Source organism: Geodermatophilus obscurus, from assembly GCF_900115395.1.
In the GTDB taxonomy this organism is placed as follows: domain Bacteria; phylum Actinomycetota; class Actinomycetes; order Mycobacteriales; family Geodermatophilaceae; genus Geodermatophilus; species Geodermatophilus obscurus_B.
The window spans coordinates 393,896-450,800 of the sequence record NZ_FOWE01000002.1 but is presented as its reverse complement, the minus strand read 5'-3'; the positions used below and the strand labels follow the sequence as shown (position 1 = coordinate 450,800).

At 75.3% G+C, this 56,905-nt stretch carries 52 protein-coding genes, 1 tRNA gene, 1 other RNA gene and 1 pseudogene (2 of these 55 cut by a window edge); 24 read left to right on the top strand and 31 right to left on the bottom strand.

The annotated features are described in order from the left end of the window. From BM165_RS05640 to BM165_RS05625, 4 genes are all read left to right on the top strand, one after another. Positions 1 to 1,288, top strand: the 3' portion of a protein-coding gene (locus BM165_RS05640) for a non-ribosomal peptide synthetase (protein WP_075012493.1). 1,244 nt of this gene lie to the left of the window's left edge; the window shows 1,288 of its 2,532 coding nt (coding positions 1,245-2,532); its start codon lies beyond the left edge, outside the window; its stop codon occupies positions 1,286 to 1,288. 11 nt (positions 1,289 to 1,299) lie between these two features. Beyond that, complete coding sequence (locus BM165_RS05635; RefSeq protein ID WP_244274069.1) at positions 1,300 to 2,286, top strand: TauD/TfdA family dioxygenase; 987 nt, start codon at positions 1,300 to 1,302, stop codon at positions 2,284 to 2,286. Further along, complete coding sequence (gene sbnB, locus BM165_RS05630) at positions 2,283 to 3,311, top strand: 2,3-diaminopropionate biosynthesis protein SbnB (protein ID WP_208976658.1); 1,029 nt, start codon at positions 2,283 to 2,285, stop codon at positions 3,309 to 3,311. Before BM165_RS05635 ends, sbnB begins: the two co-directional genes overlap by 4 nt. A gap of 80 nt (positions 3,312 to 3,391) precedes the next feature. After that, complete coding sequence (locus BM165_RS05625; protein ID WP_075012665.1) at positions 3,392 to 4,096, top strand: 4'-phosphopantetheinyl transferase family protein; 705 nt, start codon at positions 3,392 to 3,394, stop codon at positions 4,094 to 4,096. A gap of 469 nt (positions 4,097 to 4,565) precedes the next feature. Here the strand turns inward: BM165_RS05625 and BM165_RS05620 are convergent. After that, a tRNA-Ala gene (locus BM165_RS05620) sits at positions 4,566 to 4,638 on the bottom strand. 104 nt (positions 4,639 to 4,742) lie between these two features. Next, complete coding sequence (locus BM165_RS05615; RefSeq protein ID WP_244274067.1) at positions 4,743 to 5,702, bottom strand: M23 family metallopeptidase; 960 nt, start codon at positions 5,700 to 5,702, stop codon at positions 4,743 to 4,745. Between the two features lie 595 nt (positions 5,703 to 6,297). Here BM165_RS05615 and BM165_RS05610 point away from each other — a divergent pair. The 4 genes from BM165_RS05610 to BM165_RS05595 are packed head-to-tail and all read left to right on the top strand — an operon-like array spanning position 6,298 to position 10,535. Further along, positions 6,298 to 7,818, top strand: a complete 1,521-nt coding sequence (locus BM165_RS05610) for a mannitol dehydrogenase family protein (RefSeq protein WP_075012490.1) — start codon at positions 6,298 to 6,300, stop codon at positions 7,816 to 7,818. Continuing rightward, the gene (locus BM165_RS05605) at positions 7,815 to 8,597 is read left to right on the top strand and encodes an HAD family hydrolase (RefSeq protein WP_075012489.1); all 783 of its coding nucleotides are present in this window, start codon (positions 7,815 to 7,817) and stop codon (positions 8,595 to 8,597) included. The genes BM165_RS05610 and BM165_RS05605 overlap by 4 nt, the downstream gene beginning before the upstream one ends. Then, positions 8,594 to 9,724 (top strand): CDP-glycerol glycerophosphotransferase family protein, encoded by a 1,131-nt coding sequence (locus BM165_RS05600; RefSeq protein WP_075012488.1) that lies wholly within the window; start codon positions 8,594 to 8,596, stop codon positions 9,722 to 9,724. Before BM165_RS05605 ends, BM165_RS05600 begins: the two co-directional genes overlap by 4 nt. Next, positions 9,711 to 10,535 (top strand): phosphocholine cytidylyltransferase family protein, encoded by an 825-nt coding sequence (locus BM165_RS05595; RefSeq protein ID WP_244274065.1) that lies wholly within the window; start codon positions 9,711 to 9,713, stop codon positions 10,533 to 10,535. The genes BM165_RS05600 and BM165_RS05595 overlap by 14 nt, the downstream gene beginning before the upstream one ends. Positions 10,536 to 10,561: 26 nt before the next feature. Here BM165_RS05595 and BM165_RS24650 read toward each other — a convergent pair whose 3' ends face one another. The 5 genes from BM165_RS24650 to BM165_RS05570 are packed head-to-tail and all read right to left on the bottom strand — an operon-like array spanning position 10,562 to position 15,512. Beyond that, positions 10,562 to 11,629: a hypothetical protein gene (locus BM165_RS24650; RefSeq protein ID WP_075012487.1), complete on the bottom strand. Its 1,068-nt coding sequence runs from the start codon at positions 11,627 to 11,629 to the stop codon at positions 10,562 to 10,564. Beyond that, a complete protein-coding gene (locus BM165_RS05585; RefSeq protein WP_075012486.1) occupies positions 11,629 to 12,294 on the bottom strand; it encodes an SCO family protein in 666 nt (221 codons plus the stop codon). Before BM165_RS05585 ends, BM165_RS24650 begins: the two co-directional genes overlap by 1 nt. Further along, positions 12,291 to 13,028, bottom strand: a complete 738-nt coding sequence (locus tag BM165_RS05580) for a YcnI family copper-binding membrane protein (RefSeq protein WP_075012485.1) — start codon at positions 13,026 to 13,028, stop codon at positions 12,291 to 12,293. Before BM165_RS05580 ends, BM165_RS05585 begins: the two co-directional genes overlap by 4 nt. A 31-nt stretch (positions 13,029 to 13,059) precedes the next feature. After that, positions 13,060 to 14,871: a copper resistance CopC/CopD family protein gene (locus BM165_RS05575; protein WP_083427075.1), complete on the bottom strand. Its 1,812-nt coding sequence runs from the start codon at positions 14,869 to 14,871 to the stop codon at positions 13,060 to 13,062. Then, positions 14,868 to 15,512, bottom strand: a complete 645-nt coding sequence (locus tag BM165_RS05570) for a zf-HC2 domain-containing protein (protein ID WP_075012484.1) — start codon at positions 15,510 to 15,512, stop codon at positions 14,868 to 14,870. Before BM165_RS05570 ends, BM165_RS05575 begins: the two co-directional genes overlap by 4 nt. A gap of 68 nt (positions 15,513 to 15,580) precedes the next feature. Between BM165_RS05570 and BM165_RS05565 the strand changes: the two genes are divergently transcribed. Continuing rightward, positions 15,581 to 16,138, top strand: coding sequence for a sigma-70 family RNA polymerase sigma factor (locus BM165_RS05565; RefSeq protein ID WP_075012483.1), 558 nt, complete (start codon positions 15,581 to 15,583; stop codon positions 16,136 to 16,138). A 248-nt stretch (positions 16,139 to 16,386) separates the two neighbouring features. Continuing rightward, positions 16,387 to 17,394, top strand: coding sequence for a sulfite exporter TauE/SafE family protein (locus BM165_RS05560; protein WP_075012482.1), 1,008 nt, complete (start codon positions 16,387 to 16,389; stop codon positions 17,392 to 17,394). A gap of 54 nt (positions 17,395 to 17,448) precedes the next feature. On the opposite strand, the gene BM165_RS05555 is transcribed toward BM165_RS05560, so the two are convergent. From BM165_RS05555 to BM165_RS05530, 6 genes are all read right to left on the bottom strand, one after another. Further along, positions 17,449 to 18,432 carry an NAD-dependent epimerase/dehydratase family protein gene (locus BM165_RS05555; RefSeq protein ID WP_075012481.1) on the bottom strand — a complete coding sequence of 328 codons (984 nt, stop codon included), beginning with the start codon at positions 18,430 to 18,432 and terminating at the stop codon, positions 17,449 to 17,451. 92 nt (positions 18,433 to 18,524) lie between these two features. Next, positions 18,525 to 19,034 (bottom strand): DUF5994 family protein, encoded by a 510-nt coding sequence (locus tag BM165_RS05550; protein ID WP_075012480.1) that lies wholly within the window; start codon positions 19,032 to 19,034, stop codon positions 18,525 to 18,527. Positions 19,035 to 19,217: 183 nt separating this feature from the next. Then, positions 19,218 to 20,303, bottom strand: a complete 1,086-nt coding sequence (locus tag BM165_RS05545) for an aldose epimerase family protein (protein ID WP_244274063.1) — start codon at positions 20,301 to 20,303, stop codon at positions 19,218 to 19,220. 372 nt (positions 20,304 to 20,675) lie between these two features. Beyond that, on the bottom strand, positions 20,676 to 22,565 hold the full coding sequence (typA, locus tag BM165_RS05540; protein ID WP_075012478.1) for a translational GTPase TypA: 1,890 nt from the start codon (positions 22,563 to 22,565) through the stop codon (positions 20,676 to 20,678). A 323-nt stretch (positions 22,566 to 22,888) separates the two neighbouring features. Further along, entirely contained in the window at positions 22,889 to 23,221 is a 333-nt protein-coding gene (locus BM165_RS05535) for a hypothetical protein (RefSeq protein WP_075012477.1), read from the bottom strand. A 125-nt stretch (positions 23,222 to 23,346) separates the two neighbouring features. Next, the gene (locus BM165_RS05530; RefSeq protein ID WP_075012476.1) at positions 23,347 to 23,910 is read right to left on the bottom strand and encodes a YceI family protein; all 564 of its coding nucleotides are present in this window, start codon (positions 23,908 to 23,910) and stop codon (positions 23,347 to 23,349) included. Between the two features lie 90 nt (positions 23,911 to 24,000). Between BM165_RS05530 and BM165_RS05525 the strand changes: the two genes are divergently transcribed. From BM165_RS05525 to BM165_RS05495, 7 genes are all read left to right on the top strand, one after another. Next, complete coding sequence (locus BM165_RS05525; RefSeq protein ID WP_075012475.1) at positions 24,001 to 24,498, top strand: MarR family winged helix-turn-helix transcriptional regulator; 498 nt, start codon at positions 24,001 to 24,003, stop codon at positions 24,496 to 24,498. Between the two features lie 81 nt (positions 24,499 to 24,579). Further along, positions 24,580 to 25,767 carry a sensor histidine kinase gene (locus tag BM165_RS05520; RefSeq protein WP_075012474.1) on the top strand — a complete coding sequence of 396 codons (1,188 nt, stop codon included), beginning with the start codon at positions 24,580 to 24,582 and terminating at the stop codon, positions 25,765 to 25,767. Further along, positions 25,764 to 26,444 (top strand): response regulator transcription factor, encoded by a 681-nt coding sequence (locus BM165_RS05515; protein ID WP_075012473.1) that lies wholly within the window; start codon positions 25,764 to 25,766, stop codon positions 26,442 to 26,444. Before BM165_RS05520 ends, BM165_RS05515 begins: the two co-directional genes overlap by 4 nt. Positions 26,445 to 26,639: 195 nt before the next feature. Continuing rightward, complete coding sequence (locus BM165_RS05510; protein ID WP_244274061.1) at positions 26,640 to 27,413, top strand: ABC transporter ATP-binding protein; 774 nt, start codon at positions 26,640 to 26,642, stop codon at positions 27,411 to 27,413. A gap of 4 nt (positions 27,414 to 27,417) precedes the next feature. After that, complete coding sequence (locus BM165_RS05505) at positions 27,418 to 29,883, top strand: ABC transporter permease (protein ID WP_075012472.1); 2,466 nt, start codon at positions 27,418 to 27,420, stop codon at positions 29,881 to 29,883. A gap of 107 nt (positions 29,884 to 29,990) precedes the next feature. Next, on the top strand, positions 29,991 to 30,236 hold the full coding sequence (locus BM165_RS05500) for an AbrB/MazE/SpoVT family DNA-binding domain-containing protein (RefSeq protein WP_075012471.1): 246 nt from the start codon (positions 29,991 to 29,993) through the stop codon (positions 30,234 to 30,236). Then, on the top strand, positions 30,233 to 30,634 hold the full coding sequence (locus BM165_RS05495; protein ID WP_075012470.1) for a type II toxin-antitoxin system VapC family toxin: 402 nt from the start codon (positions 30,233 to 30,235) through the stop codon (positions 30,632 to 30,634). Before BM165_RS05500 ends, BM165_RS05495 begins: the two co-directional genes overlap by 4 nt. Before the next feature lie 11 nt (positions 30,635 to 30,645). On the opposite strand, the gene BM165_RS05490 is transcribed toward BM165_RS05495, so the two are convergent. From BM165_RS05490 to BM165_RS05480, 3 genes are read right to left on the bottom strand one after another with little or no spacing between them, the layout of a single operon-like run. After that, positions 30,646 to 31,542 carry an enoyl-CoA hydratase-related protein gene (locus BM165_RS05490; RefSeq protein WP_075012469.1) on the bottom strand — a complete coding sequence of 299 codons (897 nt, stop codon included), beginning with the start codon at positions 31,540 to 31,542 and terminating at the stop codon, positions 30,646 to 30,648. Then, positions 31,539 to 32,531 (bottom strand): acyl-CoA dehydrogenase family protein, encoded by a 993-nt coding sequence (locus BM165_RS05485; protein WP_075012468.1) that lies wholly within the window; start codon positions 32,529 to 32,531, stop codon positions 31,539 to 31,541. The genes BM165_RS05490 and BM165_RS05485 overlap by 4 nt, the downstream gene beginning before the upstream one ends. Beyond that, positions 32,528 to 33,748 carry an acyl-CoA dehydrogenase family protein gene (locus BM165_RS05480; protein WP_075012467.1) on the bottom strand — a complete coding sequence of 407 codons (1,221 nt, stop codon included), beginning with the start codon at positions 33,746 to 33,748 and terminating at the stop codon, positions 32,528 to 32,530. Before BM165_RS05480 ends, BM165_RS05485 begins: the two co-directional genes overlap by 4 nt. A gap of 106 nt (positions 33,749 to 33,854) precedes the next feature. On the opposite strand from BM165_RS05480, the gene BM165_RS05475 reads away from it, so the two are divergent. From BM165_RS05475 to BM165_RS05455, 5 genes are all read left to right on the top strand, one after another. Next, the gene (locus tag BM165_RS05475; protein ID WP_075012660.1) at positions 33,855 to 34,514 is read left to right on the top strand and encodes a TetR/AcrR family transcriptional regulator; all 660 of its coding nucleotides are present in this window, start codon (positions 33,855 to 33,857) and stop codon (positions 34,512 to 34,514) included. Positions 34,515 to 34,548: 34 nt separating this feature from the next. Continuing rightward, positions 34,549 to 35,373, top strand: coding sequence for a class I SAM-dependent methyltransferase (locus BM165_RS05470; RefSeq protein WP_075012466.1), 825 nt, complete (start codon positions 34,549 to 34,551; stop codon positions 35,371 to 35,373). 72 nt (positions 35,374 to 35,445) lie between these two features. Further along, entirely contained in the window at positions 35,446 to 37,017 is a 1,572-nt protein-coding gene (locus tag BM165_RS05465) for a long-chain-fatty-acid--CoA ligase (RefSeq protein WP_208976657.1), read from the top strand. Positions 37,018 to 37,146: 129 nt separating this feature from the next. Then, positions 37,147 to 38,886, top strand: coding sequence for a class I adenylate-forming enzyme family protein (locus BM165_RS05460; protein ID WP_075012465.1), 1,740 nt, complete (start codon positions 37,147 to 37,149; stop codon positions 38,884 to 38,886). A 66-nt stretch (positions 38,887 to 38,952) separates the two neighbouring features. Beyond that, on the top strand, positions 38,953 to 40,005 hold the full coding sequence (locus BM165_RS05455) for a potassium channel family protein (RefSeq protein WP_244274060.1): 1,053 nt from the start codon (positions 38,953 to 38,955) through the stop codon (positions 40,003 to 40,005). Positions 40,006 to 40,011: 6 nt separating this feature from the next. On the opposite strand, the gene BM165_RS24645 is transcribed toward BM165_RS05455, so the two are convergent. Continuing rightward, a complete protein-coding gene (locus tag BM165_RS24645) occupies positions 40,012 to 40,188 on the bottom strand; it encodes a hypothetical protein (protein WP_177225115.1) in 177 nt (58 codons plus the stop codon). 151 nt (positions 40,189 to 40,339) lie between these two features. Beyond that, positions 40,340 to 41,404: an alpha/beta fold hydrolase gene (locus BM165_RS05450; protein ID WP_177225124.1), complete on the bottom strand. Its 1,065-nt coding sequence runs from the start codon at positions 41,402 to 41,404 to the stop codon at positions 40,340 to 40,342. 110 nt (positions 41,405 to 41,514) lie between these two features. On the opposite strand from BM165_RS05450, the gene BM165_RS05445 reads away from it, so the two are divergent. Both BM165_RS05445 and BM165_RS26000 read left to right on the top strand, forming a co-directional pair. Further along, on the top strand, positions 41,515 to 42,945 hold the full coding sequence (locus BM165_RS05445) for a thioredoxin family protein (protein ID WP_208976656.1): 1,431 nt from the start codon (positions 41,515 to 41,517) through the stop codon (positions 42,943 to 42,945). Beyond that, positions 42,945 to 43,469: pseudogene (locus BM165_RS26000) on the top strand (UGSC family (seleno)protein). The gene BM165_RS05445 and the pseudogene BM165_RS26000 overlap by 1 nt, the downstream one beginning before the upstream one ends. Positions 43,470 to 43,479: 10 nt before the next feature. On the opposite strand, the gene BM165_RS05430 reads toward BM165_RS26000, so the two are convergent. From BM165_RS05430 to BM165_RS05370, 13 genes are all read right to left on the bottom strand, one after another. After that, complete coding sequence (locus tag BM165_RS05430) at positions 43,480 to 44,124, bottom strand: ABC transporter ATP-binding protein (RefSeq protein ID WP_075012460.1); 645 nt, start codon at positions 44,122 to 44,124, stop codon at positions 43,480 to 43,482. Continuing rightward, positions 44,121 to 44,960: an ABC transporter ATP-binding protein gene (locus BM165_RS24150; protein WP_177225114.1), complete on the bottom strand. Its 840-nt coding sequence runs from the start codon at positions 44,958 to 44,960 to the stop codon at positions 44,121 to 44,123. The genes BM165_RS05430 and BM165_RS24150 overlap by 4 nt, the downstream gene beginning before the upstream one ends. Positions 44,961 to 44,998: 38 nt before the next feature. Further along, positions 44,999 to 47,671, bottom strand: coding sequence for an FtsX-like permease family protein (locus tag BM165_RS24145; RefSeq protein WP_075012458.1), 2,673 nt, complete (start codon positions 47,669 to 47,671; stop codon positions 44,999 to 45,001). A 123-nt stretch (positions 47,672 to 47,794) separates the two neighbouring features. Further along, a complete protein-coding gene (locus BM165_RS05415; RefSeq protein WP_075012457.1) occupies positions 47,795 to 47,929 on the bottom strand; it encodes a methionine/alanine import family NSS transporter small subunit in 135 nt (44 codons plus the stop codon). Next, a complete protein-coding gene (locus BM165_RS05410; protein WP_075012456.1) occupies positions 47,926 to 49,560 on the bottom strand; it encodes a sodium-dependent transporter in 1,635 nt (544 codons plus the stop codon). Before BM165_RS05410 ends, BM165_RS05415 begins: the two co-directional genes overlap by 4 nt. 193 nt (positions 49,561 to 49,753) lie before the next feature. After that, positions 49,754 to 50,127: a transfer-messenger RNA gene (gene ssrA, locus BM165_RS05405) on the bottom strand. Between the two features lie 132 nt (positions 50,128 to 50,259). Continuing rightward, the gene (locus BM165_RS05400; RefSeq protein ID WP_075012455.1) at positions 50,260 to 51,402 is read right to left on the bottom strand and encodes a magnesium and cobalt transport protein CorA; all 1,143 of its coding nucleotides are present in this window, start codon (positions 51,400 to 51,402) and stop codon (positions 50,260 to 50,262) included. A 248-nt stretch (positions 51,403 to 51,650) separates the two neighbouring features. Next, entirely contained in the window at positions 51,651 to 53,264 is a 1,614-nt protein-coding gene (locus BM165_RS05395; RefSeq protein ID WP_075012454.1) for an SLC13 family permease, read from the bottom strand. 90 nt (positions 53,265 to 53,354) lie between these two features. After that, on the bottom strand, positions 53,355 to 54,239 hold the full coding sequence (locus BM165_RS05390; protein ID WP_143108033.1) for an SCO6745 family protein: 885 nt from the start codon (positions 54,237 to 54,239) through the stop codon (positions 53,355 to 53,357). A 23-nt stretch (positions 54,240 to 54,262) separates the two neighbouring features. After that, positions 54,263 to 55,267 carry a GNAT family N-acetyltransferase gene (locus BM165_RS05385; protein ID WP_075012453.1) on the bottom strand — a complete coding sequence of 335 codons (1,005 nt, stop codon included), beginning with the start codon at positions 55,265 to 55,267 and terminating at the stop codon, positions 54,263 to 54,265. Positions 55,268 to 55,278: 11 nt separating this feature from the next. Then, the gene (locus BM165_RS05380) at positions 55,279 to 55,680 is read right to left on the bottom strand and encodes a VOC family protein (RefSeq protein WP_075012452.1); all 402 of its coding nucleotides are present in this window, start codon (positions 55,678 to 55,680) and stop codon (positions 55,279 to 55,281) included. Beyond that, on the bottom strand, positions 55,677 to 56,570 hold the full coding sequence (locus tag BM165_RS05375) for an amidohydrolase family protein (protein WP_075012451.1): 894 nt from the start codon (positions 56,568 to 56,570) through the stop codon (positions 55,677 to 55,679). The genes BM165_RS05380 and BM165_RS05375 overlap by 4 nt, the downstream gene beginning before the upstream one ends. Next, positions 56,567 to 56,905 carry the 3' end of an NADP-dependent oxidoreductase gene (locus tag BM165_RS05370; protein ID WP_075012450.1) on the bottom strand. The gene runs 585 nt beyond the window's last position, so the window shows 339 of its 924 coding nt (coding positions 586-924); the start codon falls outside the window, past its right edge; it ends in the stop codon at positions 56,567 to 56,569. Before BM165_RS05370 ends, BM165_RS05375 begins: the two co-directional genes overlap by 4 nt.

The following is a 56,905-nucleotide window of genomic DNA, read 5'->3' as shown; positions in this document are numbered from 1 at the left end:
CAACCACGTCCTGGCCAAGATCGACGACCTCGGCGTCGCCGGAGGCCGGGTGGTCGCGCAGGTCGCCCCGCAGGGCTTCGACATCTCCCTGTGGCAGCTGGTGTCGGCGCTGGTGGTCGGCGGGCGGACCGTGCTCGTGCCGCAGGACGTCGTCCTCGACGTGGCGCGCTTCGTCGACCAGCTGGTCGACGAGCACGTCGCCGTGGTGCAGGTGGTCCCCTCCTACCTCGAGGTCGTGTTGACCTACCTGGAGGCGCACCCCCGCGGGCTGCCCGACCTGCGCTGCGTGTCGGTCACCGGCGAGGCGGTGAAGAAGGAACTCGTGCAGCGTTGGTTCGCCGCACAGCCGGGCATCGCGCTGGTCAACGCCTACGGGCTGACCGAGACCTCCGACGACACCAACCACGCGGTCCTGCGGTCGGTCCCGGAGACCGACCGGGTACCGCTGGGACGCCCGATCCCCAACGTCGAGGTACGGGTGGTCGACGAGCACCTGGTGCCGGTGCCGCTGGGCGCGCCCGGCGAGATCGTCTTCTCCGGCGTCTGCGTCGGCCGCGGCTACGTCAACGACCCGGAGCGGACCCGCCGGGCCTTCGTGCCCGACCCGTACCGCCCGGGCCGGCGGCTGTACCGCAGCGGCGACTCCGGACGCTGGCTGCCCAGTGGTGAACTGGAGTTCCTCGGCCGTCGGGACAGCCAGGTGAAGATCTCGGGCTTCCGGATCGAGCTCGGCGAGGTGGAGAACACCCTGCTCGGGGTGCCCGGCGTGCGCGACAACGCGGTGGTCGTGGCGCAGGGGCCCGACCACAGCCGCCACCTCGTGGCCTTCTTCACCGGCGACGAGCTGCCGGACGACGTCCTCCGGGACCGGCTGGCCGCCTCCCTGCCGGCGTACATGGTGCCGCGCGCCTTCCACCACCGGCCGAGTCTGCCCCTGACCCCCAACGGCAAAGTCGACACCAAGGTCCTCACCGCGCTGGCCGGCCAGCTCGCTGCGGTGGTCGAGGACACCACCGCCCCGCGGACGCCGAGCGAGCGGAGGGTCGCCGCCGCCTGGTCGACGGTGCTCGGCATCCCAGCCGACCAGATCGGCCGGACCGACGGCTTCTTCGACCGCGGCGGGACGTCACTGTCGGCCGTGAAGCTGGCGATCGCGCTGGACCGCACCGTCTCCCTGCCCGACCTCGTCCGGCATCCCGTCCTGGCCGACCTCGCCGCTCTGCTCGACGAGCGCGGCCGGCCCTCCTCCGTCCCCTCCTCCGAAGCCCCGGAAGGCAACGCGCTATGACGTCGTGCCCGGTGCCCCCCCTCGACGTGGACCTGCGCCCGGGCAGCCCCCCGGTGCTGCGCACTGACGTACCCGGCGACCCTGCGGCCTGGGCGGCCGAGCACCGCGGGGCGCTGCGTGCCGCCGTCGTCGACCACGGGTCGGTGCTGGTCCGTGGCCTGGGCCTCGCCGACGCCGGCACGGTCGCCGACGTGGCGAGTCGGCTGACCGACCGGCTGGTCCTCGAGCGGGAGGCCTTCGCACCCCGGCAGCTGCAGCCCAGCGGGCTGTACTCGGCCACGCCCTGGCCGGCCAACCAGCCGATGTGCATGCACCACGAGCTCAGCTACGCCATGGAGTTCCCCGGCCTGCTGCTGTTCGCCTGCCTGACCGCGCCGGCGGAGGGCGGCGCGACCGCGGTGGCCGATGCGCCCACCGTGCTGGACGCCCTCCCGGCCGACCTCACATCGCGCTTCGAGCGCGAGGGCTGGCTACTGCTGCGCAGCTACAACGACGAGATCGGCGCCCCCTGGCCCGAGGCGTTCGGCACCGACGACCGTGGCGCGGTGGAGGCCTACTGCCGGGCCAACGGCATCGACGTCGAGTGGCAGCCCGACGGCGGGCTGCGCACCCGGCAGCGGCGCAGCGCCGTCGTCCGGCACCCGGTCACCGGGCGGCGCTGCTGGTTCAACCAGGTGGCGTTCCTCAACGAGTGGACGCTGGCCGAGGAGGTACGCGAGTACCTGGTCGACGTCTACGGCCCCGAGGGGCTGCCGTTCACCACCGCCTACGGCGACGGGGACCCGATCGGGGAGGACGTCGTGGCGCTGCTCAACTCCGTCTACGAGCGGCACACCGCCCGCGAGCCGTGGCACGACGGTGACCTGCTGCTGGTGGACAACGTGCGCACCGCGCACAGCCGGGAGGCCTACACCGGGCCCCGTGAGGTGCTGGTCGCCCTCGCGGACCCGGTGCACCTGGCCGATTGCTCCCCGACGGTCCCGGTGGGTGCCCCGTGACCGCCGCCGTCCCGTCCTTCGCGTTGGTGTCCGGCGCCCAGGTGCAGCGCGCCCTGCAGGGCCGCGAGACGCAGGTCGTGGAGCTGGTCGAGGCGACCTACCTGGTGCACGCGTCCGGGGACACGGTCAACCCACCGTCGTACTTCCTGCGCTTCCCCGACCGGCCCTCGGCCCGGATCATCGCGTTGCCGGCCTCGATCGGCGGTGACGTGCGGGTGCACGGCGTCAAGTGGATCTCCAGCTTCCCGGACAACGTGGCGTCCGGGATCCCGCGGGCCTCGGCGGTGCTGGTCCTCAACGACCACCAGACCGGCTACCCGTTCGCCTGCCTCGAGGCCTCGGTGGTCAGCGCGAGCCGGACGGCGGCGTCGGCGGCACTGGCGGCCGACTGGCTGACCCGCGACCGCGGCCGTCCGGCGCGGGTCGGGTTCGTCGGGGTGGGGCTGATCGCCCGCTACGTGCACACCTACCTGACCGGCACCGGCTGGTCGTTCGACGAGGTGGCCGTGCACGACCTGTCCGCCGACAGCACGGCCGGCTTCTGCGGCTACCTCGAGCGCACGGGCACCACCGGTCGGGTCACCGTGCACGACAGCCCCGAGGCGGTGGTGCGCGCCAGCGACCTGGTCGTCTTCGCCACCATCGCCGGGCGGCCCTACGTCTCCGACGTGACGGCGTTCGCCCACTGCCCCGTGGTGCTGCACGTGTCGCTGCGCGACCTCGCACCCGAGGTGCTGCTCGCCTCGGCCAACCTGGTCGACGACGTCGAGCACTGCCTCAAGGCCGACACCTCGCCGCACCTGGTCGAGCAGCTGACCGGCAGCCGCGACTTCCTGCTGGGCACGCTCGCCGACGTGATGACCGGGCGGGTGACGGTGCCCCACGACCGGCCCGTGATCTTCTCCCCCTTCGGGCTGGGCGTGCTCGACCTGGCGGTAGGACGCTTCGTCCACGACGAGGTGGCGCGGGCGGGCGACCTGCACGTGGTCGACGACTTCTTCACCGAGCTGTCCCGCTACGGATGACCCCCCTGGCGTCGACACACGGATGGCCGCCCTGGCCGCGGTCGGAGCCCGACCTGGCGTCGCTGCCGGGGGTGTGCCAGGTGTGGTGGGCTTGTCCGGGCGACGTCCGCCCGGAGCACGACACGCTGCTTGGTGACGCGGACCTGGCCCGGCGGGTCCGCCTGACCCGCCCGGCCGACCGGCTGCGGCTGACGGCGGGCGCGGCGGTCGTCCGGCTGGTGCTGGGGACAGCCCTCGGGACGCCGCCGCAGGCGCTGCGGATCGACCGGACGTGCACCTCCTGCGGCTCGCCCCACGGCCGGCCCCGGCTACCGGGCGCCGAGGGACTGCACTTCTCGGTCTCCCACTCGGGCAACTGGGTCGCCGTCGCCGTCCTGCCCGGCCACCCGGTCGGCGTGGACGTCCAGGAGGTCTGGTGTCTCGCGCCCGGCGAGGTCGGCGACCTGGCCGGATGCGTGCTGCCCGACCCCGAGCGCGAGCACCTGGCCCGCCTGCCGGCCACCCAGCAGCCGTGGGCGTTCACCATCTCCTGGGTGCGCCGGGAGGCAGTGCTCAAGGCCACCGGCCAGGGGCTCGGCATCCTGCCGGACGAGCTCGTCCTCACCCCGCCGTCCACCCCGCCGCGGGTGCTGCACCGGGACGACCCGGAACCGGTGTGGCTGGACGACCTGCCCGCGCCGGCAGGCTTCGCCGCCGCGCTGGCCGTGGTGGGCCCCGCCCCGGACGACGTCGTCCACCGGGACGCCGGGCCCCTGCTGCGTCAGAGCGGACGACTGCTGTCCTGACCGACGGCCGCAGTCAGCGCTCCCAGCCGTCGAGGGTCGACTCGACCACGCCGTCCTCACCGGCCGGCGCCGACAGGCTGACCGGCAGGTCCTCCGACCGGTTGCCGGCGTCGCCGCCGTCCAGGCGTCAGCGGAACCTGCGCAGCCCCGCATCTGTGATGCCGTACCCGCCCGACACCGCGTTGCGAGGGGCGTCCGTGTCGAGGTGGCCGGCCGGGTCGATCGTCGCCGCAGTAGTGGGCCGTCGACGGCGCAGAGCCGGTGGATCCGACCCTCCCCCGCCACCCAGCAGCGCCTGCAGGTCCGCGAGGGCCTGCCCGGTGTTCGGCTTCCGAGTGGCAGGGGTCCGTCGGCGTTCAGCCCGGTCGAGGTGGAGTCGACCTGCCGATGCCGTTCACCGCACCATCTGTGCCACCCCGGATGTGACCCAGGGCGCTCTCCCTGAGGGAGAACGCCCTGGTCGTCGGGGTGGAGCTGAGGGGACTCGAACCCCTGACCCCCACACTGCCAGTGTGGTGCGCTACCAGCTGCGCCACAGCCCCGTTCCGGTCCGGCCGGTGTCGCCCGGACCGAGGAGAACTGTACATCGCCGCCCGCGGGCGGCCGCGGCAGGGGGTGGCCGCGCGTCGCTCCTCCCCCGCGTGCGTCAGACCTCGACGCCGCGCTCGGCCAGCCACGGGACGGGGTCGATCCGGCGGCCGTCCATGCCGCCCTCGTGCACCTCGAAGTGCAGGTGCGGCCCGGTCGACTGCCCCCGGTTGCCCAGCAGCGCGATGGTCTCACCGGCGTCCACGTACTGGCCCGGCTCGACCAGGATCTCCTCCATGTGGCCGTAGACGGTGACGTCGCCGTTCTCGTGCAGGATGTACACGGCCAGGCCGAAGCCGCTGGCCGCGCCGGCCCGCACCACGACGCCGTCGGCCGCGGCGTACTCCGGCGTCCCGATGGGGGCGGCCAGGTCGATGCCGTAGTGGAAGGTGCCCCACCGCGAGCCGTAGCCGCTGGTGAAGCGGGCGCCCTGGACCGGCAGCACGGTCTTGGGCCGGGCCGCCTCGGCGGCGGCCTCCGCCGCCGCGGCCTCGGCAGCGGCGCGCTCGGCGCGGGAGGCGGCCACCTCCTGCAGCCGGGCCTGCGCCTCGGCCTCGGTGATGGAGGCCATCGGCATGACCTCGACCACCTCGTCGCCGGTGGCGAGCTCCGTCCGGGCGCCGAGCACCGAGGTCGGCTCCGTCGACGTCGCCGCGCCGGGCACGCCGACGACCCCGGCCCCGACGGCGCCGGCGACCAGCGCGGCGATCAGGAAGTAGGGGCGGCGGTCGCGCAGGCCGCGACGGCGGCGGGGCGCGGGCGCGGCGGCGGGGCGGGCCGCGGTCGGCGGGGCCTCCGCGCGGACGACCGCAGTGGGCAGCTCGACGCCGGGCAGCGCCTTGGCCGGCCGCACCGGGACGACGTCGTCGGCCGCGGCGCGGGGCCGGGGCACGAGGGCGGGCGACGGCGCGGACGGCGGGGTGGCCTCCTCCGGCGGGCGCACGGGCGGGAAGCCGCGCAGCGGGGAGACGGGACGGGCGGCGGCGCGGCGGTGCCCACCGCTGCGGGGACCGGGCACCTCGGTGCGGGAACCGCTCGAGGGGCGGGTCAGCAGACCCGCGTCACTCCGGTGACTCGCCAATGCACGTACCCCGCTCGTGGGAAGCGGCCCCCGTGGGCCCGATCAGGTGGTCGCCATACAAACACACCGTGACCGCTTCGTAACCCTTCGCTCGGCGTGTCGTCGAGTGACGCGCCGCGTGCCGCGGGTCACGCCGCGCCCCGCGTTTGGCCGGCGGCCCAGCCGGGAACCAGAACTCTCCGGCGTGGAGAAGCTCGCGCCGGTCCGACGACTCCCGCCGGGCCGACGACTCCCGCCGGGCCGACGCCCCCGCTGAAGCCCGGTACCCGCGTGCCCCGTCGCGCCGGTGCCCGACACGCCGCCGGACTCGCCGCACGAGCCGGCCGCCACCCTCCCCAGGGGTGCGGCCGGTGTACCCGGCGTGATCCCATGATCGTCCCCGGCGGGACCCGCGGGCGCCCCCTGGCGGCGGTGCGACCGGTCGTGGCCGGATCCAGCAGTCTCGACAGGAAGGACCGATGCCTCGATGGCGCAGCCCGAGCGTCCTCCGCGGGAGCAGCCGCGGAGCCTCACGGCCACTCCGGAGCCGGCGGTGGCACCCGTCGTCCGCATCCGGCCGCTGACCGCCGCGACGCTCGAGCAGCACGGGGCCCGGCTGACCGTCCCCACCTACGACCGCGCGGCCCTCGTCCCCGCCGTCGTGCACCTCAGCGTGGGCGGGTTCTCGCGAGCCCACCAGCTCACCTACTTCGACGACGTCGCCGAGCGGCGCATCTCGGACGAGTGGGGCGTCGTCGGGGTGGGCCTGCGGGCCCGGCTCATGCAGGAGGCCCTGGCTCCGCAGGACAACCTCTACACCGTCGTGGAGCGCAGCCCCGACGGCGAGCGGGCCCGGGTGGTCGGCGTCCTCACCGACTACCTGTTCGCCCCCGACGCCCCGGCCGCCGTCCTGGACCGGCTGGCCGACCCGCGCACGCGGGTGGTCACGATGACCATCACCGACGCCGGCTACCTGCTCGACCCGCGCACCGGCGCCTTCACCCCCGACGACGACGTCCGGCACGACCTCGCCCACCCCGGCGCGCCGCGGACGGTCTTCGGGTTCCTCGTCGAGGCGCTCGACCGCCGCCGGCGGGCCGGCACCGCGCCGTTCACCGTGCTCTCCTGCGACAACCTGCACCGCAACGGCGACGCCACCCGCGCCGCCGTCGTCGGCTTCGCCGCGCGCCGCGACGAGGTGCTCGCCCGCTGGATCGCCGACCGCGTGGCCTTCCCCAGCAGCATGGTCGACCGGATCACCCCGCAGACCGCCCCCGAGGAGCGGGCGGCCGTGGCCCGCCGGTACGGCGTCGACGACCGCTGGCCGGTCGTCACCGAGCCGTTCGCCCAGTGGGTCATCGAGGACACCTTCTGCAACGGGCGCCCGCCGCTGGACCAGGTCGGCGTGCGCTACGTCCGCGACGTCACCGATCACGAGCTCATGAAGACGCGGCTGCTCAACGCCACGCACTCGGCCCTGGGCTACCTCGGGACGCTGGCCGGCCACGACCGGATCGACCTGCTCGTGGGCGACCCGGTGTTCGCCGCCTACGCGCGGCACCTCATGGACGACGAGGTCACCCCGCTCATCCGCTGCCCGGAGGGCATCGACCTCGCCGAGTACAAGGCCACGCTGCTGCAGCGCTTCGGCAACCCGGCGATCGCCGACCGGCTGTCCCGGCTGTGCCGCCGCGGCTCGACCAAGCTGCCGCAGCACCTGCTGCCCTCGCTGCGCCAGGCGCTGGCCGAGGAGCGCCCGCACGGCCTGCTGACCCTCGCGCTGGCCGGCTGGATCCGCTACCTGCAGCGGACCGACGACGCCGGGGTGCCGCTGCCGGTCGAGGACGACGCCGGCCCGCACCTGCAGGCGCTCGCCCTGGCCGGGGGGACCGACCCGCGTCCCCTGCTCGCCGAGGAGTCCGTCGTCGGCGACCTGGGCCGTGTCCCCGGCTTCGCCGACGAGCTGGCGGCCGTCCTGCACCGGCTCGAGCGCGACGGCGTCCGCGCCACCGTCGCCGCCGCCACGTCCGCCTGCGCCAGCTCGGCCGCCCGCACCGCCGCGAGCGATCGGTGACCCCGCCCCGCGAGGGCGGGGCGGGCACGGCGACCCTCCCCCGGTCCGTCGTCGCCGGCCTCACCGCGCTGCTCTGCGACGCCGACGGCAACCTCTTCCCCTCCGAGGAGCCGGCCTTCGTCGCCTCCACCGGGGTCACCAACCGCTTCCTCGCCGACCTCGGCGACCCGCGCCGGTACGGCCCGGAGGAGCTGCGGCTGGCCACCACCGGGATGAACTTCCGGTCGACGGCGCGGCGGCTGGCCGCCGAGGCGGGCCGGCCCGACGTCGACGTCGAGCCGTGGGTCGCCGAGGAGCGGCGCGCGGTGACGGCGTACCTCGGCGAGCACCTGCGACCGCACGCGGAGACCACCGCCGCCCTCACCGCCCTCGCGCCGCACCTGCGGCTGGCGGCGGTGAGCTCCAGCGCGCTGGCCCGGCTGGCCGCCTGCTTCACCGCCACCGGACTCGACGGGCTGGTCCCTCCGGCCGTACGGTTCAGCGCCGAGGACTCCCTCCCGGAGCCCACGAGCAAGCCCGACCCGGCGGTCTACCTGTTCGCCTGCGAGCGGCTCGGGATCGCCCCACGGCAGGGCCTCGCCGTCGAGGACTCCGTGCCGGGGGCACTCTCGGCGGTCCGCGCGGGTTGTCCCACCGTGGGGAACCTGCTGTTCGTGCAGCCCGCCGAACGCGCCGACCGCGAGGCCGCGCTGCGCGAGGCCGGGGTGCTCGCCGTCGTCTCGTCCTGGCAGGAGCTCGCCGACCTGCTCCTGCCCGTCCTGACCGGAGGTGGTCGATGAGGATCGTCTACACCAGCTTCCGCGGCCTGTTCTCCGACAGCCCGCGCGCGATCTACGAGGCCCTGGTGGCCCGTGGCGACGACGCCACGCACACGTGGCTGACCTCGGCGGTGGCCGAGTCCGCCTTCCCCGCCGACGTCGAGACCGTCCCGTTCGGCAGTCCCGAGAGCATCGCCGCGCTGGAGTCCGCCGACGTCGTCGTCTCCAACGACCACGTGCCGCTGGACTGGGAGAAGCGGCCGGGCACCCTCTACCTGCAGACCTGGCACGGCACGCCGCTCAAGCGGATCCACAACGACGTCCTCTGGGCGCCGGAGGGCCGGCTGGCCTACCTGGAGCACGACATCGCCCGCTGGGACGCCATGCTGTCGCCGAACGCGTACAGCACCGCGCGGTTCCGGCAGGCCTTCGGCTTCCCCCGACCGATCCACGAGACCGGCTACCCGCGCAACGACCTGCTCTGCAGCCCGCGGCGCGAGGAGGTCCGCGCGTCGGTGCGGGCCGGGCTCGGCATCGCGGAGGGCACCCGCGTCGTCCTCTATGCGCCCACGTGGCGCGACGACCTGGTGTTCGAGGGGAAAGGCGAGCGGGACTTCCACTTCCCCGTCGACCTCGAGGACTTCGGCAAGCGCCTCGGCGAGGACCACGTGCTGCTGCTGCGACTGCACAACATGGTCTCCAGCCGGCTGGAGTCGATCGAGGGGCTGCCGGTGCGCGACGTGTCCTCGTACTCCGACATCGCCGACCTGTACCTGGCAGCCGACCTGCTGGTCACCGACTACTCGTCGACGATGGTCGACTTCGCCGTCACCGGGAAGCCGATCCTGCTGTTCACCTACGACCTCGACGAGTACCGCGACCGGCTGCGCGGCTTCTACGTCGACATCGAGGAGATCGCGCCCGGGCCGCTGCTGTCGACCAGCGCCGAGCTGGTCGATGCGATCGCCGACCTCGACGCCGTCACCGCCGCATCCGCGCAGCGGTACGGCACCTTCCGGGAGACCTTCACCTCCCTCGAGGACGGGCACGCCACCGAGCGTGTCCTCGACCTGTTCTTCCCGCCCGCCGGCACTCCCGCCGGTGCGGTTCCCACGACCCGAGGAGGGGGCGACGGTGCGTACCGCTGACCTCACGCAGACCACCCCGGCACGCGGCGACTTCCTGCCGCGTCCCACCCGTCCGGCCGCGCGGCCGCAGGACCGGCCCGTACAGGTCGTCGTCCTGGCCGCCGGGATGGGCACCCGGCTCGGCCGGCCCCTGCCCAAGCCGCTGACACCCCTGCACGACGGGCGCAGCATCCTGCAGCGCCAGCTCGACACGCTGGGGCAGGTGCTCGGCCCGGCCGTCGACGTGACCGCCGTCGTCGGCTTCCAGTGCGAGCTGCTCATGCAGGCCGCGCCGGACCTGCGCTTCGCCTACAACCCGCACTACGCGCGGACCAACACCAGCAAGAGCCTGCTGCGCGGCCTGCGCGCGACCGGCCCCGGCGGGGTGCTGTGGCTCAACGGCGACGTCGTGTTCGACGCCGCCGTCCTGGAGTCGGTGGTCCCGGCGCTGGAGGCCGACGAGAGCTTCGTGTGCGTCGACACCTCCGTGGTCGGCGACGAGGAGGTCAAGTACACCCTCGACGCCGAGGGCTGGATCGCCGGCCTGTCGAAGACGGTCGAGGGCGGCCTGGGCGAGGCCGTGGGCATCAACCACGTCTCCTCGCGGGACAAGGCCACGCTGATCGAGCACCTCGAGGGGTGCGGCGACCAGGACTACTTCGAGCGTGGCATGGAGACCGCCATCGCCGACGCGGGCCTGCGGTTCCGGCCGCTGGACATCTCCCGCTGGGCCGCCGTCGAGGTCGACTTCGAGGCCGACCTGGACCGGGCCAACGCGCTCTTCTCCGGCCCCCGGCCGCACCTGCACCCGGTCCCCGACGGCACCGTCTAGCCCGGTCCGGGCCCCGGCCGGCCGGCTCAGCCGACCGGCTGGGGCTCCGGGGCCGGGGCTGGGCGGTCGGGCTCGCGGAGGCGGCGGACGGCGGCCGGCCCGGCCACGACCAGGCCCGCACCCCCGGCCACCAGGACGGCGACGGCCGCCCGCGCGAGGACGTGGGGGCCGGCGCTGCCCACGTTTGCGCTCCACAGCACGTCGACGTCGGGCAGGCCCTGGACCAGCAGCAGCCACCCGAGGACCAGCGCGCACAGGCCGGTCACGACGCCCCGGCCGCGGCGCGCGGCGATCACCCCGAGCCCGGCGACCAGCGCCGCGGTGACCGCCGGCAGCAGCGCCGAGACGACGGCCGCGGCGTGCGAGGAGACCGTCACCGGCGGCTCCGGCGTCGCCGCGGCGTGCCACAGCGCCGCGGCGGCTCCGACGCCCAGCGCCCAGGCCAACGGCCGCGACGTGCGGGCGACCAGCCCGGTCGCGGCGACGGCGGCGACGAGCCCCAGGTGCAGCGCCCAGGTCAGCCAGGTCGGCGGTGGCGGCGCCCAGGTCAGGGTGCCGCGCACGGTCACGGCGGTGTCGCCGTGCCGCAGCGGCACGGTCCAGTCGAAGACGGTGTGCGGGCGGGACGGGTCGGCGGCGACCGCCGGCGGCAGCTGGCCCTCGCTCATCCAGTGCGTGCGGTGGTCGTGCCAGGTGTAACGCGGCTCGGTGGACACCTGCACCCACTCCGGCGCGGCCTGCGGGTCGGCACCCTCGGGCAGCGTCACCTGGCCGTAGCGGTCGAGGTTGATGTAGGTCGCCGGGCTGTGCGCGTTGCGCCAGACGCCGTCGGGCCCGATCCGCAGGTAGGGCTCGTCGGAGTAGCCGGGCACGGTCACCTCGGCGCCGGTGTCGTTCACCAGCTCCAGGGCGTCGCCGAACTCCAGCACCCGCACCGACACCCCGGGCACCGCCGGCCGGACGGAGGTGACCCGGCCGTCGAAGTCGCTGCCGGCCGCCTCGCCGCCGACGTGCGCCGCCGCTGGTCCCGCGAACGCCAGGACGGCGAGCACGCCGAGGACGACGACCAGCAGCCGCCCGGGGAGGCGGCCCATCACGCCGCCGCGACGGCTTCGAGGTCGCCGGCGATGTCGCGGGCGGTGTTGCCGGCGTCGAAGGCCACGTGCGCCTCGTCGTCGGCGCCGTAGAGGAGCAGCAGCGAGCTGTGCAGCCGGCCCTCGTCCTCGGCCAGGGGCACACCGGCCGAGAGCTGCGCCTGGTCGACGACCTCCTGCTCGCCGGTCAGCCCGACGAACTGGGTGGGCAGGTCGGCGTCGAACCGGTCGAGGTACTCACCGAGCACCTGCGGGGTGTCGTTGGCCGGGTCGGTGGTGACGAAGACCACCTGCACCTGGGCGGCCAGCGCCGGGTCGACGTCGCGCAGGGCGAGGGCGACGTCGGCCATCGTCGTCGGGCAGATGTCGGGGCAGTTGGTGTAGCCGAAGAACAGCAGCGTCGGCCTGCCCGCGGTCGCGGCGGCGAAGTCGTACGCGGCGCCGGTGCTGTCGGTGAGGGTGAACGACGGCCGCTGGAAGGGATCGCGCAGGTCGATGCCGGCGTACTCGTCGCCGGGGCCCTCCAGCGTCGCGGCCGGCCCGTCGGAGTGGTCGTGTCCCTCGGCGGCCGCCGCCTCGTCCGCGTCACCGGAGCCGCAGGCGGACAGGCCCAGGGCGGCGGTGAGGAGCAGCGCGGCGACGCGGCCGCGGGCGGGAACGGTCACGACCCCACGGTACGTCGACCGGCGCGGTACCCGAGGACGACGCCCGCGACGCCGGTGACCAGCGCGAGGATCGCGAGGAACAGCGCCAGGCCGGCCGGCTCGTTGCTCACCGGCCCGCCGTGGCCGTGCTCGCCGGCGGCGGTGGTGGTCCCGGCGGCGGCGCCGTCGCCGGCCGCGTCCCCGGTCAGCGACAGCACCGGCGCGGGGCTCTCCGGCTCCTCCTGGCCCGCCACGGTCGGCTCGATCCAGGCCGACTCGGTGCCGTCGCTGTAGGTCTGCACCGCCGGGAAGGTCAGCGTCCCGGCGTCGGGGAAGGGCCCGCCCGACAGCGCGAACTCCTGGAACTGGCCGGGTGCGATCCCGCCCCCGGCGTCGGCGCGGAACTCGACGACCGACACGTAGTCGCTGATCTCCTGCCCGTGCACCGCCACCGGATCGGCGAGCTGCGACGACGTCGTCGTCACCGTCCAGCCCGGCACCGGCTGGGCCCGCAGCGAGGCCATCGCCTGCTCCTCCGGGATCGAGATGCGCAGCGCGACCGTGCTGGCGGTGTCGCTCTCGTTGGGGACCCGGAAGGTCAGCTTCCCGTAGCCGCCGGCGGTGGCGTCGTCCGAGGAGACCGTCACGTGCGCCGACGCGCCGGTGGCGACCACGACGGACGCGACCAGGGCGGCGAGCAGGGCGGTCAGGACGACGCCGGCACGGGCCGGCGGTCGCAGGGGGGTCGGGGACACGGTTCTCCTTCTCTCGCCCGCGGGGAGCGGGTCAGCGCACCGGGACGTCGGTGCTGGCGGTGGTGGCGGTGAACTCGTCGAGCCGGACGCTCACGGCGACGGTCCAGGTGCCGGCGCCCGGGATGGTCATCCCGTCGGCCACCCAGTGACCGGGGCCGGCCGGCTCGAGCTCGACGTCGAGCGGGCCGATCTCCTGCTCGGGCTCGGTGAGCGTCACGCGCAGTCCGGCGGGCTGGGCGAGCTGCCCGCCGTCGTCGAAGAGGTAGACGTGCAGGGTGTTGGGACCGGAGCGGACCGGGTCGATCGACAGCTGGACGCTGCCGGACTCCCCCGCGGCCGACTGCAGCGGCAGGGTGACGTCGACCGGCGAGGCTACGGCGGCGCGGGCCGGCGGGGTGCCCACGAGCACCGCCGACAGCACCAGCACGGCCGCGGCGACGGCGGCCTCGACCAGCACCGAGCGGCGCAGCGGGCCGACGTCCTCCACGGCGCCGCGGGCCTGCGCGGCCGCGCGGACCCGGGCGGCGGCCACGGTGGGCTCGTCGGCGGGGCTGCCGCCGGTGGCCGAGAAGGCGTGCGCGGTGACCCGGCGCCGCCCGCCCGGCCGCGGGCGGTGGATCCCGAGGTGCTGCTGCACCCAGACGCGCGACACCCCGGCCGCGGCGAGCAGCAGCAGGACGAGAGCCAGCTTGCCGAGCAGGACCCAGCCGTACGTGGTCGACACCAGCGCCGACGGCGAGCCGACCTCCCGCACCGACTGCACCACACCCGTGAGGACGAGCGCGGCCACCGAGCCGGAGGCGACCCGGGACCAGCGCGGCAGCGTGCCGGCCACCTCCCCTGCCGCGTCGCCGGCACCGGCCCCAGGCCGGAGCAGGCCGGTCAGCAGCGCGGTCATCCCGCCGAGCCACAGCACCATCGCCACGACGTGCACGGCGGTCACGGCGGTCGCGAAGAACGGCACGGGGCCCGCGACCGGGTGGCCGACCGCCGCGGTGGTGAGGACGACGCCGCCGCCGAGGACGGCCAGCCCGGCGGTCTCCTGCGCCGTCGGGCCCGCGCCGCGCCGCCACAGCGGCACCAGCAGCGCGGCCAGCAGCAGGGCCAGCGCGCCGCGGCCGAGCGTGGTCAGCCCGAAGGAGGAGGCGGCCGTCGCCGACACCAGCGCCGGGTCGAACAGCGACCCGGGGCCGGAGCCGGCGGCGTACGGGCCCTGCAGCAGGAAGGTGAGCACGGCGGCCGCCGCGACGGTGCCGAGCCCGGCGGTGGTCAGCCGCCGCATCCTGCGCGACGCCCAGCCGGCCGGCCAGCACAGCACCAGGAACGCCGGGATCCCGAGTCCCGCGGCCAGCCCGGCGAACCCGAGGGCGCGGGAGGCCGGCAGGGCGGCGCCCACGAACGGGTCGACGTCGACACCCTCGGCCACGGCGCCGGCGTCGGCGAGCTCGCCGTCCCCGACGACGAAGGCGAAGGCGCCGCTGATCGGGTGGGAGTCGGCCGAGACGATCCGGTAGGTGACGACGTAGCTGGCGTCGGGCAGGTCGTCGCGCAGCGGGACGGTGACGGTGTCGCCGTCGACCGTGGCGGTGCCGGTGTCGACCCGCTCGCCCTCCTCACCGAGCACGCGGGCGTAGCCGGCGCCCAGCGAGACGCCCTCGGTGAAGCGCAGCGTCACCGAGCCGGGGACCTCGTCGAGGCGGGCGCCCTCCCCCGGGTCGGTGGAGACCAGCTCGGCGTGCGCGGCGGCCGGGCCGGCGGTGGCCACGCCCAGGCCCAGCCACCCGGTGAGCAGGACGAGCAGCAGCAGGACCGGGCGGACCGGCCGTGCGGGGAGGGCGGTCACGCGGCGACCCGCTCCCCGGCGAGGACGGCGGCGCCCCGGCGCCTGCGCTGCCGCCACGCGACGACGGTGACGAGCACCACGCCGGCCAGCAGCAGCAGGTGGGCGGCGGCCCTGTCGGCGTGCACGTGCCCGGCGTTCAGGTCGCGCACCGTGGTGAGGGTCAGCAGCACGGCGAAGGTGGCCAGCAGCGGCAGGGCGCCGGCGGCGAGCCGCGGGGCGGCGGCGACGGCCACGAAGGCGGCCGCGACGGCGAGGTTCCACGCGCCGGTCTCGTTGGCCACGTGCACCGGGGCGCTCATCGCGGCGGCGCCGCCCGACAGCGCCGGCCAGGCCAGACCCGCCTGCGCGACGCCCACCGCGAGCAGGGCCAGCCGCAGCGACTGGTGCAGCAGGCGGGCCCGCGCGGCGGCCGCGGTCCCGGGCAGCTGCCTGGGCAGCGCGCCGAGCACCGCCGCGGTCAGGTCCGGGACGGGGGGCGCCGGGGCCAGCCGGGCGCGCCGGGTGACCGCCCCGGCGGCACCGGACCAGCCGGCGCAGTCGGGGCACCCGGCCAGGTGGCGGTCGAGGTCGGCGGCCGGCATCCCGAGCGGCTCGCCGTCGAGTCGCGCCGAGACGGCCTCGCGGAACGGTGCACACTGCATGGAGGAGTAGTCGTCGCGGGGGGTCCGTCCGGTTCCCGGTGGGACGGGGATCACGACGGAGGGGTGACGTGGACGAGCTGGCGCGGGTGGCCGCGGCCGCGGTGGAGGGCGACCCCCTCGCCGCCGCGACCCTCGTCCGGTCCACCCAGTCCGACGTGTGGCGGCTGTGCGCCGCCCTCGGCGACCGGGACTCCGCCGACGACCTCACCCAGGAGACCTACGCCCGCGCGTTCGCCTCGCTGCACCGCTTCGAGGGCCGCTCGTCGCTGCGCACCTGGCTGCTGTCGATCGCCCGCCGGGTGTGCGCCGACGCCGTCCGCTCGCGTCGCCGCCGGCGGCTGACCCTGGTCCGCGACGACGCCGACCTCGAGGCCCTCTCCCCCGCCGACACCACCGACCGGGTCGGCGAGGGCGCCGCGGTCACCGACCTGCTCGGCCGGCTCGACCCCGAGCGGCGCGAGGCCTTCGCCCTGACCCAGCTGCTCGGCCTCTCCTACGCCGACGCCGCCGAGGTGGCCGGGTGCCCGGTCGGGACCATCCGATCGCGGGTCGCGCGGGCGCGGGCCGACCTCGTGGAGGCGCTCGACGGGTCCGGCCGACAGGGGTCGGGAGCGTCCGGGGGCTGACCGGCCGCGTCCGTCCCACCCTGCGGGACCCGGGTCGGACAATCCCGACCGATCTGGTAGACATACGCCCCGTGGCGGCGACGGTGGTGCTCCTCGTGGGGCGGATCCACGTCGACCTGCTGCGTGTCTGCACCGCCGCCTGTCCGGGCCGCTGACCTCCCGCGCCGTCCCCGGCGCTCCCCCGCTCGTCCCCGCCGTCGCGCTGCGCTGCCGCGCGCCCTCGGCGCCCCCTCCCCGGAGTCAGCCCCGTGAAGACCCTGATCCTGCTCGCCCTCGCCGGACTCGGCGCCCAACTCGTCGACGGCAGTCTCGGCATGGCCTACGGCGTCACCTCGACGACGCTGCTGCTGGCCATCGGCACCAACCCGGCCGCCGCCTCGGCGACCATCCACCTCGCGGAGATCGGCACGACGCTGGCGTCGGGCCTGTCGCACTGGAAGTTCGGCAACGTCGACTGGAAGGTCGTCGCCAGGGTCGGCGTGCCCGGCGCGGTCGGTGCCTTCGCCGGCGCGACCGTGCTGTCCACCCTCTCCACCGAGGTCGCCGCGCCGGTGATGTCGCTGATCCTGCTGTCGCTCGGCGTGTACCTGCTGGTCCGCTTCACCCTCCGCGGCATCGACCGCCGCAACCTCGGCAAGCCGGTCCGCAAGCGGTTCCTCGGGCCCCTCGGCCTGGTGGCCGGCTTCGTCGACGCCACCGGCGGCGGCGGCTGGGGGCCGGTCGGCACCCCGGCGCTGCTGGCCAGCGGCCGCATGGAGCCGCGCAAGGTGATCGGCTCCATCGACACCTCCGAGTTCCTGGTCGCCCTGTCGGCCAGCCTCGGGTTCCTCCTCGCGCTCGGCTCGCAGGGCATCGACTTCGCCTGGGTCGCCGCCCTCCTCCTCGGCGGCCTGGTCGCCGCACCGCTGGCCGCCTGGCTGGTCCGGCACGTGCCGCCGCGCCTGCTCGGCTCGCTGGTCGGCGGGATCATCGTGCTGACCAACACCCGCACCCTGCTGCGCAGCGACTGGATCGACGCCTCCGACCCCGTCCGCTACGCCGTCTACGCGGCGATCTACCTGGTCTGGGCCGCCGCGGTCGCCCACTCCTACAGCCAGTTCCGCAAGGACCGGGCGCAGGAGTCGGCCGACGCCCTGGCCGCCGAGGCCGCGCGGCTGGCCGAGGACGAGCGGCGGCTGCACGCGCCGGACGCAGCCGACGCCGCCGACCTCGAGCGCAGCCTCCGGGCCGGCCGCCCGCAGGCACCGCCGGCCTAGCCGAGCCCACGGGGAGGCCTCGTCCGGCACTGCCGGGCGGGGCCTCCCCGCGTCTCAGCGGCCGGCCAGCAGCGCGGCCTCCAGGTCCGCGGGCAGGCCGGGGGCCGGCAGGCCCATGGGTGAGTACCGCGGCCGCGTGTCGGTCTGCTGCCACGCCCACGTGTCGGCGACCGACGCGGCCAGCGGCCGCGCCGCCAGGCCGAGCTCCCGGGCGCGGGACGTGTCGACGTCCCAGGCGGTGCGGGCCGTGGCCTGCGGCAGCCACAGCGGCAGGTGCTGCCACGGCTGCACGCCGGCCGCCTCGAGGTCGGCCTCGGGGACCCGGACCCACTCGACGTCGCCGCCGGTGACGTCGCGGCAGACGTCCAGCAGGCCGGCGAGGGTGGTCATCCCGGCCGGGCCGGTCGCGTTCACCGCGCCGCCCTGCCCCCGCTCGGCCAGGGCGACGAGCCACCCGGCGAGGTCGCGGGCGTCGACCAGCGCGATGGGCTGGTCCATGCCCTCGTCCGGGACGACGACGCGGCCGCCGCGCGCGGTCCGGGCCAGCCACCACCCCAGCCGGTACACGTAGTCGTAGGGGCCGACGACGAGTCCTGCCCGCGCGGTCAGGAAGCCGTCGCCGACCGCCGTACCGATCACGCGCTCGGCGAAGGCCTTGTTCGGCCCGTAGGCGTCGTCCTCGCTGTCCCAGGTCGGCTCGCCGTCCTCCGCCCCGACCGGCCCGGGCGGCCAGTTCCGGTAGGCGTTGAGGCTGCTGACGAAGGCGTAGCCGGCCACCCCGCCCAGGACGGCGGCCGCGTTGCGGGCGGCGGCGCGGGTCCGGCACGAGGTGTCGACGACCAGGTCCGGCCGCCACCGCCCCAGCGCCGCCGGCAGCGCGTCCGGGTCGTCGCGGTCACCGTGCAGGGGACGGGCGCCCTCGGGTGGGTCCCCGGAGACGCCGCGGGTGAAGGTGGCCACCTCGTGACCGCGGTCGAGCGCCGCCGTCGTGACGTGCCGGCCGAGGAACGCGGTGCCACCGAGGACCAGGAGTCGCATGCACGCAGCCCAGCCCAGCCACCCGGCCGCCGTCCAGCCGGTTCACGGAGGGCCGAGACGGAAGGCCGAGACGGCGGGCTCGGACGGCGCGCTCAGACCGCGGGTGAGACGGCGCGGGTGACCGGCACGTCGGGGACCTGCGGCAGCGGCTGGGAGCGGGCGGCGGCGAGCAGCATCTGCGGCGAGCGCGGCAGGCCGCGGCGGGTGCACAGCCGCAGCGCGCGGACACCGGTGATGACGTCGGTCTCCGGCGGCACCACCAGCAGGTCGGCGACCCGGCTGCCGCCGGCCCAGCTCAGGCACACCACGCCGGGGTCCATGCTGCGGAACCCGCCGGTGCGCACGACGCGGCCGTCGACGACGAGCTTGCGCGGCGCGGGCAGCCACGGCTCCAGCGCGTGGGTGAACCGCTCGACGCGGATCCCGCGGCGGTCCAGTGCCGCCACGAGCTCGGGGACCTCGACGGCGAGGTCGCGGCTGCGGGGGAACCATGCGCCGTCGAGGGCGTTCTCCCCCGACCCGGCGTCGGCCCGCAGGCTCACCCGGACGTCGATGCCCCCGCGGAACCCGTCCTCCCCGCGCGCCATCCGGGTCGTCGTCATCAGCTGCCTCCTGCTCGCCTCGCGGGCCCGCGTCCGGGCCCACCGGACGACCGTAGGTCGGCGTGTCGGTGTGCCCCCGCGCGTGGCGTCCTGGCCTGTCGGACCGCTACGGCTCGTCATCACGACCGGTCACGGTCTGGTCACGGCGCTCCCGCGGACCGGGGTCCGCGGGAGCGCCGGGACTCAGCTGCCCAGCTCGAAGACCGTGGTGCTGTCGTAGGTCTCGCCCGGGCGCAGCTCCGTCGAGGGGAAGTCCGGCTGGTTCGGCGAGTCCGGGAAGTGCTGGGTCTCCAGCGCCAGCCCGTCGCCCTGCCGGTAGACCCCGCCGCCGGTGCCCACGAGCGTGCCGTCGAGGAAGTTGCCCGAGTAGAACTGGATGCCGGGCTCGGTGGTGAGGATCCGCAGCGTCCGGCCGCTCTCCGGGTCGTGCAGCACGGCCGCCTGCTCGAGGGCGTCCTCGCTGTCGGAGCCCTCCCGCGCGCCGTCGTCCTCGCGGTCGAGCGCCCAGTTGTGGTCGTAGCCCTGGCCGTAGAGCACCTGCTGGTCGGCGACCCGGATGCGCTCGCCGATGGCGGTGGGCTCGCGGAAGTCGAAGGGCGTGCCCTCCACCGGGGCGATCTCGCCGGTCGGGATGAGCGTCTCGTCGACCGGGGTGAAGCCGCTGGCGTTCAGCTGCAGCAGGTGGTCGTAGACGTCGCCGGAGCCCTCACCGGCCAGGTTCCAGTAGGTGTGCTGCGTGAGATTGACGACGGTGGGGGCGTCGGTGGTGGCCTCGTAGTGCACGGTGAGCCGCGCCTCGGCGTCCAGGGTGTAGGTGACCGCCGTGGTCAGGGTGCCGGGGAAGCCCTGGTCGCCGGCCTCGCTGACCAGCTCGAGCCGGAGCGCGGCCACGTCGTCGTCGCTGACGTCGGTGATGGTCCAGACGCGCTCGGAGAAGCCGCCGGGGCCGCCGTGCAGGGTGTTGGGGCCGTCGTTGAGCGGCAGCTGGTACGTCTCGCCGTCCAGGGTGAAGTGGCCCTCGGCGATGCGGTTGCCGAAGCGGCCGATGAGCGAGCCGAAGTAGGGGTCGTCGGCGGAGACGTAGCCCTCGAGGTCGGGGAAGCCGAGGACCACGTTCTCGGTCCGCCCGAAGGCGTCGGGCGCCTCGAGGGTCTGGATGACCCCGCCGTAGCTGAGCACCTTCATGGTCACGTCGCCGTTGGCGAGCGTCCAGCGCTCCACCGGGGTGCCGTCAGGGGTGTTGCCGAAGGGCTCGACGGTCGCGGTCACGTCGCCTCCCGTCCCGTCGTCGTCGTCAGCGGGCGTGGCGCTGGCCGGTGCCACGAGGCCGCCGGCGAGCAGGCCGGCGCCGAGCACGGGGACCAACCACCGCCGTCTCGGTCTGCGCGACCCCGGGTCGAGGGCAGGGGGCTGGGGAAGGAGCGGCGGTCGGGCCATGGGGACTCCGTGTCCGTAGCGGTCCACCGGCGTCGTCGCACGGTGGCCAGGCCACTGCCGGGCCCTCGCATCCGCGACGACGTGGCCCCGACTCCCCCGTGGTGTGACCTGTGGAACACCGCCCGACGCTATGGACGCGCCACCGGCATGTCAACGCGAACATACGAACGCCTCCCCGCGGGTCGCGGAGAGGCGTTCGCGCCGTCACGGCTTGGGCTTGCGGTTCTTCGCCTTGCCGCGCTCGGTCTGGTCGAGCACCACCTTGCGGATCCGGACCGTCGCCGGGGTGACCTCCACGCACTCGTCCTCGGCGCAGAACTCCAGCGCCTGCTCCAGGTTGAGGATGCGCGGCGGGATCAGCCGCTCGAGCTCCTCGGAGGTGGACTTGCGCATGTTGGTGAGCTTCTTCTCCTTGGTGATGTTCACGTCCATGTCGTCCGGACGGGAGTTCTCACCGACGATCATGCCCTCGTAGACGTCCGTGCCCGGCTGGACCATGAGCTGGCCGCGCTCCTGCAGCGAGAACATCGAGTAGGTCGTCGCCACGCCCTGGCGGTCGGCGACCAGCGAGCCCGTCGGGCGGGCACGCATGTCGCCCAGCCACGGCTCGTAGCCCTCGAGGTTGTGGTTGAGGACGCCGGTGCCGCGGGTCTCGGTGAGGAACTCGGTGCGGAACCCGATCAGGCCGCGCGAGGGGACGATGTACTCCATCCGCGCCCAGCCGGTGTCGTGGTGCACCAGGTTCTCCAGGCGCCCGCGCCGGGTGGCCAGCGCCTGGGTCAGCGTGCCCACGTACTCGCCGGGGGTGTCGATGGTGACGCGCTCGACCGGCTCGTGGAGCTTGCCGTCGATGGTCTTGGTGACGACGGTGGGCCGGCCGACGGTGAGCTCGAACTCCTCGCGGCGCAGCTGCTCGACGAGGATGGCCAGCGCCAGCTCGCCGCGGCCCTGCATCTCCCAGGTGTCGGGACGCTCGGTGGGCAGCATGCGCACCGAGACGTTGCCGACCAGCTCCTGGTCGAGACGGTTCTTGATCAGCCGTGCGGTGAGCTTCTTGCCGGAGCGCCCCGACAGCGGCGAGGTGTTGATCCCGATGGTGATGGAGATCGACGGCTCGTCGACGGTGAGCGGCGGCAGCGGCCGCGGGTCGTTCGGGTCGGCGAGGGTGTCGCCGATCATGACGTCCTCGATGCCGGCGATGGCGACGAGCTCGCCGGGGCCGGCGCTCTCGGCCGGGGTGCGGGTGAGCCCCTCGGTGACCAGCAGCTCGGTGATCTTGACGTGCTTGGTGCTGCCGTCGGTCCGGCACCAGGCGACCGTCTGGCCGCTCTTCATCGTCCCGGAGTGGATGCGCAGCAGCGCCAGCCGGCCGAGGTAGGGCGAGGCGTCGAGGTTGGTGACCTGCGCGCGCAGCGGCTCCTCGGCGTCGTAGACCGGCGCGGGGATGGTGTCGAGCAGGGTCTTCACCAGCGGCGCGAGGTCGGGGCTGTCGGGGCTGGTGCCGTCGGCGGGCCGGGTGAGGGAGGCCTGCCCGGTCTTGCCGTTGCTGTAGACGATCGGGAAGTCGAGGTTGTCGACGTCCATGCCGGAGTCCTCGAGCAGCTCCATGAACAGCTCGTAGGTCTCGTCGACGACCTCGCCGATGCGGGCGTCGGAGCGGTCGGTCTTGTTGACCACGAGGATGACCGGCATCCCCTTGCCCAGCGCCTTGCGCAGGACGAAGCGGGTCTGCGGCAGCGGGCCCTCGGAGGCGTCGACGAGCAGGACGACGCCGTCGACCATCGACAGGCCGCGCTCGACCTCGCCGCCGAAGTCGGCGTGACCGGGGGTGTCGACGATGTTGACGACGACGGGGTTGCCGTTCTCGTCGGCCAGGTGGATAGCGGTGTTCTTGGCCAGGATGGTGATGCCGCGCTCACGCTCGAGGTCCATCGAGTCCATGACGCGGTCCTGCGTGGAGTCGTTGTCCGTCCCCTCGCCCTTGGCGCGCCCGAGGGCGCCTGCCTGGCGGAGGAGGGCGTCGACCAGGGTGGTCTTCCCGTGGTCGACGTGGGCGATGATCGCCACGTTGCGCAGGTCGTCGCGGGTGGGCATGCGGAGAGGCACCTCAGGAGATCAGGGGGTCGGCGCGTCCACGCGCCCGGCACTGGGTCCAACAGCCGCCTGCTCGGCGACCTTCCCACTGTAGGGGCTCCGGTCGCGTGCTCCCCCCGGTCGTGGGGCCCGCCCGGGGCGGAGGTCACCCCTGCGGCGGGGATCGTGACCGGACTCACCGCCCCGGACCTGCGCGAGACGCTCCTCCAGCCCGCCCGGAGCCGCTCGGCGGTCCGCAGGTGGCGGAGGCCGCCGCCCAGCACCAGGCCGCCGCCCGGCACCAGGCCGGCAGCGTCACCGACCCGCGGCGCCGGCGTACCGCGTCAGTGGCGGTCGGCGACGACGTAGGTCACCCCGGCGGCGACCACCGTCACCAGGCCGACGGCCAGCCAGGCCGGCAGTCCGGCACCGATGGCGAGCACGTGCGCGAGCACGAAGGCACCGACGTAGAGCGCGCCGAGGCCCAGCGCGACCGCCCAGCCGCGGCGCTGCACCCACAGGGCGGCCGCGCCCACGCCGGCGGCGGCGAACACCGCGCCGCCGAGCGCCCGGACGCCGGTGCCCTGGGCGACGCCGAAGCCGGCGGCCAGCCCGACGGCGACGAGGGCGGCGGAGGACAGCCGGGTGCGGGCGCGGGTCAGCACGGACGTCGTCATGACCCCAGTGTCCCCGGGACGCGCGAGGGCCCCGGACGCGACGTGCGTCCGGGGCCCTTCGGGGTGGCCCTCCTGCAGGGGCCCGCCGCGAGCCTGCGAGCGGTGGGGGGCAGGAGGGTCCTTGCTCAGGCGGTGCGGAGCACGGCCTCGATCTCGAGCTCGACGTCGATCTTGTCGCCGACGACGACGCCGCCGCCGTCCATCGGCAGGTCGATGTCGACGCCGTAGGCCTTGCGGGAGATGGACGTGCGGGCGCTGAAGCCGGCGCGGGTGCCGCCGTAGGCGTCGGGGCCGAAGCCGTTGACCTCGAGGCTGAGGGTGACCGGCTTGGTGATGCCCTTGATGGTCAGGTCGCCCTCGACCGCCCAGTCCGCACCGTCGGTGACGACCCGGGCCGAGCGGAAGGTCATGACGGTGTGGTTGCCGACGTCGAAGAAGTCCGCGGAGCGGATGTGCGCGTCGCGCTGCTCCTGGCGGGTGTCGATCGAGTCCATGTCGATCGTGGCGCTGACCGACGACTGCGCCGGGTCCTCGGCGGTGACGATCTCGCCGGAGAACTCCGTGAAGTAGCCGCGGACCTTGCTCACCATCATGTGGCGCACGGAGAAGCCGACGGTGGAGTGGGTGGCGTCGATGTCCCAGGTGCCGGCGAGGTACCCGGGGATCTGGACGGCGGTGCTGGCGGTCATGGTGGACCCTCTCAGTGGTTGAGCGTCGAACTACCTACGGCGCCCGTAGCGTAGTTGAGGGCTTGACTATTCCGCCAGTACCCTGGGGGCATGACGACCGAGGTGTCGCCCGCCACCGGTGCCGGGCACGTCCCCGCGGGCACGCGCTGGCTCGACGACGGGGAGCAGCTGGCCTGGCGGGCCTGGCTGCACAGCACCCAGATGCTGCAGGACCGGCTCGAGCGCGACCTGGTGCGTTCGACCGGCATCCCGAGCGCCTACTACGAGATCCTCGTGCAGCTGTCGGAGACCCCCGACCGCATGATGCGGATGAGCGAGCTGGCCGACCGCTGCCTGTCCTCCCGCAGCCGCCTGTCGCACGCGGTCTCCCGGCTGGAGGAGCGCGGCTGGGTGCGCCGCCAGGAGTGCCCCGAGGACGGCCGCGGCCTGCTGGCCGTGCTCACCGACGAGGGCTTCGCCGCGCTCGAGGCCGCGGCGCCGATCCACGTCGAGAGCGTGCGGACCCACCTGTTCGACCAGCTCTCCCCGCAGCAGATCGCGGCGATGCGGGACGTCGGCGAGACCCTGCTGCGCCACCTCGGCCGCTGACGCCCTCGTCCCCGGGGACGACCGGCGGGTCCTCCCCCGGGTGGACGACGGACGCCGCCGCGCTGCCTAGATTCGGCGCCGATGGACGAGCGCCTCCCCCTCGAGCAGCTCGCGGCGACGCTGCGCGCGCGGCCGTTCGCCGTCGACGTGGTGATCGCCGCGGCCGTCGGGCTCTTCGCCGTCGTCGTCCCGGCGCAGACGTACTACCTGAGCGAGACCGTGTCCTTCCTGATCGGTGTCGCGCTCGTCGCCCCGCTGGCCTGGCGGCGACGGGCACCGGTCCCCGCGGCCGCCGTCGTCACCGCCGCCGGGCTGTTCGAGCTGGTCGCGGGCACCGACTTCCTCGCCGCGAACGTCGCGGCGCTGGTCATGGTCCACGCGCTCGCCGCCTACGGCCCGCCCTGGGCGGGACGGGCGGGGCTGGCGCTCGGGCTGGTCGGGGCGGTCCTCGCCTCGCTGCGCTGGTGGTCGGCGGGCGACGGCGTGGCCCTGCTCGTCACCGTCGGCTCGATCAGCGTCTCGGTGGTCGCGGCCTGGGCGCTGGGCCGGCTGCGCCGCTCCCGGCTCGGCGAGCTCGTCGGCCTGGCCGAGCGGGCCCGGCTGCTGGAGATCGAGCGCGACCAGGAGATGCGCCTGGCCGCCACCGCCGAGCGGGCGCGGATCGCCCGCGAGATGCACGACGTCGTCGCGCACTCCCTGTCGGTGGTCATCGCCCAGGCCGACGGCGGCCGCTACGCGGGCAGGAGCGACCCCGAGGCGGCCACCGGGGCGCTGGAGGCCATCGCCGCCACCGGGCGCCAGGCGCTCGCCGACATGCGGGCGCTGCTCGGTGTGCTCCGGGACGGCTCCCCCGAGCAGTACGCCCCGCAGCCCGACGTCGTGGCGGTCCCGGCGCTCATCGAGGACGTCCGGGGCAGCGGGCTCGACGTCGACCTGCTGGTGGAGGGCGAGCCGCGGCCCATGGCGGCCGGTCCGCAGCTGGCCGTGTACCGGATCGTGCAGGAGTCGCTGACCAACGTGCTCAAGCACGCCGGCCCCTCCACCCGGGCGTGGGTGCGGCTGCACTGGCGCGACGACGCGCTGGAGCTGTCGGTACTGGACGACGGCCGGGGCGCCGCGGCCGCCGTGGCCGCCGACGACGGGCACGGGCAGGGGCTGCGGGGCATGCAGGAGCGGGCGCAGCTGCACCGCGGGCGACTGGAGGCCGGCCCGCGCACCGGCGGCGGCTGGCGGGTGCACGCCGTCCTGCCGCTCGGGAGGGGCCGGTGATCCGCGTGGCGCTGGTCGACGACCAGCAGATGGTGCGCGCCGGGTTCCGGATGGTCATCGACTCCCAGCCCGACCTCACCGTCGTCGGGGAGGCCGGCGACGGCGAGGCGGCGGTGCGGCTGCTGGAGGCCACCGCGGCCGACGTCGTCCTCATGGACGTGCGCATGCCCGGCACCGACGGCATCGAGGCCACCCGGCGGGTCACCGCGCTGCCCGACCCGCCCCGGGTGGTCGTGCTGACCACCTTCGACCTCGACGAGTACGTGGTCGCCGCGATCGGCGCCGGGGCCAGCGGCTTCCTGCTCAAGGACGCGCCGCCCGAGGAGATGCTCGACGCGGTCCGCACGGTGCACGCCGGCGACTCGGTGATCGCCGCCAGCTCCACCCGCCGGCTGCTGCAGCACGTGGCGCCGCTGCTGCGCGGGGCCGGCTCGGCCGCCGCGCCCGCGTCCGAGCTGACCGAGCTCACGCCCCGCGAGCGCGAGGTGCTGGTGCAGATGGCACTCGGCGCGACCAACACCGAGATCGCCGCACGGCTGTTCGTCAGCGAGGCGACGGTGAAGACCCACGTCGGGCGGGTGCTGGCCAAGACCGGCTCGCGCGACCGCGTGCAGGCCGTCGTCCTGGCCTACCGGACCGGGCTGGTCTCCCCCGCCGACCTGCTCCGCGACGCCTGACGGAGGACCTCCCGTGCACTTCCGCGGAAGTGCACGACCTCACGCGTCGTCCCCGGGTCCGACCGGGGGATGACGGGCCTCCGCCCCCGGGGGCAGGGCGCCGCCCCGCAGGACCACCTCGCGGGACGACGCGGGAGGACGCCCCCGACCGCGAGGGTCGTCCCCGTCCCCAGAAGCGATCCGCGGAGGTCCGCAGTGTCCGTCCCCGTCATGACCGTCCCCGGCGAGCCGCCGGCCTCGACGTCGTCCGCCGCCGTCCGCGCCACCGGCCTGACCAAGGTCTACGGCTCCGGCGAGACGGCCGTCCGCGCGCTGGCCGGCGTCGACGTCGCCTTCGACCGCGGCGGGTTCACCGCGATCATGGGCCCCTCGGGCTCGGGCAAGTCCACGCTCATGCACTGCCTGGCCGGGCTGGACTCCGCCACCGCCGGGCAGGTCTTCCTCGGCGACACCGAGCTCACCGGGCTGCGCGACGACGAGCTCACCCGGCTGCGCCGCGACCGGATCGGCTTCGTGTTCCAGGCCTTCAACCTGCTGCCGGTCCTCGACGCCCGCGAGAACATCGTGCTGCCGGTGCAGCTGGCCGGCCGCCGTCCCGACCCGGCCTGGTTCGACGCCGTGATCGCCCGCCTCGGCCTGCGCGAGCGGCTGCGGCACCGCCCCTCCGAGCTCTCCGGCGGCCAGCAGCAGCGGGTCGCGATCGCCCGGGCGCTGCTCCCCCGCCCCGACGTCGTCTTCGCCGACGAGCCCACCGGCAACCTCGACTCCCGCGCCGGCGCCGAGGTGCTCGACCTGCTGCGCAGCAGCGTCCGCGAGACCGGCCAGACCGTCGTCATGGTCACCCACGACCCGACGGCGGCCTCCTACGCCGACCGCGTCGTGCTGCTCGCCGACGGCCGCCCCGCCGGGGAGATCGAGCGGCCCACCGCCGCGTCCGTGCTCGAGGCGCTCCGCGGGCTGGGGGGCTGACGCGGTGCTGTCCACCACCCTGGCCGGCCTGCGCGCGCACCTGCCCCGGCTGGTCGCCGCCACGCTGGCCGTCGTCATCGCGGTCGCCTTCGTCGTGGCGACGCTGGTGCTCAACGAGACCTCCCGCGCCACCCTGCTGCGCGCCGCGGGCGCCCAGTACGTCGGCACCGACGTCGTCGTGACCACGACCGACGGCTCCTCGCTGGCCGGCGCCGTCGACGCCGTCGCGGCCGTCCCCGGCGTCCGCGCCGTCGACCCCAGCGCGGCCGCCGACGTCCAGGCCGCCCTCCCCGGCCGCTCCGAGGCCTACCTGTCGGTGCAGTCGATCGCCACCGACCCGGAGCTGCGCTGGCAGCAGGTCGCCGACGGCGCCCTCCCCGGCCGGCCCGGTGAGGTCGCGCTCGCGACGACGACCGAGGCGGCCGTGGGCGACGTCGTGGCCGTGACCGTCTACGACCCCGCCACCGGTGTGGTCGCCACCACCGGTGAGGCGACCGTCACCGGCCTGGTCGACCTCGGCGGGGACCCCTCCGCCGGGGTGTTCGCCCGCGGGTTCGCCGTCCCCGAGCAGGTGACCGCCTGGGGTGCGGCCGAGCCGACCGAGCTGCGGGTCGCCGGCGAGCCGGGCACGGAGCCCGGGCTCCTCGCGGAGCAGGTGGCGGCGGCACCGGGCCTCCCCGCCGTCGAGGTGCGCACCGGCGAGCAGGCCGCCGAGGACGCCGTTGCCGCCATGACCGGCAACCGGCTCGCGCTCGCCGCCGTCCTGCTGGTCTTCGCGACCGTCGCGGTGCTGGTGGCCGGGCTGGTCATCGCCAACACGCTCGCCGTGCTCGTCGCCCAGCGCACCCGCGACCTGGCGCTGCTGCGCTGCGTCGGCGCCACCTCCCGGCAGGTCCGGCGCAGCGTGATCGCCGAGGCCGCGGTCACCGGGCTGGCCGCGTCGGCGATCGGCGTGGGTGCCGGCATCGGGCTGGCCGCGCTCGTCTCCGCGCTGGTCGGTCCCGACTCGCCGCTGCCGCTCGAGGGCGTCTCGGTGCCGCTGTACGCGGTCGGCGCGGGGCTGGCGGTCGGCACGCTGACGACGCTGCTCGCGGCCCTCGGGCCGGCGCGGGCGGCCACACGGGTCGCGCCGCTGGCCGCGCTGCGCCCGCAGGACGCGCCGCCGCTGCGCAGCCGGGGCGGCCTGGCGCGGTTCGTCACCGGGCTGGTCCTGGTCCTCGGCGGCGCCGGGCTCATGGCGCTCGGTGTCGCCACGGCCGACGTGTACCCGTCCCTCGCCGGCGGCGCGGCGAGCTTCCTCGGCGTCGTGCTGCTCGCACAGCGGGCGGTGCCGCCGGTGGTGTCCGCCGCCGGGCGGACCTTGGGCCGCGTCGGCGGGCTGCCGGGCCGGCTCGCCGCCGGCAACGCGACCCGCAACCCGCGCCGGACGGCGGCGACGGCGACCGCGCTGCTCATCGGCGTCACGCTGACCACCGCCATGGTGGTGGGTGCGGCCTCCACCCGGGCCACCGCGCAGGCCGGCCTGGACGCCGCCTACCCGGCCGACGTCGAGGTCGGGGCCTACGGCGAGCTGCCGACGGCGCTGCTCCCGCGGCTGGAGGACGTCGACGGCGTCGTCGCCGGGACGGCGCTCACCGGTGCCGACCTCACCGGCCCCGACGGCCGGCCCGTCTGGTCGCAGGGCGTGGACCCGGCGGACGCCACCGGGGTGCTGCGCAGCACGGCGGACCTCCCGCTGCCGGCCCTCGGCGAGGTGGTGCTGCCGCAGTGGGCCGCCGACGCCTGGGCGGTGCGGGCCGGCGACCCGGTGACGCTCACGGCCGGCGCGAACAGCCGCACGCTCACCGCCGTCGTCGGAGGGGACGCCACCGCGCCGATGCTCCACGGCGCCGACCTGCGGGGCTTGGTCCCCGACGCGCCCCCGGCGACGCTGTGGCTGCGGCTGGCCGACGGGGACGGGCAGCGGGCCGCCATCGACGAGGTGACCGAGCTGACCGGCGCCGCGGCCCCCGGCGCCTACGTCACCGGCCTGGCCAGCGAGCGGGCCGCGATCGACTCGGTGCTCGACGTGCTGCTGCTGGTGGTCACCGGCCTGCTCGGCGTCGCGGTGGTTATCGCGCTGATCGGCGTGGGCAACACCCTCGCCCTGTCGGTGGTCGAGCGGCGCCAGGAGAACGGCCTGCTGCGGGCGCTGGGTCTCACGCGCGGCCAGCTGCGCGGGCTGCTGGCGTGGGAGGCGGTGCTCGTGGCCGGGGTCGCCGCGGTGCTGGGCGTCCTGCTCGGCGGCGGGTACGGGCTGATCGGGACGGCGTCGGTGCTCGGCGGGCAGGGCGAGGTGGTGCTCGACGTGCCGTGGCTGCAGGTGGCGGCGATCGTCGTCGTCGCCACCGTCGCCGGGCTGCTGGCCTCGGTGCTGCCGGCCCGCCGCGCCGCCCGCACCGCCCCGGTCGCCGCCATCGCCGCCGTGTAGTGCGCCGCGATCACGGCGCCGTGACCACGCCGCACCGCGGGTCCGTGGTCACGGCGCCATGATCGTCGGGAGGTGGGGAACAGGTGGCGCGATGGTATTTTTCTGCCATGCGGACCACCATCGACGGGGCCGGGCGGCTCGTCGTCCCCAAGGCCCTCCGCGACGCCCTGGGACTGCGAGCCGGGGACGAGGTCTCCGTGCAGGTCAGGGACGGGCGCCTGGAGATCGAGCCCGCCCCGGTCGCGATGCGCCTGGAGGAGTCCGGAGACGCCGTCCGGGCCGTCACCGACGTCGACCTTCCCCCGCTCACCGCGGAGCAGGTGCGCGAGGCGCTGGAGCGCACCCGGCGGTGATCGCGGTCGACACGAGCGTGCTGGTGGCGGCCTTCGCGTCCTGGCACGAGTCGCACCCCGCGGCCCGGGAGGCGCTGCGTGGTGCGCGGCTGGTGGCGCACAGCCTGGTCGAGACCTACTCGGTGCTCACCCGGCTCCCCCCACCGCACCGGGTCGTGCCCGACCTGGCGGCGTGGTTCCTCCGACGGGTCGCGACCGACGCGCCGCTGACCCTCTCGGCCGAGGAGATCGCCGGACTGCCGGAACTGCTGGCGGGCCGGGGGGTCTCCGGCGGCGCCGCCTACGACGCCCTCATCGCGGTGACCGCGGTACGGCACGGCGCCGAGCTCGTCTCCCTCGACTCCCGGGCAGCGGCGACCTACCGAGCCATCGGGGCGGCGCACCGACTGCTCGCCTGAGCGGCCGGCCGTCAGGGTGTGACGTCGTCCGGGGGCAGCGGCCAGCGCGGGACACCGGCGACGGCGCCCTCGCCCAGCGGCGCGCGGAACTCCGGGGGCCGCTTGGCGAGGAAGGCGGCCACGCCCTCCTCGACGTCGGGGCCGGCGGTCAGCTCGGCGAGCGCGCGTGACTCGGCGCGGTGCGCGTCCCAGGGCGAGGCCGCGCCGAGCATCGACCACAGCAGCTGCCGCGCGGCGGCGACGGCGACCCCGGAGGTGTTGTCGGCGATCTCGCGGGCCAGCGCGTGCGCGGCCGGCAGCAGCTCGGCGTCGGGCACCACCCGCGAGACGAGCCGGCCGCGCAGCGCCTCGGCGGCGTCGAACACCCGCCCGGTGGCCACCCACTCCACCGCCTGGCTGATGCCGACCACCCGCGGCAGGAACCACGACGACGCCGCCTCCGGGGTGATCCCCCGGCGGGCGAAGACGAACCCGAACCGCGCGGACTCGGCGGCGATGCGCACGTCCATCGGCAGGAGCATCGTCGCGCCGATGCCGACGGCCGGGCCGTTGACGGCGGCGACGACCGGCTTGCGCAGGGCGGCGAAGGGCAGCGACGCGATCCCGCCCCAGTCCCGCGGGACGCCGTCGATGCTGCCGCGGCCGGGCTCGCCGCCGTCGGGGGCGGCGCCGCGGGACCGGTCGCCGAGCCCGCCGGGACCGGCGGCGAGGTCGGCGCCCGCGCAGAACGCCCGCCCGGCGCCGGTCACGACGACGACCCGCACGGCCTCGTCGGCGTCGGCGGCCGCGGCGGCCCGCCCGAGCTCGGCGGCCATCACCGGCGTGAAGGCGTTGAGCCGCTCCGGCCGGTGCAGGGTGATCGTGGCGACGCCGTCGTCGACGTCGTAGCGCAGCTGCTCGAAGGTCATCCCAGGGCGCCGCCGACCGCGAGGCGGGCGACGGCGTCGAGGTGCTCGGTCGCGTCGCCCAGCAGCAGCCGGTCGGTCTTGGCCCGCCGCCAGTACAGGTGGGCGTCGTGCTCCCAGGTGAACCCGATGCCACCGTGCACCTGCACGGCCGTCTCGGCGGCCCGCTCGAACGCCTCGGCGGCGTAGGCCTTGGCGGCCGCGGCGGCCAGCGGCAGCTCCCCGGGCGCGGAGTCGGCCGCCCAGGCCGCCCACCACACCAGCGAGCGCAGCTGGTCCACCCCGACCCAGGCGTCGACGAGCATGTGCTTGACCGCCTGGTAGGAGCCGATCACCCGGCCGAAGGCCTCGCGCTGCTGCGCGTAGTCGACGGCCATGAGCACGGCACGGTCGGCGGCGCCGAGGTCCTCGGCGGCCAGCACGACGGCGGCCACCTGCCGCGCCCGCTCCCACAGCCCGCCGGCGTCCTCGGCCAGGACCCGGCGCGAGGTCAGCCGCACCCGGGCGAGCCCGCGGGTGGCGTCCAGCGGCCGGCCGGGCACGACCTCCCCCTCGCCGGCGACGAGCGCGCCGCCGTCGAGGCCGAGGAAAAGCGTGGCGTCGGCGGCGTCGATCGAGGGCGCCGAGCCGGTGACCGGGCCGTCGAGGACGGCGATCGCCGCCGACCCGTCGGCCAGCTGCGCGGCGAGGTCGGGCGCGCCCTCCAACAGCACCGCCGCCCGCGCCGCGGTGACCAGCGACGGCCCGGCCAGCACCGCGCCGCCCTGCTCGGCGACGACGGCGAGGTCGAGCACGGAGCCGCCCGCACCACCGGCCGACTCCGGCACGGTGATGCCGAGGAAGCCGATGTCGGCCAGCGCCTTGCGGCCGGGCGCCGGGACGCCCTCGCCCTCCAGCGCGGCCCGGGCGGCCGACAGCGGCACCGAGCCGGTGAAGAAGTCGCGGGCGCCGGCGGCGGCGTCGCGCTGGTCGTCGGAGAGGTCGAAGTTCACCGTCGTCCTCCGGTGGAGAAGGGAGCGGTCTTGTCGGTGCGGGGCTCGGAGGGGAGGCCCAGCACCCGCTCGCCGAGGATGTTGCGCAGCACCTGGTCGGTGCCGCCCGCGATCGCGATGCCCGGCACGTACGCCTGTGCCCGCTGCCAGGTGTCGTCGCCGTCGGCGGTGGCGCCCAGGACGGCGTCGTCGCCGAGCAGCCGGACGCCGGCGTCGGCCACCAGCCGGGCCGCGGCGGTGCCGCCGAGCTTGCCGGCGCTGGCCTCCGGCCCGGGCACCCCGCCCTGCGACAGCGTGGTGAAGCGGCGGTAGCCGGTGTAGCGGGTGGCGAGCGAGGCGACCAGCGCCCGGCCCACGGCCTGCCGGGCCAGGGCCTGCCGCTCCGGGTCGAGGGCGGGCAGCCGCTCGCGGGCGTGCGCGGCCAGCGCCTCGGGCGACTGGCCGATGTCGCTGCCGGCGCCGCCGATGGCCACCCGCTCGTTCATCAGCGTGGTGAGCGCGACCCGCCAGCCCTCCCCCGGCTCGCCGAGCCGCTCGGAGTCGGGGATGCGGACGTCGTCGAAGAAGACCTCGTTGAAGTCCGCGCCGCCGCTCATCTGCCGCAGCGGCCGCACGGTGACGCCGGGGGCGTGCATGTCGACGACGAACATCGTCAGCCCGGCGTGCTTGGGCCGCTCCGGGTCGGTGCGGGTGAGCAGGATGCCGAAGTCGGAGACGTGGGCCAGCGTCGTCCAGACCTTCTGGCCGTTGACCACCCAGTCCTCGCCGTCGCGCACCGCGGAGGTGCGCAGCGCGGCGAGGTCCGAGCCCGACGCCGGCTCGCTGAACAGCTGGCACCAGACGTCGTCGGCGCGCAGCAGGCGGGCCAGGTAGCGGGAGCGCTGGTCGTCGCTGCCGTGGGCGATGACGGTGGGCCCGCACATGCCGATGCCGATGTGGTTGACCAGGGTGGGGACGCGGGCGCGGGCCAGCTCCTGGGACACGATCGCCTGCTGCACCAGCGTGCCGCCCTGGCCGCCGTACTCGCGGGGCCAGGTCACCCCGACCAGCCCCTCCTCGGCCAGCACCCCCTGGGTCGCCCGGAGCTCGGCCTCGCGGCTGCGGGCGTCGACCGGCTCACCGGGCGCGACGTGCAGCAGGTCGGCCGCGCGGTCGGTGAGCACCGACCGGACCCGCGCCCGGTAGGACGCCTCCTCCGGTGTGTCGTCGAAGTCCACGCGCTACCCCCTGCTCGTCGGGCCGGTCGGCCGCAGCGTGACACCGGTCACCGGCGACGGTCAACGGTGACTGTTCGTGGTCGCGCGCGGCGCCTACCCTGCCCCGGTGACCGCCGACACCGGACCGCTCGCCGGCCCGGACGTCTGCCCGCCGCGGACCCGCTCCGCGCGGACGGCCGACAGCCGCGCGCTCATCCTCGACGCCGCCGTCGCGTGCCTGGTCGAGGACGGCTACGCCGGCGCCTCCACCCTCGCCGTCCAGGCGCGGGCCGGGGTGTCACGCGGGCGGCTGCTGCACCACTTCCCGTCCCGCGCCGAGCTGCTGGTGGCCGCCGCCGGGCACGTGTCGACCACCCTGCTGGCCGAGGTCGAGACCCGGGCCGCGGCGCTCATGGCCGACCAGCCGCCCGGCCCCGAGCGGGTCGACCGCGCCATCGACCTGATGTGGGCGACGTTCCACGAGCCGCCGTTCTGGGCGGCGATGGAGCTGTGGACGGCGGCGCGCACCGACCCCGGGCTGCGCGCGGCGCTGCAGGTGGAGGAGCGGGGCCTGCGCACGGCGATCCGCCGGGTGGCCGACGGCATCTGGGGTCCGGAGATCGCCGCGGCGCCGCTCTACGCCGAGCTGTGCGAGCTGCTGTTCACCAGCATGCGCGGCGTGGCCTGCGTGTACGCCTTCGCCGACCGCCCCGCCGCCACCGACCCGCACCTGGCGCTGTGGAAGCGGCTCGCCGCGCGGATGCTCTTCGCGCACGCGGAGGGCTGACGCCGGGGCTCCGGCCGGGCCAGCATGCGGGGGCATGGTCAGCGACCGCGCCCCCGGCTACGTCCTCGGCGACGACGACCCCGCACTGGCCCGGCTGGACGCGCTGTCCCGGGTCTACGCGCCGGCCACCGCGGCGTGGCTCGACACCGCGGGCCTGGCCCCCGGCGCGACGGTCGTCGACCTCGGCTGCGGGCTCGGCGCGGTCACCCTGGCCGCCGCCGAGCGGGTGGGGCCCACCGGCCGGGTGATCGGCGTCGACGCCGCGGCCCGCCCGCTGGAGGTGGCCCGACGGCGGGCCGCGGCGGCCGGGCACCGCACCGTCGTCCTCGAGCAGGCGGACGTCACCACCTGGGAGCCGCCGGGGCCGGTGGACGCCGTGCTCGGGCGGCTGCTCCTGCTCCACCTCGCCGATCCGGTCGCACTCGTGGCCCGGATGGCGGGGCTGGTGCGCCCGGGCGGGGTGGTCGCCTTCTCCGACGTCGTCCTCCCCACCCGCGCCGCGCACCCGCCGCTGCCGCTCCTGACCGCCTTCAACGGCTGGCTGCTCACCACCTTCGAGCGGCTCGGCGTGCCCGTGGACGCGGGGCTGCGGCTGACCGCGGTCTACCGGACGGCCGGACTGCCCGACCCCGTGCTCAGCGCCGGCCAGCCGTTGGAGCGGGGCGGTGGGGCGACCGGGTGGGCGATCGTCGCGGGGGACGCCACCAGCCTGCTGCCGGCCTTCGAGCGCACCGGCGTGGCGACCGCGGCGGAGGTCGGCGCCGAGGACCTCGAACAGCGGCTGCGGGCCCAGGCCGCGGCCGCCGACGCGGTGCTGGTCAACCCGCTCCTGGTCGGCGCGGCCGCGCGGCTGCCCTGACCGTCAGGGTTGACCGCCCTCCTCGGCCCCCGACAGCATGACGCGGGTCACACCCGGCACCGAGGAGGACCCGTGAGCGCCCTCATCCCCGCTCTCCAGGGCCGCGGCATGACCGCCGCCGACCAGCTCGCCCGTTGGGCCCGGCGGACCCCGGACGCGTGGGCGCTGCGCTTCGACGGCGGCGGGCGCACCTACGCCGGGCTCGACGAGCGGGTCACCCGGCTGGCGCGCGCGCTGGCCGACCGCGGCGTCGGCACCGGCGACCGCGTCGCGGTGCTGGGTCTGAACTCGATGGAGGTGTGGGAGGCCTACCTCGCGGGGGTGCGGCTGGGCGCGATCGTCGTCCCGGTCAACTTCCGGCTGGTCGCCGACGAGGTCGCCTACGTGCTCGCCGACTCCGGGGCCACCGCGCTCGTCGTCGACGCGGCGCTCACCGAGGTGGCCACCAAGGCCCGCGAGCAGGCGCCGGACCTGCGCACGGTGCTCACGATCGGCGGTGACCTGGAGGAGGCGGTCGCCGCGGCGTCGGCCGAGCCGCTCGACGTCGAGGTGGACGAGTCCGCGCCGGCGTTCATCATGTACACGTCGGGCACCACGGGCCGCCCCAAGGGCGCGGTGCTGACCCACCACAACCTGCTCATGCACGTGTTCAGCCAGGTCACCCACCTCGGCTGGCACCCCGACGACCGGGTGGGCGTCCCGGGCGCACCGCTGTTCCACATCGCCGGGCTGGCCGGGGGCCTGCCGCCGCTGCTGCTCGGCGGCACCCACGTGATCCTGCGCTCGGGCGGCTTCGACCCGGTGGCCACGCTCGACCTCGTCGAGCGGGAGCGGGTCAGCAACATCTTCCTCGTGCCGGCGATGTGGGCCGCGGTGGTCGCCGTCCCCGGCATCGCCGACCGCGACCTGTCCAGCCTGCGGCGCATCTCCTGGGGTGCGGCCCCGGCGTCGACGACGCTGCTGCGCACGATGATCGACACCTTCCCGCAGGCGGAGGTGGTCACCGCCTTCGGTCAGACCGAGTGCAGCCCGGTCACCTGCCTGCTGCGCGGCGAGGACTCGATCCGCAAGATCGGCTCGGTCGGGACGCCGATGCTCAACGTCGAGGTGCGTGTCGTCGACGACGCGATGCGCGACGTCCCGCGGGGCGAGGTGGGCGAGATCGTCTACCGCAGCCCGATGGTCATGAAGGAGTACTGGGGCAGGCCGGAGGCGACGGCGGAGGCGTTCGCCGGCGGCTGGTTCCACTCCGGCGACCTGGTCCGGCAGGACGAGGACGGCTACTACTACGTCGTCGACCGCAAGAAGGACATGATCATCACCGGCGGCGAGAACGTGTACTGCGCCGAGGTCGAGGACGTGCTCGCCGCCCACCCGGGGATCGCCGAGGTGGCGCTCATCGGCGTCCCCGACGCCCGCTTCGGCGAGGCGCCGCTGGCCGTCGTCGCCCCGCGGGACCCGGCCTCCCCGCCCACGCCCGAGGAGCTCACCGCCTGGTGCCGGGAGCGGCTGGCCCGCTACAAGCACCCCCGGGAGTACGCGGTCGTGCCGGCGCTGCCCCGCAACCCCAGCGGCAAGGTGCTCAAGACGGCGCTGCGCACGGAGCACCGGGCCGGGTCCCTGGTCAGCGACCCGGCCGTGTGACGAAGGACCCCCGTGCCCCCCACCGCTCGCACGCTCGCGGCGGGCCCCTGCACGGGGCCACACGGCTCGACAGCCGGCTGTGACGTGGGCCACCCTGTCCCGGCCACGAACCCGACAGGGAGGACCCGCATGACCGCGACCCAGCCCGCACCGGCCCCCACCGCCGCCGCCAGCTGGCCGCCCGGGCTGCCGCGCTCGCTGGAGTACCCGCAGGTCCCGGTCGGGTCGATCCTGCGGGCGGCCGTGCGCCGCTGGGGCACGCGGACGGCGTTCGTCGACCACGACGTCGAGCTGTCCTACGAGGAGCTGGGGCAGCGCGCGGCCGCGGTCGCCAACTGGCTGGCCGAGCACGGCGTGGGCCGCGGCGACGTGGTGGCGGTGCACATCCCGAACTGCCGGCAGTACCCGGCCGTCTACTACGGGGTGATGATGGCCGGCGCGGTCTTCTCCCCCACCAACCCGCTGCTGCCCGCCGCCGACCTCGCCGCCCAGCTCACCGACGCCGGCGCGAGGGTCCTGGTCACCTGGGACCAGGTGCTGCCGTTCGTCCGCTCGGCCCTGGCGGCCACCCCGGTGCAGACCGTCGTCGTCACCGGGGAGGCGCACACCCTGGACTTCGCGGCCCGGCTCGACGGCCTCGAGGAGACCGACGTCGACCTCGCCGACCTGCTGGGCGCCGACCCGACCGACCGGCACCACGACGCCGGCGTAGACCCCGCCGTCGACCTCGCGCACCTGGCCTACACCGGCGGCACGACCGGCGTGAGCAAGGGCGTGGAGCTGCCGCACCGCAACGTCGTCACCAACGTGCTGCAGTCGGCGTGCTGGACGTCGGGGTCGCTGCCCGAGCTCGACGACGCCGGCGACGTCACCCTCCGGCAGGTCCTCGGCGAGGACGAGTGCCCGATCCGGCTCGGCGAGGCGCGGCTGGTCAACCTGACGCCGTGGTTCCACGCGATGGGGGCGATCGGCTACCTCAACGGCATGGTCATGGCCGGCACCATGACGGTGATCCACATGCGGTTCGACCCAGTGCGCTACGTGGAGGACGCCGCCCGCCACCGCGTCACGTCGATCGGCGGCGCCCCGCCGGTGTTCGTGGCGCTGCTGCAGGTGCCCGGCTTCACCGAGCACGACTGGTCGCACGTCCGCGGCGTCTCCAGCGGCGCCGCCCCGCTCGCCGTGTCGCTCATCGAGCGGCTGCAGGCGGTGCTGCCGAACGCCGTCATCGGCGAGGGGTACGGGCTCACCGAGGTGACCATGCAGGCCACCGGCAACCCCTCGTTCCGCTCGGGCACGCGGAAGGCGGGCACGGTCGGGGTGCCGGTGTTCGACACCGAGATCACCATCCGCCCGCTCGGCGGCGGCGACCCGCTGCCCGTGGGCGAGCGCGGTGAGGTGTGCATCCGCGGCCCGCAGGTGATGCGCGGCTACGCCCACCGGCCCGAGGCGACGGCGGAGTCGATCGACGCCGACGGCTGGTTCCACACCGGCGACGTCGGCGTCCTCGACGAGGACGGCTACCTGTCGATCGTCGACCGCACCAAGGACATGCTGCTCTACAAGGGCTACAACGTGTTCCCGCGCGAGCTGGAGGAGGTCCTCTTCGGCGTCCCGGGAGTCGCCGGGGCCGCCGTCGTCGGCCGGCCCGACGAGGAGGCCGGGGAGCTGCCGGTGGCCTACGTCGTGCGGAGGGCCGACGACGCCGGGGCGGCGCTGACCGCCGAGTCGGTCATGGCCGCGGTGAACGACAAGGTCACGCCGTACAAGCGGCTGCGCGACGTCGTCTTCATCGACGCGATCCCGGTGTCGGCCGCCGGCAAGGTCCTCAAGCGGGAGCTGCGCGACCGGGAGGCGGCGCAGGGCTGACCCGTTCGGGCGGTGGCCGCGGCGTCCTGCACGCCCGGCCGCCGTCCGCTCGCTATCGTCCGCGAGGTGATCGGCGGACACGGCACGGCGGAGGACCCGCACACCGGGGTCCGGATCGCCCACGAGGAGCCCACCCCCGTCCGGCAGGTGATGCGCCGGGTGCTGCTCGCGGCGTTCTTCCTCGCGCTGACCGTGTTCATCGTCTGGATCGACCGCGACTCCTACCGCGACGGCGACGAGGTCGGCATCACGCTGGTCGACGCGATCTACTACTCCACGGTCACGCTGTCGACCACGGGCTACGGCGACATCACGCCCATCACCGAGACCGCGCGGCTGGTGAACATCCTGTTCATCACGCCGCTGCGCGTCATGTTCCTGATCGTGCTCATCGGGACGACCCTCGAGGCGCTCACCGCGCGCTCACGCGAGGAGTTCCGCATCCGACGCTGGAGGTCCCGCGTGCGCCAGCACGTCATCGTGTGCGGCTACGGAACCAAGGGGCGCAGCGCCGTCCGGTCGCTGCAAGCCACCGGCACCCCGCTCGACAGCATCGTCATCGTCGACAACGACCAGCGCGCCATCGACGAGGCCAACTCCATCGGCCTGACCGGCATCGTGGGCGACGCCGGGCGCACCGACGTGCTGCGCCGGGCCCACGTGGAGCGGGCGCGGGCGGTGATCGTGGCGGCCAACCGCGACGACGCCGCGGTGCTCATCACCCTGACGGTGCGCCAGCTCAACCCGAGCGTCCCGATCACCACCAGCGTCCGCGAGGAGGAGAACGCCAGCCTGCTGCGGCAGTCCGGCGCCGACACCGTCATCACCACCTCGGCGACGTCCGGCCGGCTGCTGGGCCTGTCCACCGACAGCCCGCGGGTGGTCTCCGTCGTGGAGGACCTGCTCACCGGCGGGCAGGGGCTCGACCTCTCCCAGCGCCCGGTGACGTCCGGCGAGGTCGGCCTGGGCCCGCGCGACCTGCGCGACATCGTCCTGTCGGTCACCCGCGGCGGGCGCACGCTGCGCTTCGACGACCCGCTGATCGGCACGCTGCAGAGCGAGGACGTGCTGGTCGTGGTCCGCTCGCACGGGCCCAGCGGCCAGCTCGCGCGCGCGTAGGTCCGGTCAGACCGGCAAGGCCGCCAGCTCGTCGGCCAGCCGGGTGTCGGCCAGCACGAGGTCGGCCGCGGTGGTGTGCCAGCCGGCCACCAGCAAGAGCGACCAGGGGCGCTCGTCGTCGGCCGAGGCGGTGGCCGCGACCAGTCCGGCCTGCGCCACGGCGCGGCACGCGATGGGGTTCATGTCCTCCCAGATCGGCAGCGCGTCCGGGGAACTGCAGCCGGGCGCCGCACCTCACCCCTCCGAGTAGGGAGCCGGGGGACGTGGGCGTGCGTGGACCGGCCCCGGGTAGCGCACTCGCGGTGGACTCCCCGGGTCGCCGGCCCCGCACCGCTCAGACCCGGATGTCGAGGAGCTCGCCGAGGTTGCGGTCGACCTCGTCGAGATAGGTCTTCTCGAAGCCGAACAGCCCGAAGTGGCCGGCGATGCTGGGCAGCACCCGCAGCTCGCTGTCCTCGATCAGGGCCTGCTCCGCGGCGCAGTCCCGGACGGGGAAGAACATGTCCTCGTCGATCGGCATGACGAAGGTCCGCGCCGTGATGCGGCCCAGTGCCGCGGCGAGGTCCCCGCCGGTGTGCCGGGCCACGTCGCCGCGCTGCCACTTCCAGGCCATGGACAGCAGCGCGTTGGGGTCCATGGCCTGGAAGGTCGCCTGCACGAACCGCTCCTGGAACTCCTGGAGCGTCGACCAGGTGACGTCGGGGATCTCGATCTGCCGCCAGTACTCCGTCTTCCAGAACTCGGTCGACAGGCCGAGCACCGCCCAGATGTCGGCGTGCCGGCGAAGCCCGTCGGCGACCTCGGTGTGCGAGCGGTACTCCCCGCCGTTCCACCCGGGGTCGGAGGTGATGGCGTCCATCAGGGTCTGGGTGAACAGGAAGTCGTGCGGGGTGTTCTGCGCCGTGCCGGCGATCGGCGCGGCACGCAGCACCTGCTCGGGGAAGCGCACGGCCCACTCGTAGGTCTGCTGCGCGCCCATGGAGCCGCCGACGACCAGCGCCCACCGCTCGATGCCGAACAGCTCGGCGGCCAGCTGCTGCTGGGCGCGGACGTCGTCGCCGATCCGGACGTGCGGGAAGCCCGACATCGCGATGTCACCGTCGCTGTTGTGCGGCGAGGTGCACAGCCCGTTGCCGATCTGGTTGACCACCACGACGAACCAGCGCGAGGGGTCCAGTGCCCGGCCGGGCCCGATGTAGGCCTGCTCCCAGGTGGCATGGGTGCCGCTGAACCACGTGGGGATCAGGATCGCGTTGTCCTTGGCCGCGTTCAGCTCGCCGTAGGTGGCGTAGGCCAGCTGCAGGTCGGGGATGTGCCCGCCCTCCTCGAGGTCGAAGCCGCCCAGAGCGTGCAGCCGGTAGGCACCCTGCACCTCGGGCGTGTAGAAGGCGTTCTCCATCACGGCGGGTCCCCTCGTCTCGGGTGGGTGGCCGGGGTCACTCTGGCCGACCGTGGGGCCGCGAGCCACCTCGGCCCCGGCCGGTTGACGCGGCTGCCATGGTCGGGAGCATGACGACGGTCCCGGACGGGCTGGTCGCGGTGGTCAAGCACGACTGCCCGACGTGCACCCTCGTCGAGCCGGTGCTGCGGCAGCTGGCCGGGGCCGGACCGCTCACCGTGGTCAGCCAGGACGACCCGGACTTCCCCGGCGGGCTGCCGGTGGTCGACGACCGCGAGCTCGAGGTCAGCTGGCGGCTGCGGATCGAGACGGTGCCCACGCTGCTGCGCCTGGCCGGCGGCACGGAGACCGGCCGGGTCGAGGGCTGGCTGCGCGGCGCCTGGGAGGCCTTCACCGGCGTCCGCGACCTCGGCGACGGGCTGCCCGAGCACCGGCCCGGCTGCGGGTCGCGCAGCGTCGAGTGGGGGGTCGAGGAGGAGCTGGACCGGCGCTACGGCGGTCGGGTGCTCGCCGCCCGGCGCGTCGAGCTGGCCGACCTCGAGGACGACGTCGAGGCGGTGTTCGCCCGGGGCTGGAGCGACGGGCTGCCCTGCGTGCCGCCCACCGAGGAGCGGGTGCTGCGCATGCTGGCCGGCACCCGGCGGGCGCCGGACGAGGTGGTCGCCGTCGTCCCGCCCGACCTGGTGGAGTGCACGGTCGAGAAGGTGGCGGTCAACGCCGTCCTCGCCGGGTGCCTGCCCGAGCACCTGCCGGTGGTGCTGGCCGCGGTGGAGGCGGCCTGCCGCGACGAGTTCGCGCTGCACGGCGTGCTGGCCACCACCTGGTCGGCCGGGCCGGTGCTCGTCGTCGGCGGGCCGGTCACCGCCCGGCTGCGGATGAACTCCGGCGTCAACGTCCTCGGCCAGGGCGACCGCGCCAATGCCACGATCGGCCGGGCGCTGCAGCTCGTCGTCCGCAACGTCGGCGGCGGGCGCCCCGGGGAGGTCGACCGCGCCACGCTGGGCAACCCGGGGAAGGTCGGCTGGTGCCTCGCCGAGGCCGAGGACGGGCGGCGCCCCTTCCCGCTCCTGTCCGAGGCGCGCGGCGTCCCCGGCTCCGCGCTCACCGTCTTCGCCGGCTCCGGCCTCGTCCCGGTCCTCGACCAGGCCAGCCGGACACCGGAGTCGCTGGCCCGCACGCTCGCGCTGGTGCTGCGCACGGTCGGCCACCCCAAGGCCGCCCTGGCGATGGACGCGCTCGTGGTGCTCAGCCCGGAGCACGGGCGGGTGTTCCGGGACGCCGGTTGGGACCGCGAGCGGCTGCTCGCCGAGCTCGACCCGCTGCTCGTGCTGCAGCCCGACGAGCTGCGGCGGGGGTCGATGGGCATCGCCGAGGGGATGCCGGCCGGCCTCGACGACCGCCCGCTGCCGAAGTTCCGCCCCGGCGGGCTGCTGCTGGCCTACGCCGGCGGCCCGGCGGGCATGTTCTCCGCCGTCGTCCCCGGCTGGGTCAGCGGGGCCACCGGCAGCTCGCCGGTCACCGTGCCGATCGAGGAGGCCTGATGGGACGCGTGCTGCTCGACCCGACGTCGGAGCTGCGGCCGGCCGCGCGGGCGCTGACCCCGCGGCCGCTGTCGCTGGAGGGGCTGACCGTCGGGCTGCTCGACATCTCCAAGAGCCGCGGCGACGTCGTCGTCGACGAGCTCGAGGCGCTGCTGCGGGCCGACGGCGTGCGCACGCTGCGGTACCGCAAGCCCACCTTCGCCCGCCCGGCGCCGGTGGACCTGCGGCACGAGATCGCCACCCACTGCGAGGTGGTCATCGAGGCACTGGCCGACTAGGGCTCGTGCACGTCGTGCAGTGTGCACGACATCGCCGACCTCGAGTCCCGGGGCGTGGTGGGGGTGTTCCTGGCCTCCACCGAGTTCGCCGGCGCCGCGGCCGCCCAGTCACGGGCGCTCGGCCTCGCGGTCCCGCACGTCCTCGTCCCGCACCCGATCCAGGACCGCACCGACGACGAGCTGCGCCGTCTCGCGCGCGACGCCCACCCCGCCGTCCTCGCCGCCGTCACGCAGCCGAGGGGGTGACCGTCCTCCGTCAGCCGTCGACCACCCGGCCGTCGCTGAGGCGCACGACGCGGTCGGCCGCGGCCACCACCACCGGGTCGTGGCTGGCGATGAGCACGCCCGTGCCCTCCGCGGCGTAGACCTCGCGCAGCGTGGTGAGCACGTGCGTCGACAGCTCCTCGTCCAGCCGGCCGGTCGGCTCGTCGGCGACGAGGAAGTCCGGCCGGACGACGAGCGCGCGGGCCAGGGCCGTCCGCTGCTGCTCGCCGAGGGAGACCTCGTCGGGCATCCGGCCGGCCAGGGGCCCCAGGCGCAGCGTCTCCAGGGTGCGCAGCGCCGCGCCCCGCGGGTCCGCCGTCGCGGCGAGCCGGGCGGGCAGTGCCACGTTGTCGGCCAGGGAGAGCTCGTCGAGCAGCCCGAACCGCTGCGGGACGACGGCCACGGTGGCCCACGGCGCGCGCCCCGGATCCGCCGCGCCGGACACCCGCACCGAGCCGGAGTCGGGGGTCTCCCAGCCGAGGAGGCAGTTGAGCAGGGTCGTCTTGCCCGAGCCGGAGCGCCCGAGCAGGGCCACCACCTCGCCGCGCTGTACCTCCAGGGTCACCCCGCGGAGCGCGTGCACCTGCTCCCGCCCGCGCCGGTAGGTCTTGTGCACGTCGGTCGCGGACAGGGTCACGAGGGCCTCCGCAGCACGACGCCGTCGTCGGTGAGTTCGACCAGCACACGCCGCGAGGGGAACCGAGTGAGCGCCTCCTCGGGCAGCTGCACGCGTCCGTCGCCGTCGACGACCGCGAGGCGCCGGCCGGCCACCTCCTCGGAGGCGACCGTGCCCGAGCGCAGGTGGATGACCTGGTGGGCCGCGGCCGCGGCGAGCGGGTCGTGCGTGGCCATGACGACGGTCGTGCCGGTGCGCGTCAGCTCGTGCACCGCGCCGAGCAGGTCGTGGGTCGTGACGCTGTCGAGCTCGCTGGTCGGCTCGTCGGCCACGACCAGCGCCGGCCGGCCGACCACCGCCTGCGCGAAGGCCAGCCGCTGCTGCTCGCCGCCGGAGAGCTGGCCGGGGAGGTGGTCGGCGCGGTCGGCGATGCCCAGGAGGTCGAGCAGCTCGCCGGTCTCCCGGGTGACCTGGGCCCGTCCCACGCCGCGCAGCCGGCCGGCCATCGCCAGGTGCTCGCGGGCGGTCAGGTGCGGAAGCAGGTTCTGCGGGGGCCGCGGGAAGACGTAGCCGATGTGCCGGCGGCGCACCGCGCGCAGCCGGCGGGCGGACATCCCGGTGAGCAGGTGGCCGGCCACCTCGGCGCGGCCGGCGGTCGGCCGGTCCTGGGCGGCGAGGATGCGCAGCAGCGAGCTCTTGCCGGAGCCGGACGGGCCGGTGATCGCGGTGAGCCGGCCCCCGGGCACGACGGCGTCGACCCCCTTGAGGGCGTGCACCTCGCCGCTGGGCGACCAGTAGATGCGGACCAGCCCGTCGCAGACGGCCGCCAGGGACCCGGCCGCGGGACGTGTGGTCACGGGCGGCACCGTGCGGGACCACCGGTGGCCGGGGCCGGTCACGGGGCCCCCCGCATGACCGTGCCGGGGTCGTCGGCACGGGCCGAGCGGCCGACGAGGACGGCGGTAGCGGCGGTCACCAGCAGGACCCCGGCGAGGACGGCCGCGACGCTGCTCCACGGCACGGTGAACAGCGGCGTCGGCAGCAGCGCGGGCAGCGGGTCGAGCAGCGGGAGCAGCAGGGCCGACGCCGGCACGGCCACCCCGACGGCGACCAGCGCACCGAGGCCCGTGAGCAGCCCGGTCTCCAGCGCCGTGGCCGCGTCCAGCGACCGCCGTCCCATCCCCATCCTGCTCAGGAGGAGGGCGGCGACCGTGCGCCGGCGCTGCTGGGCGAGCGCGTGCATGGCGATGCCGGTCAGCCCGAGCAGCCCGGCGGCCAGCGCGATCGCCCGGAGGTAGCCGAAGGACCACGACTGGGCGCTGAGTTCGGGGCGCGCAGCGAAGTCCTCGCCCGTGCGCACCTGGTCGGGGTCGTAGGCGTACCCGGCGGCCGTCAGCTGCTCGAGCAGCGGACCGGCCTCCCCCCGGGCCCACACCTCGCGGTCGAGCACGAGGTCGGGGTCGCGGCCGGACCCCGACAGGGCCGCGCCGAAGCCGTCCCAGTCGGCGACGACCATCGGCGTCCGGTCGGGCTGACCGGGGAAGGCGTCCACCTGGGCGACGACCTCGACCTGCATCGAGTAGACCAGGCCGAACTCCAGCGTCAGCTCGGTGCCGAGCTCGTACGGCACGCCACCGGCGACCACCACCGGCACGCCGTCGCCGCGGTGGTCGCCCAGCGCGGCCATGACGTCGCCGAACGGACGGTCGGCGAGGGCGGGGTCCCACCGGGCGATCTCCAGGACCTCCGCCGGGCGGACGGCGAGCACGTCGGCGGGCAGGTCCTCGGTGGTCAGCGTGGCGCGTCCGCCCCTGCCGACGATCGTCGTCCCGGACGGTGGCGGACCGGCCTCCGCGATGCGCCGCAGGACCGGGACGACGACGTCACCCCCGGTCGACACCGCCCGCTTGGCCGCGATGGTGCGGTCGACGGAGTCGGCCAGTGCTCCCGAGTACACGATCAGGCCCAACGCCAGCGCCGTCGTCATGACGACGAGGCGGGCCGCGGCCCGGCCGGTGAACACCCGGGACAGCGCCAGGGACGGCGCGGGTGCGAGGCGGTGCAGTCGCGCGGCGACCCGGCTCCCGACCCGGGGCAGCGCGGCGGTGACCACACCGGCGACGACGGCCGTGGCCAGCAGCGGGAGGACCAGCTGCAGCAGGTCGATGCCTCCCCCGTCAGCCTCCCCGGTGACGACGGGGACCGCGGTGACCACCGTGACGGCCGCCGTCACCGCCAGCCAGGGGATCCGGCCGGGCAGCACACCCGACCGGCGCCCCGGCGAGTCCAGCCGGACCACCAGGACGGCGGTGACGGCGGCGACCGTCAGCAGCGCGGCGACCCCGGCCGCGGCGAGGACCGCGACGGCGGCCGGGACCGCGGTGGCCGACAGCTCGGGCGAGGGCCCCAGCGCACGGACCAGCAGCCACCCGACCACCCCGCCGGCGGCGATCCCGGCGGCCGTCGGCAGGACGGCCTCGAGCAGCGCCTGCCCGGCCGCCCGGTGCGGCGGGTGCCCGCGCGCGAGCAGCGAGCGCAGCTCGTCCTCCCGTCGCCGGGCGCGCTGGCCGGCCCAGGCGCCCACCAGGACCAGCCCGGCCGCGCCGGCGCCGATGCCCACCGCCCGGACCGGGGGCTCGAGGAGGGCGACCGTCTCGTCCACCCGCTCGAGCGCGTCGCGCAGCTCGCCCTGCGGCAGGGGCCGGTCGAACCCGGACAGCCCGGTCACCCGCACCGCCTCCGTGCGGGGTGCGCCCAGGTCGACGAGCAGCCGGTCGAGCCGGTCGGCGGTGCGGCGCGCCTCGTCGACGTCGATCCCCGGGGGCAGCGGGAGGTACCACTCGAGCTCGACGTCCTCGCCGACCGCGTCGGCCGTGGCGAGCACCTGGTCGCGGGAGGTGAAGACGGCGACGGTCGGGTACTCCGGGTCGTCGGTGCCCGGGTCCGGTGGCGGGATGAAGAGGTTCTCCAGGCCGCCCCAGTACGGGGCGAGGGGCACGTCCGGGTCGGCGTAGACGCCGGTGACCGCCAGCTCGGCCGACACGCCCGAGTCGGCGTCTCCGACGACGGTGGTCCCGGGGGCGACGCCGAGCAGGTCGACCAGGCGGCTGTTGGCGAGGACGCCGACGTCCCCGGCCACGACGTCCAGGTTCTCCTCCGCGCCGGTGCGGGAGGCGAGCACGATCCGCGCCGGGCCCGAGGGCGTGGCGGTGAACAGCGGGTCGCGCAGGCGGACGAAGGACACCGGCCGGGGCAACCCGAGCGCGGTCGCCGCCTCGACGACGGCGTCGTCGAGGTCGGCGGCGTCCAGGACCCGCCCCGGGGTCTGCTCGCCGCCCCCGGGCAGCGAGGAGGAGCGGAAGGTGGCGCTGATCGCGGACTCCGCGTAGCGGGCCCGCTCGCGCACCCAGGCGCCCTCCTCGGCGGACCCGGTCATCAGCGGCACCGAGACGAGCGAGGCGGCCAGGACCGCGACGAGCACGGCCAGCCCCACCGCCTGCCCCACCACGGGGAAGAGCCCGATCCGCAGCCGTCGCAGGATCGGGCGGGCACCGCTGCCCGTCGTCATCGGCCGGAACCTAGCGCCCCGAACGGGGATCGCGGGAGTGCCCGTCCGGGTGGCGTGTCCGGACACGCGAGAGCCCCGGTCGGTGACCCTTCCCGGACGTACGGAGGGCGTGCGCTCCCGAGGTCAGCCGTCCCGGCGCGGACTCTCGGCGCGGTCCTCGACGGCGCCGTGGCGGACCAGGCTGGCGATGGCCAGGGCGAGGCCGCCCCAGATCACGAGCATCGCCACCACCATCATCACGATCGCGGCCGTGCTCATCGGAGTCCTCCCTCGTCGTGCCCGGTCACCGGGCGGTTCCCGGGGACCGGGTCCGCCGTGGGGGTCGCGTGCAGCGGCGCCGCCGGGTCGGAGCCGGGTGGCGGCCCGTCCAGGTGGGTCCCGGCGCGCCACGGCAGCCGGGCGAGCAGGAAGCCGGCCAGTGGCAGCGCCACCACCAGCAGCCAGCCGAAGACCAGCAGGAGCCAGGTGGGGTAGTCCTCGTAGGGCGCGGTGAGGTCGTCGCGCAGCGCCAGCACGAGCACCACGGCCAGGCCCACCGGCGCGACGACGCTCGTCAGCGTCCGCCAGCCGGCGCCGACCCGGGGACGGCCGTGGACGTTGAGGTGATCACCGAGGCCGGGCAGGGCCCGCAGCGCCCAGGCGACGACCAGCATGCTGACCAGCGCCACCACGAGGATGCCGTACTGGTTGACGAAGTGGTCGACGACGTCGAGCACGTAGATCCCGCTCGTCGTACTGAACATCACCAGGCTCAGCACCGAGAGGGGGACGACGACCACGAGGGTCGCGGTGAGGCGGCTGGTGTCGAACTTGTCGCGGACCGCGGAGATCACGACCTCGATCACGCTGACCAGCGACGTGAGACCGGCGATGACCAGCGACCCGAAGAACAGGACACCGATCAGGGCACCGGCCGGCGCCTCGCTGATGATCGTCGGGAAGGCGATGAAGGCCAGGCCGATCCCGCCACTGGCGACCTCGCCGACCGGGACCCCGCCGGCCTGGGCCATGAAGCCCAGGGCGGCGAACACGCCGATGCCGGCGAGCAGCTCGAAGCCCGAGTTCGAGAAGCCGACGACCAGACCGGAACCGATCATGTCCTCGCGGCGGCGGACGTAGGAGGCGTACGTGATCATGATGCCGAAGCCGACCGAGAGCGAGAAGAAGATCTGGCCGAACGCGGCGGCCCAGACCGATGCCGAGGTCAGTGCCGACCAGTCCGGCGTGAAGAGCGCGTCGAGGCCGGCCCCGGCGCCCGGCAGCAGCAGCGCCTGCACCACGAGGACGAGGAAGGCGAGTACCAGCACCGGGATGAAGACCACCGAGGTCACCCCGATCCCGCGCTGGACGCCGAGGACCATGATCGCGAGGACGGCCACCCACACCAGGGCGAGGGGCGCGAGCACCCCGGGCACCACGTCGGCGGTGACCTCCACGTCCCCGGCTTGGAGAAACTCGCCGAAGAAGAAGCCCTCGGGGTCGGCACCCCACGCCTCGTCGAGCGAGAAGAAGGTGTAACGCAGCGCCCAGGCGATGACCGCCGCGTAGTAGACGGCGATCACGAAGCAGATGGCCACCTGCCACCAGCCGAGCCCCTCGGTGCCACGGCGCAGCCGGGCGAAGGAGAGCGGCGCGGAACCGCGGTATCGGTGGCCGATCGCGTAGTCCAGCAACAGGAACGGGATGCCGGCGGTCAGCAGGGCGACCAGGTAGGGCACCACAAAGGCACCGCCGCCGTTCTCGTAGGCGACGTACGGGAACCGCCAGATGTTGCCCAGCCCGACCGCCGACCCGATCGCCGCCAGGATGAAGACACGCCGCGAGCTGAACGCGCCGCGGCGGCTCTCCTCGTCAGGCTGACCCGCAGCCCGCCCTGCCGTCGTGCTCATGCGACCTCCTGTGTCGTCAGCCGCCGACCCTGCGAGTTCCTGGGCACCGGTCGACGTCGCGCAGGTGACGAGGATGGCAGGACTCGGGCGGCTCGGCCGTCGGAGAGGCCGCCTGGGACCGCACGAGACGACGAACCGCCCCGGACCTGGAGGTCAGGGGCGGTTCGTGAGATCTGCGAAGACCTCGGGGTTGGGGTGGAGGTGGCGGGAATCGAACCCGCGTCCTGCGACGCATCACCAGGGCTTCTCCGAGCGCAGTCCGCTCTGCCTCTGCTCGGCCCTCCCGATCGCACGAACACGTCGGGATGGCGGGCCCAGTCGCTGTTTGGTGTCCCGTGAGTGCCCGCGACCGGCGCTCACGGTGAGTCATCTAGCTGATGCCAGGATCCGGGCCGATGACGAACCCGGGCTGACAGAGTCGCCTCGCTACTTAGGCAGCGAGGGCGAACTCGCGCTGACTGGAGTCGGCGCTTGTGTGGTTTCCGACGGATGGTTAACGAGCTCATCGTCGGCTTCCTCGGCTCGCTTCCCCTGGTCACCCGACCGCAGTCGAGACCATTCACCCCCTGTGCAGTTGTGCACCCATCGTAACCGGCCAGGCCAGCCGGTTGTTCCCCGGCGCCCCGGCGCGCTCGTCCGGCCCCCTCGCAGGGTCCCGGCGCGAGCTCGCGAGCGGTGGGGGGCGAGGGGGTCCTTCGTCTAGATCCAGTCGCGGCGCTTGAAGATGGCGTAGAGCACGAGGCTGACGCCGAACATGAGCACCACGGCCATGGGGTAGCCGAACCGCCAGTCCAGCTCCGGCATGTGCTCGAAGTTCATCCCGTACACCGTGCCCACGAGGGTCGGCGCGAAGAGGATGGCCGCCCACGCGGAGATCTTCTTGACCTCCTCGCCCTGCGCGATCGAGGCCTCGGTGAGCTCGCGGATCTCGTCGTTCTGCCGCTGCGCGACCAGCGTCGCGTTGACGGTGAGGATGTCGCGCAGCTGCAGCCGGAACGCCTCGATGCGCTCGATGACCTGCGTGACGTGGTCGGCGACGTCGCGCAGGTAGCTGCGCAGCTCCTCGTCGACGCCGTACTTGTCGAACCCGGCGGTGATGGCGGCGAGGATGCCGGTCAGCGGCTGCGCGGCCCGCTGGAACTCCAGCACCTCCTGCGACAGCTCGTAGATGCGCCGGGAGACGCCGGGGTCCCCGCGGAAGACCTCGGTCTCGATCTCGTCGATGTCGTTGGCCAGGCCCGCGACCACCGGCGAGTACCCGTCGACGACGGCGTCGAGGATCGCGTACAGCACCGCCTCGCTCCCCTTGGCCAGCAGCGCGGGCTCGCTCTCGAGCCGCCGCCGCACCCGGGCGAGGTCGGGTGACTCGGCGTGCCGCACGGTGATGGCGAACTGCCGGCCGAGGAACAGGTGCAGCTCCCCGAACTCGACCTCCTCGGCCGCGTCGAGGTAGCGCGCGGCCTTGAGGACGACGAACAGCGTGTCGCCGTAGCGCTCGAACTTCGGCCGCTGGTGGGCCTGGATGGCGTCCTCGACGGCGAGGTCGGGCAGCTCGTACTGCTCGGCGATCTCCCCCAGCTCGGCGGGCTCGGGCCGGTAGAGGCCCAGCCACACCATGCGGTCGTCGAAGCCCTCGGTCAGCCAGTCGTGGCTCTCGCCGGCCGACGGCGGGGTCGCGATGCGCCGTCCGCCGGCGTAGACGGCGTTGTCGATCAGCCGCGGCGGCCGCGGTGTCTGCGCGGGGGGCGGTGCCACGGGCGGCGCGGGACGCAGCACCGGCGGACGCGGCCGGCGGCCGAGGGTGGACAGGGCGGTGAGGGGCGCGAGGCGGCGGTCGGCCATGAGGGGCTCCCGGGGACGCTGGGTGACGGGGGACTCAGCAGTGGTCCTCCACCGGCACCCGGCGCGCGTGGCGGCCGGTCAGCAGCCGGGGAGGACCTCGGGACTGGGACTGGGGGGTTCGCTGCGCATGCGCCTGCTCCCTCCCACCGGCGGTGGCCGCCCCTGCGATGGCCGTCGTCCATCGTGACACGGCGACGCGTCGCCGACCCCGCCGGAGGGGATGACTTCCCTCTCCGTTCACCCCCGCATCAGACGTCGAGGACGAGACCCACCATCGCCGGCAGCAGGACCACGATGAGCAGGGCGCCCAGGACGTCGAAGGAGATGCCCGAGCGGATCATCTTGGTGATCGGCACGACGCCGGACCCGTAGACGATGGCGTTCTGCGGCGTCGACACCGGCAGCATGAACCCGAAGGACGCCGCGAAGGTCGCCGCCAGCGCCGGCACGAACGGGTTGATGTCCGCGGCCACCGCCACCGGGATGATGATCGGCACCACGACGGCCGCCGACGCGGTGTTGCTCGTGGTCTCCGAGATGATGATCGCCAGGATCACCGCGAAGACCGTGATCGCGATCGTGCTGCCCAGCCCGAGGGTGTCGGCCGAGGCGTTGCCGATGGTCTCCGCCAGGCCGGTGTCGGCCAGCAGCGAGCCGAAGATGATCCCGGTGCCGAAGAGCAGGACCGTGCCCCAGTCGATCGTCGCGGCGTCGGACCAGTTGAGGGTGAACTCCCGGCGCTTCCAGTCGGTGGGCAGCAGGAACAGCAGGGACGCCCCGAGGACGGCGACGATGCCCTCGTTGATCCGGCCGCTGATCGTCTCGTAGAGCGAGGAGTCGGTGCCGGCGGTCAGCGCGATGATGCCGGGGAAGATCCACAGCGACACCGTGACCCCGAAGGCGACCAGCGTGTTCTTCTCCGCCCGCGTCACCGGGCCGAGCCGGGCACGCTCGGCCTCGACGTACTCGTGCACGCCCTCGATCCGCTTGATCTCCGGCTTGTTGAGCAGCAGCAGGACGGCGGACAGCGCCACGAACATGAGCGCGCAGATCGGCAGCGCCATGAGCATCCACTGCAGGAACCCGATCCGCTCCCCCGTCGCCTCCTCGATCAGCCCGCGGCCGATCAGGTTCGGCGGGGTCCCGACGGGCGTGATCAGCCCGCCGACGCTCGCGCCGTAGGCCAGCATCAGCATCAGCGCGACGCCGATCCGCAGCCGCAGCGGGTCGAAGTCCGGCCTGACCAGTTCCTTGTCCTGCAGCAGCTTCGCGATGACCGTGAGGATGCCCAGCGCCGTGGGCAGCAGCATCGCCACCGTGGCGGTGTTGGACACGAACGCCGACAGCAGCGCGGTGATCACCCCGAAGGCGATGACCACCCGCGCGGTCGAGGCACCGACCCAGCGCAGCGACAGGATCGCCATCGCGAACCGCCGGGCGACGCCGTGCTTGAGCATCGCCGCGGCCAGGATGAAGGCGCCGATGAAGGTGAACACCGTCGTCGACCCGAAGGGGCCCACGGCCTCGTCGGCGGGCACCACGCCGAGGACGACGATGGCCCCGACGCCGATGAGGCCGCCGATCGGGATGGGCACCGGCTCGGTGATCCACAGGACGATGACGCCGAGCAGGATGGCGGCCAGCAGCTGCTGCTGGTTCTCCATGTCCAGCGGCAGCAGCGCGAAGACGATCGTCACCAGCGGGGCGAGGAAGAGCCCGACGGTGCGGCGCCCCTTCTCGAACCGCTCCTCGGCGGGGCTGAGCGTCTGCTCGCCGAGGCTGCGGTAGGTGGCCGAGCCTCGGAAGGCGGCGTCGACGTCGGTGCGCGGCCCGGGCTGTCCCGGACGGTCGATCAGGGTCATGGCGACTCCCCGGGCGCGGATGTGACGCACACCATAGTGAGCGCCCACCCGGCCGCAAAGTCCGCGCACCGGCCCCCGCGGAACGCTCGGTCAGCGGCCGGCGAACACCCCGGTGGGGTAGGCGCCGTTGGCGGCGACCGCGGCCGACAGCCGCTTGCCCAGCTCGATCACGCGGCCGGTCCGCTCGGGCCCGAGGTGCGCCCAGGGCGCGGCCGACAGCGTGTCGGTCTCGGCCTCGAGGTCGGCGCGCAGCTGCCGCCCGGCGTCGGTCAGCGTCCAGCCGTCGAGCAGCCCCCGGTCGGCCAGGCGCGCGAGGCCGGCGTCCCACTCCTCGTCGGACCAGCCGCGGCCGACCTTCGCGACCTCCGGCAGGAAACCGCGGCCGGTGGCGGTGTGGGTGATCAGCGCCTCCAGCCCGGACAGCTCGTGGCGCACGAGCGCCGCCACGTGCCCGTCGCCGCGCCACTCGCGCAGCAGCGAGGCGGCGTGCCACAGCCGGGTGACCGGGTCGGCGGGCCAGGCGAGGTCGGCGTGGCCGGCGTAGAGCGGCCGGCCCTCGGCGGTCAGCACGCCGCACGCCTCGGCGAGCAGGTCGCCCAGCTCGGTCACCTCCGGGGCGGCCGCGGCCTCCTCGCCGCCGAGGAGCCGGGTGAGCGAGGCGCGGGCGGCGGCGAACCGCGCGGCGACCACCTGCTCGGGAGAGGCCAGCGTCCACGCCCGCGGGACGTGCCGGGCGACGAGCGCGGGGGCGAAGTTGGAGAAGGTCGCCGTCACCACGCCGGGGCCGACGGCGCCCATGGGGGCCGCGCGGCCGGCGAAGTAGACCATCCGGCCCGGGCGCAGCCCGGCCCCCGTCAGGTGCTGCTCGGTCTCGGGCACGAAGTACACGTGGTTGTGCAGCGGCTCGACGGCGCGGTGGGCGCGGCCGACGAGGGCGGGGTCGAGGGCGGGCGCGGGCTGATCGGCGCTGACCATGCCGGCGACCCTAGCGAGCGGCCCTACCGGCCCGCGGCGGTCACCGGCGGCAGCGCCTTGGCCCAGGCGGTGCGCACGCGGGTGGTGCGGAAGCCCACCCGCTCGTAGAGCGCCAGCGCGCCGGTGGAGTTCTCCGTGTCGACGTCGAGGGCAGCCCGCCCGCAGCCCCCGCGCGCCGCGGCGTCCAGGGCGGCGGCGATGGCCGCCGTCGCCACCCCGCGCCCGCGGGCCGCCGGCAGCACGCCGATCTGCCCCAGCTGCGTGGTCCGGACGCCGGTCGCGCGGGTGTCGGCGTCGTAGACGTAGGCGAGGACGTAGCCGGCCACGGCGCCGTCGGCCAAGGCCAGCACCGACAACTCGGGCCGGAACGCCTTCTGCCCGGTGAACCAGCTGCGCCAGGCCAGCTCGTCGCGCTCGCTGGAGCCGTGGTGGGCGGTGAAGGCCGCGTTGTGCGCCCGGCGGATCTCGTCGTCGCGGTCCCACGTGAAGGGCACCAGGTCCACCCCCGGCACGGCCCGGACGGTGGGGACGTCGTCGAGTGGGCGCTCCATCGCGTTGTAGTAGCGCTCCACCTCGAAGCCGGCGCGCTCCAGCAGGCGGGCGGCCGAGGTCATCGCCGGGTAGACGGCCGCCACCAGGCGTCCGGGCATGTCAGGGCGGTGCGCGGCGTGCTGCTCGGCCCCGCGCCGCACCTGCCAGGCCAGCAGCGCGCGGCCGACGCCCTGCCCGCGCCGGCCGGGGTGCACGCGCCCCTCCGACCAGATGCGGTGCGCGTCGCGGGCGCCGCGGTTGTCGATGGAGGTCGCCCAGCCGACCAGCCGGCCGTCGGCGGTCACCACCGCGCGCCCGTCGTGCGGCAGGTCGACCAGCTCGCGGCCCCACCACTCGGTCAGGTCGTCGGCGTCCTCGTGCTCCCCGGTGTCGTCGACGGCCTCGGCCGCCTCGAGGAGCTCGGCGGCGGCGTCGGCGTCGTCGAGGGTGAGCGGGCGGGCGGTGAGGCCGTCGGGCAGGCCGGGCACGTCGGACACGGCCGCCGAGGTTAGGCGGGATCCCCTCCCGCGGGCGACCGGTTTCCGAGGGGGACGAACAGGCAGAAGGGGTGGCCCGCGGGGTCGGCGTAGACCCGGACCACCTCCTCCGGGGAGTCGTAGCCGCCGATCGGCCGGGCGCCGGCGTCCTCGGCGAGCGCGCAGGCCGCGTCGAGGTCGTCGACCTCGAGGTCGAGGTGGGTCTGCATCTGCTGGGTGCGCGGCTGCGGCGGCCAGACCGGCGGCACGTGGTCGGGCTCGAACTGGAAGGACAGCCCCGTGCCGCCCTCGGCCGGGCGCAGCGTCGCCCAGCCCGGCTCGTCGTCCCGGATCGGCCAGCCCAGCAGCCGCTGGTAGAAGCGCGCCAGGCCGGGCGGGTCGGGGGTGCCGAGGACGGCGGCGGTGAGCCTCATGCGGCCACCCTGAACAGCCGTGCGCCGTTGTGCCACAGCACCGCGCGCAGCCAGTCGTCGCCGAGACCGAGCCGGGACAGCGCCGCGAGCTGCTCGGCGTAGGGGTACGGGATGGACGGGAAGTCGCTGCCGAGGAGCACCTTCTCCCCCAGCGCGGCCAGCCGCGGCCGCAGCGCCGGGTCGAAGGGCATCAGCCGCTCGGTGAAGCCGGTCGCGAACATCGTCGTGTCCAGGTGCACGCGCTCGTACCGCTCGGCGAGGTCGAGGAACTCGGCGTACTCGGGCATGCCGAGGTGGGCGACCACCAGGCACAGCCGGGGATGGCGCTCGAGCAGGCCGGTCACCGGCTCGGGCCCGGTGTGCTCGCCGGCCAGCGGCCCCGAGCCGCAGTGGATGACCACCGGCGTCCCGGCCTCCTCCAGCCGCGCCCACACCGGCGCGAGCAGCGGGTCCCGCGGGTCGAAGCCGCCCACCTGCACGTGCACCTTGAACACCCGGACCCCGCGCGCCAGCGCCTCGGCGACGTGGTGCGGGGCCTCCGGCTCGGGGAAGAACGTCGCCGAGCGCAGCACCTGCGGGTGGGCGTCGGCGAAGGCCGCCGACCAGTCGTTGAGCCAGGCGGCCATCCCGGGCTTGTGCGGGTAGGGCAGCGTCGGGAACGCCCGCACGCCGAGGCGGCCGAGGACGGCGAGCCGCTCGTGCTCGGGCAGCGCGTAGTGCACCGGCCAGGCCGCGCCGTAGTGCGTCTCGGCCGCCTCGAAGTACGCCCACACCTTCTCCTGCACGCGCGGGGGCAGGAAGTGCACGTGGACGTCGACCAGGCCTGGCAGGCCCAGCGCGCGCCAGAACCGCGGGACGTCGTCGTCGTCGACCGGCGGCGGCACGCTCATCGCAGGGTCACGACCACCTTGCCGCGCACGTGGCCGCCGGTGACCAGGTCCTGGGCCTCGGCGGTGCGCTCCAGCGGGAACGCCTTCGCGATCGCCACGCGCAGCTGACCGGCGTCGGCCATGCGGCCGAGCTCCTCGAGGTCGTGCCGCTCGGGCCGGACGAACACGTAGCGCCCGCCCATCCCGTTCACCGCCGGGTCGACGACGCTGGCGATCCGGGCGACGTCGCGCACCTGCCGCGGCGCGTCGGCCAGCGTGTCACCGCCCACGAGGTCGAGGACGGCGTCGACCGGCTCGGACAGCTGCGCGCTGACCGGCCCGGCCGAGTAGTCGAG

Coding starts and splice junctions, on each gene's coding strand:
- BM165_RS24645 (WP_177225115.1), bottom strand. CDS start 40,188: ATGAACCCCATCGCGTGCCGCGCCGTGGCGCAGGCCGGACTGGTCGCG.
- BM165_RS05395 (WP_075012454.1), bottom strand. CDS start 53,264: ATGACCCTGATCGACCGTCCGGGACAGCCCGGGCCGCGCACCGACGTC.
- BM165_RS05460 (WP_075012465.1), top strand. CDS start 37,147: ATGACCGCGACCCAGCCCGCACCGGCCCCCACCGCCGCCGCCAGCTGG.
- BM165_RS05570 (WP_075012484.1), bottom strand. CDS start 15,512: ATGCAGTGTGCACCGTTCCGCGAGGCCGTCTCGGCGCGACTCGACGGC.
- BM165_RS05450 (WP_177225124.1), bottom strand. CDS start 41,404: ATGGAGAACGCCTTCTACACGCCCGAGGTGCAGGGTGCCTACCGGCTG.
- BM165_RS05530 (WP_075012476.1), bottom strand. CDS start 23,910: ATGACCGCCAGCACCGCCGTCCAGATCCCCGGGTACCTCGCCGGCACC.
- typA (WP_075012478.1), bottom strand. CDS start 22,565: ATGCCCACCCGCGACGACCTGCGCAACGTGGCGATCATCGCCCACGTC.
- BM165_RS05525 (WP_075012475.1), top strand. CDS start 24,001: ATGACGACCGAGGTGTCGCCCGCCACCGGTGCCGGGCACGTCCCCGCG.
- BM165_RS05470 (WP_075012466.1), top strand. CDS start 34,549: ATGGTCAGCGACCGCGCCCCCGGCTACGTCCTCGGCGACGACGACCCC.
- BM165_RS05445 (WP_208976656.1), top strand. CDS start 41,515: ATGACGACGGTCCCGGACGGGCTGGTCGCGGTGGTCAAGCACGACTGC.
- BM165_RS05400 (WP_075012455.1), bottom strand. CDS start 51,402: ATGGCCGACCGCCGCCTCGCGCCCCTCACCGCCCTGTCCACCCTCGGC.
- BM165_RS05415 (WP_075012457.1), bottom strand. CDS start 47,929: ATGAGCACGGCCGCGATCGTGATGATGGTGGTGGCGATGCTCGTGATC.
- BM165_RS05600 (WP_075012488.1), top strand. CDS start 8,594: ATGAGGATCGTCTACACCAGCTTCCGCGGCCTGTTCTCCGACAGCCCG.
- BM165_RS05490 (WP_075012469.1), bottom strand. CDS start 31,542: ATGACCTTCGAGCAGCTGCGCTACGACGTCGACGACGGCGTCGCCACG.
- BM165_RS24650 (WP_075012487.1), bottom strand. CDS start 11,629: ATGGGCCGCCTCCCCGGGCGGCTGCTGGTCGTCGTCCTCGGCGTGCTC.
- BM165_RS05380 (WP_075012452.1), bottom strand. CDS start 55,680: ATGAGGCTCACCGCCGCCGTCCTCGGCACCCCCGACCCGCCCGGCCTG.
- BM165_RS05375 (WP_075012451.1), bottom strand. CDS start 56,570: ATGAGCGTGCCGCCGCCGGTCGACGACGACGACGTCCCGCGGTTCTGG.
- BM165_RS05500 (WP_075012471.1), top strand. CDS start 29,991: ATGCGGACCACCATCGACGGGGCCGGGCGGCTCGTCGTCCCCAAGGCC.
- BM165_RS05520 (WP_075012474.1), top strand. CDS start 24,580: ATGGACGAGCGCCTCCCCCTCGAGCAGCTCGCGGCGACGCTGCGCGCG.
- BM165_RS05550 (WP_075012480.1), bottom strand. CDS start 19,034: ATGACGACGACCCGGATGGCGCGCGGGGAGGACGGGTTCCGCGGGGGC.
- BM165_RS05555 (WP_075012481.1), bottom strand. CDS start 18,432: ATGCGACTCCTGGTCCTCGGTGGCACCGCGTTCCTCGGCCGGCACGTC.
- BM165_RS24145 (WP_075012458.1), bottom strand. CDS start 47,671: ATGACGACGGGCAGCGGTGCCCGCCCGATCCTGCGACGGCTGCGGATC.
- BM165_RS05535 (WP_075012477.1), bottom strand. CDS start 23,221: ATGACGACGTCCGTGCTGACCCGCGCCCGCACCCGGCTGTCCTCCGCC.
- BM165_RS05390 (WP_143108033.1), bottom strand. CDS start 54,239: ATGGTCAGCGCCGATCAGCCCGCGCCCGCCCTCGACCCCGCCCTCGTC.
- BM165_RS05410 (WP_075012456.1), bottom strand. CDS start 49,560: ATGAGCACGACGGCAGGGCGGGCTGCGGGTCAGCCTGACGAGGAGAGC.